General features: G+C 72.2%; 59 protein-coding genes and 1 pseudogene (1 of these 60 cut by a window edge). 26 read left to right on the top strand and 34 right to left on the bottom strand.

What is annotated here, in order from left to right; translation table 11 throughout:
* Positions 1 to 369 carry the 3' portion of a DoxX family protein gene (locus ACLBYE_RS05290; RefSeq protein ID WP_447693331.1) on the top strand. 159 nt of this gene lie to the left of the window's left edge, so only the last 369 of its 528 coding nucleotides appear in the window; the start codon falls outside the window, past its left edge; the stop codon is at positions 367 to 369.
* On the opposite strand, the gene ACLBYE_RS05285 is transcribed toward ACLBYE_RS05290, so the two are convergent.
* Complete coding sequence (locus tag ACLBYE_RS05285; RefSeq protein WP_447693345.1) at positions 370 to 1,818, bottom strand: MFS transporter; 1,449 nt, start codon at positions 1,816 to 1,818, stop codon at positions 370 to 372. It abuts the gene before it with no gap.
* Positions 1,819 to 2,025: 207 nt separating this feature from the next.
* Here ACLBYE_RS05285 and ACLBYE_RS05280 point away from each other — a divergent pair, with 207 nt between their 5' ends.
* From ACLBYE_RS05280 to panE, 3 genes are all read left to right on the top strand, one after another.
* Positions 2,026 to 2,916, top strand: a complete 891-nt coding sequence (locus ACLBYE_RS05280; RefSeq protein ID WP_447680322.1) for a DUF3313 domain-containing protein — start codon at positions 2,026 to 2,028, stop codon at positions 2,914 to 2,916.
* Between the two features lie 218 nt (positions 2,917 to 3,134).
* A complete protein-coding gene (guaB, locus tag ACLBYE_RS05275; protein WP_447693330.1) occupies positions 3,135 to 4,628 on the top strand; it encodes an IMP dehydrogenase in 1,494 nt (497 codons plus the stop codon).
* 7 nt (positions 4,629 to 4,635) lie between these two features.
* Positions 4,636 to 5,580, top strand: a complete 945-nt coding sequence (gene panE / locus ACLBYE_RS05270; RefSeq protein WP_447693329.1) for a 2-dehydropantoate 2-reductase — start codon at positions 4,636 to 4,638, stop codon at positions 5,578 to 5,580.
* Positions 5,581 to 5,601: 21 nt separating this feature from the next.
* Here panE and ACLBYE_RS05265 read toward each other — a convergent pair whose 3' ends face one another.
* A complete protein-coding gene (locus ACLBYE_RS05265) occupies positions 5,602 to 5,775 on the bottom strand; it encodes a hypothetical protein (protein WP_165923052.1) in 174 nt (57 codons plus the stop codon).
* A gap of 236 nt (positions 5,776 to 6,011) precedes the next feature.
* Between ACLBYE_RS05265 and ACLBYE_RS05260 the strand changes: the two genes are divergently transcribed.
* Both ACLBYE_RS05260 and ACLBYE_RS05255 read left to right on the top strand, forming a co-directional pair.
* Positions 6,012 to 7,313 (top strand): RsmB/NOP family class I SAM-dependent RNA methyltransferase, encoded by a 1,302-nt coding sequence (locus ACLBYE_RS05260; protein ID WP_447693344.1) that lies wholly within the window; start codon positions 6,012 to 6,014, stop codon positions 7,311 to 7,313.
* A 115-nt stretch (positions 7,314 to 7,428) separates the two neighbouring features.
* Positions 7,429 to 8,442, top strand: coding sequence for an alpha/beta hydrolase (locus tag ACLBYE_RS05255; protein WP_447693328.1), 1,014 nt, complete (start codon positions 7,429 to 7,431; stop codon positions 8,440 to 8,442).
* A 4-nt stretch (positions 8,443 to 8,446) separates the two neighbouring features.
* Here the strand turns inward: ACLBYE_RS05255 and ACLBYE_RS05250 are convergent, their stop codons facing one another.
* The 4 genes from ACLBYE_RS05250 to ACLBYE_RS05235 all read right to left on the bottom strand — a co-directional run bounded on the left by ACLBYE_RS05250 (position 8,447) and on the right by ACLBYE_RS05235 (position 12,094).
* Entirely contained in the window at positions 8,447 to 9,685 is a 1,239-nt protein-coding gene (locus ACLBYE_RS05250) for a peptide ABC transporter permease (RefSeq protein ID WP_447693327.1), read from the bottom strand.
* A gap of 106 nt (positions 9,686 to 9,791) precedes the next feature.
* Positions 9,792 to 10,316: a DUF2937 family protein gene (locus ACLBYE_RS05245; protein ID WP_447693326.1), complete on the bottom strand. Its 525-nt coding sequence runs from the start codon at positions 10,314 to 10,316 to the stop codon at positions 9,792 to 9,794.
* A 93-nt stretch (positions 10,317 to 10,409) separates the two neighbouring features.
* The gene (locus ACLBYE_RS05240) at positions 10,410 to 11,423 is read right to left on the bottom strand and encodes a WD40 repeat domain-containing protein (protein WP_447693325.1); all 1,014 of its coding nucleotides are present in this window, start codon (positions 11,421 to 11,423) and stop codon (positions 10,410 to 10,412) included.
* The gene (locus ACLBYE_RS05235; RefSeq protein WP_447693324.1) at positions 11,420 to 12,094 is read right to left on the bottom strand and encodes a YoaK family protein; all 675 of its coding nucleotides are present in this window, start codon (positions 12,092 to 12,094) and stop codon (positions 11,420 to 11,422) included. The genes ACLBYE_RS05240 and ACLBYE_RS05235 overlap by 4 nt, the downstream gene beginning before the upstream one ends.
* A 207-nt stretch (positions 12,095 to 12,301) precedes the next feature.
* Between ACLBYE_RS05235 and ACLBYE_RS05230 the strand changes: the two genes are divergently transcribed.
* Both ACLBYE_RS05230 and ACLBYE_RS05225 read left to right on the top strand, forming a co-directional pair.
* The gene (locus ACLBYE_RS05230) at positions 12,302 to 12,733 is read left to right on the top strand and encodes a response regulator (protein ID WP_447693323.1); all 432 of its coding nucleotides are present in this window, start codon (positions 12,302 to 12,304) and stop codon (positions 12,731 to 12,733) included.
* A gap of 24 nt (positions 12,734 to 12,757) precedes the next feature.
* Entirely contained in the window at positions 12,758 to 13,123 is a 366-nt protein-coding gene (locus ACLBYE_RS05225) for a photosystem reaction center subunit H (protein WP_447693322.1), read from the top strand.
* Between the two features lie 30 nt (positions 13,124 to 13,153).
* Here ACLBYE_RS05225 and ACLBYE_RS05220 read toward each other — a convergent pair whose 3' ends face one another.
* The 16 genes from ACLBYE_RS05220 to ACLBYE_RS05145 all read right to left on the bottom strand — a co-directional run bounded on the left by ACLBYE_RS05220 (position 13,154) and on the right by ACLBYE_RS05145 (position 26,880).
* A complete protein-coding gene (locus tag ACLBYE_RS05220) occupies positions 13,154 to 13,783 on the bottom strand; it encodes a DUF2939 domain-containing protein (RefSeq protein ID WP_447693321.1) in 630 nt (209 codons plus the stop codon).
* Between the two features lie 24 nt (positions 13,784 to 13,807).
* Complete coding sequence (locus ACLBYE_RS05215; RefSeq protein ID WP_447693320.1) at positions 13,808 to 14,362, bottom strand: RNA pyrophosphohydrolase; 555 nt, start codon at positions 14,360 to 14,362, stop codon at positions 13,808 to 13,810.
* 94 nt (positions 14,363 to 14,456) lie between these two features.
* Complete coding sequence (locus ACLBYE_RS05210) at positions 14,457 to 15,692, bottom strand: divergent polysaccharide deacetylase family protein (protein WP_447693319.1); 1,236 nt, start codon at positions 15,690 to 15,692, stop codon at positions 14,457 to 14,459.
* Positions 15,693 to 15,867: 175 nt separating this feature from the next.
* Positions 15,868 to 17,205, bottom strand: coding sequence for a S41 family peptidase (locus ACLBYE_RS05205; RefSeq protein WP_020091475.1), 1,338 nt, complete (start codon positions 17,203 to 17,205; stop codon positions 15,868 to 15,870).
* Positions 17,205 to 18,560, bottom strand: a complete 1,356-nt coding sequence (locus tag ACLBYE_RS05200; protein ID WP_447693318.1) for a murein hydrolase activator EnvC family protein — start codon at positions 18,558 to 18,560, stop codon at positions 17,205 to 17,207. The genes ACLBYE_RS05205 and ACLBYE_RS05200 overlap by 1 nt, the downstream gene beginning before the upstream one ends.
* 12 nt (positions 18,561 to 18,572) lie before the next feature.
* Complete coding sequence (gene rlmH, locus ACLBYE_RS05195; RefSeq protein WP_447693317.1) at positions 18,573 to 19,067, bottom strand: 23S rRNA (pseudouridine(1915)-N(3))-methyltransferase RlmH; 495 nt, start codon at positions 19,065 to 19,067, stop codon at positions 18,573 to 18,575.
* A 15-nt stretch (positions 19,068 to 19,082) separates the two neighbouring features.
* The gene (rsfS, locus tag ACLBYE_RS05190; RefSeq protein ID WP_085986769.1) at positions 19,083 to 19,415 is read right to left on the bottom strand and encodes a ribosome silencing factor; all 333 of its coding nucleotides are present in this window, start codon (positions 19,413 to 19,415) and stop codon (positions 19,083 to 19,085) included.
* Positions 19,416 to 19,544: 129 nt separating this feature from the next.
* Positions 19,545 to 20,204: a nicotinate-nucleotide adenylyltransferase gene (locus ACLBYE_RS05185; RefSeq protein WP_447693316.1), complete on the bottom strand. Its 660-nt coding sequence runs from the start codon at positions 20,202 to 20,204 to the stop codon at positions 19,545 to 19,547.
* 19 nt (positions 20,205 to 20,223) lie between these two features.
* The gene (locus ACLBYE_RS05180; RefSeq protein WP_447693315.1) at positions 20,224 to 21,522 is read right to left on the bottom strand and encodes a glutamate-5-semialdehyde dehydrogenase; all 1,299 of its coding nucleotides are present in this window, start codon (positions 21,520 to 21,522) and stop codon (positions 20,224 to 20,226) included.
* Positions 21,523 to 21,681: 159 nt separating this feature from the next.
* Positions 21,682 to 22,797 (bottom strand): glutamate 5-kinase, encoded by a 1,116-nt coding sequence (gene proB, locus ACLBYE_RS05175; protein ID WP_447693314.1) that lies wholly within the window; start codon positions 22,795 to 22,797, stop codon positions 21,682 to 21,684.
* Between the two features lie 70 nt (positions 22,798 to 22,867).
* Positions 22,868 to 23,896, bottom strand: a complete 1,029-nt coding sequence (gene obgE, locus ACLBYE_RS05170; protein ID WP_447693313.1) for a GTPase ObgE — start codon at positions 23,894 to 23,896, stop codon at positions 22,868 to 22,870.
* Between the two features lie 88 nt (positions 23,897 to 23,984).
* A complete protein-coding gene (locus ACLBYE_RS05165) occupies positions 23,985 to 24,581 on the bottom strand; it encodes a GNAT family N-acetyltransferase (protein WP_447693312.1) in 597 nt (198 codons plus the stop codon).
* 186 nt (positions 24,582 to 24,767) lie between these two features.
* Entirely contained in the window at positions 24,768 to 25,034 is a 267-nt protein-coding gene (gene rpmA / locus ACLBYE_RS05160; protein ID WP_012317134.1) for a 50S ribosomal protein L27, read from the bottom strand.
* An 85-nt stretch (positions 25,035 to 25,119) separates the two neighbouring features.
* Complete coding sequence (gene rplU / locus ACLBYE_RS05155; protein WP_010683509.1) at positions 25,120 to 25,434, bottom strand: 50S ribosomal protein L21; 315 nt, start codon at positions 25,432 to 25,434, stop codon at positions 25,120 to 25,122.
* 189 nt (positions 25,435 to 25,623) lie between these two features.
* Positions 25,624 to 26,028 (bottom strand): hypothetical protein, encoded by a 405-nt coding sequence (locus ACLBYE_RS05150; RefSeq protein ID WP_447693311.1) that lies wholly within the window; start codon positions 26,026 to 26,028, stop codon positions 25,624 to 25,626.
* Positions 26,029 to 26,247: 219 nt separating this feature from the next.
* Positions 26,248 to 26,880, bottom strand: coding sequence for a YceI family protein (locus tag ACLBYE_RS05145; protein WP_100250929.1), 633 nt, complete (start codon positions 26,878 to 26,880; stop codon positions 26,248 to 26,250).
* A gap of 130 nt (positions 26,881 to 27,010) precedes the next feature.
* Here ACLBYE_RS05145 and ruvA point away from each other — a divergent pair, with 130 nt between their 5' ends.
* The 9 genes and pseudogenes from ruvA (at position 27,011) to ACLBYE_RS05100 (ending at position 33,290) form a co-directional block, all read left to right on the top strand.
* Positions 27,011 to 27,628 (top strand): Holliday junction branch migration protein RuvA, encoded by a 618-nt coding sequence (ruvA, locus tag ACLBYE_RS05140; protein ID WP_020091486.1) that lies wholly within the window; start codon positions 27,011 to 27,013, stop codon positions 27,626 to 27,628.
* Between the two features lie 193 nt (positions 27,629 to 27,821).
* Positions 27,822 to 28,094: a (2Fe-2S)-binding protein gene (locus ACLBYE_RS05135; RefSeq protein ID WP_083916283.1), complete on the top strand. Its 273-nt coding sequence runs from the start codon at positions 27,822 to 27,824 to the stop codon at positions 28,092 to 28,094.
* A 44-nt stretch (positions 28,095 to 28,138) separates the two neighbouring features.
* Positions 28,139 to 28,636 (top strand): bacterioferritin, encoded by a 498-nt coding sequence (bfr, locus tag ACLBYE_RS05130; RefSeq protein ID WP_012317139.1) that lies wholly within the window; start codon positions 28,139 to 28,141, stop codon positions 28,634 to 28,636.
* Positions 28,637 to 28,755: 119 nt separating this feature from the next.
* Complete coding sequence (gene dapB, locus ACLBYE_RS05125; RefSeq protein WP_447693310.1) at positions 28,756 to 29,553, top strand: 4-hydroxy-tetrahydrodipicolinate reductase; 798 nt, start codon at positions 28,756 to 28,758, stop codon at positions 29,551 to 29,553.
* Between the two features lie 17 nt (positions 29,554 to 29,570).
* A complete protein-coding gene (locus tag ACLBYE_RS05120) occupies positions 29,571 to 30,209 on the top strand; it encodes a 2,3-bisphosphoglycerate-dependent phosphoglycerate mutase (RefSeq protein ID WP_447693343.1) in 639 nt (212 codons plus the stop codon).
* Positions 30,210 to 30,857, top strand: a complete 648-nt coding sequence (locus ACLBYE_RS05115) for an alpha-ketoglutarate-dependent dioxygenase AlkB (RefSeq protein ID WP_447693309.1) — start codon at positions 30,210 to 30,212, stop codon at positions 30,855 to 30,857.
* Positions 30,858 to 30,926: 69 nt separating this feature from the next.
* Positions 30,927 to 31,832, top strand: a pseudogene (locus ACLBYE_RS05110) (DUF817 domain-containing protein); the annotation flags it as partial.
* Positions 31,812 to 32,246: a ribosomal maturation YjgA family protein gene (locus tag ACLBYE_RS05105; RefSeq protein WP_447693342.1), complete on the top strand. Its 435-nt coding sequence runs from the start codon at positions 31,812 to 31,814 to the stop codon at positions 32,244 to 32,246. The pseudogene ACLBYE_RS05110 and the gene ACLBYE_RS05105, both read left to right, overlap by 21 nt.
* Positions 32,247 to 32,321: 75 nt before the next feature.
* Positions 32,322 to 33,290, top strand: coding sequence for a hypothetical protein (locus tag ACLBYE_RS05100; protein ID WP_447693308.1), 969 nt, complete (start codon positions 32,322 to 32,324; stop codon positions 33,288 to 33,290).
* A gap of 4 nt (positions 33,291 to 33,294) precedes the next feature.
* Here the strand turns inward: ACLBYE_RS05100 and ACLBYE_RS05095 are convergent, their stop codons facing one another.
* From ACLBYE_RS05095 to ACLBYE_RS05085, 3 genes are all read right to left on the bottom strand, one after another.
* Positions 33,295 to 34,914, bottom strand: a complete 1,620-nt coding sequence (locus tag ACLBYE_RS05095) for a gamma-glutamyltransferase family protein (RefSeq protein WP_447693307.1) — start codon at positions 34,912 to 34,914, stop codon at positions 33,295 to 33,297.
* A gap of 157 nt (positions 34,915 to 35,071) precedes the next feature.
* Positions 35,072 to 35,494 (bottom strand): hypothetical protein, encoded by a 423-nt coding sequence (locus tag ACLBYE_RS05090; protein ID WP_020091493.1) that lies wholly within the window; start codon positions 35,492 to 35,494, stop codon positions 35,072 to 35,074.
* A 136-nt stretch (positions 35,495 to 35,630) separates the two neighbouring features.
* Entirely contained in the window at positions 35,631 to 36,434 is an 804-nt protein-coding gene (locus ACLBYE_RS05085) for a hypothetical protein (protein WP_447693306.1), read from the bottom strand.
* Positions 36,435 to 36,795: 361 nt separating this feature from the next.
* On the opposite strand from ACLBYE_RS05085, the gene ACLBYE_RS05080 reads away from it, so the two are divergent.
* Positions 36,796 to 37,833: an aspartate-semialdehyde dehydrogenase gene (locus ACLBYE_RS05080; protein ID WP_447693305.1), complete on the top strand. Its 1,038-nt coding sequence runs from the start codon at positions 36,796 to 36,798 to the stop codon at positions 37,831 to 37,833.
* Between the two features lie 359 nt (positions 37,834 to 38,192).
* Here the strand turns inward: ACLBYE_RS05080 and ACLBYE_RS05075 are convergent, their stop codons facing one another.
* The 3 genes from ACLBYE_RS05075 to ACLBYE_RS05065 all read right to left on the bottom strand — a co-directional run bounded on the left by ACLBYE_RS05075 (position 38,193) and on the right by ACLBYE_RS05065 (position 39,723).
* Complete coding sequence (locus ACLBYE_RS05075; RefSeq protein ID WP_026604676.1) at positions 38,193 to 38,471, bottom strand: DUF2312 domain-containing protein; 279 nt, start codon at positions 38,469 to 38,471, stop codon at positions 38,193 to 38,195.
* Between the two features lie 116 nt (positions 38,472 to 38,587).
* Positions 38,588 to 38,896 carry a DUF1244 domain-containing protein gene (locus tag ACLBYE_RS05070; protein ID WP_020091496.1) on the bottom strand — a complete coding sequence of 103 codons (309 nt, stop codon included), beginning with the start codon at positions 38,894 to 38,896 and terminating at the stop codon, positions 38,588 to 38,590.
* 62 nt (positions 38,897 to 38,958) lie between these two features.
* Positions 38,959 to 39,723, bottom strand: a complete 765-nt coding sequence (locus ACLBYE_RS05065) for an N-formylglutamate amidohydrolase (protein ID WP_447693304.1) — start codon at positions 39,721 to 39,723, stop codon at positions 38,959 to 38,961.
* Between the two features lie 190 nt (positions 39,724 to 39,913).
* On the opposite strand from ACLBYE_RS05065, the gene ACLBYE_RS05060 reads away from it, so the two are divergent.
* The 3 genes from ACLBYE_RS05060 (at position 39,914) to pyk (ending at position 43,257) form a co-directional block, all read left to right on the top strand.
* Positions 39,914 to 41,233: a glycerate kinase type-2 family protein gene (locus ACLBYE_RS05060; protein ID WP_091978400.1), complete on the top strand. Its 1,320-nt coding sequence runs from the start codon at positions 39,914 to 39,916 to the stop codon at positions 41,231 to 41,233.
* Positions 41,199 to 41,681, top strand: coding sequence for a DUF1036 domain-containing protein (locus ACLBYE_RS05055; protein WP_447693303.1), 483 nt, complete (start codon positions 41,199 to 41,201; stop codon positions 41,679 to 41,681). Before ACLBYE_RS05060 ends, ACLBYE_RS05055 begins: the two co-directional genes overlap by 35 nt.
* 139 nt (positions 41,682 to 41,820) lie before the next feature.
* Entirely contained in the window at positions 41,821 to 43,257 is a 1,437-nt protein-coding gene (pyk, locus tag ACLBYE_RS05050) for a pyruvate kinase (RefSeq protein ID WP_029359061.1), read from the top strand.
* 36 nt (positions 43,258 to 43,293) lie between these two features.
* On the opposite strand, the gene ACLBYE_RS05045 is transcribed toward pyk, so the two are convergent.
* The 6 genes from ACLBYE_RS05045 to ubiG all read right to left on the bottom strand — a co-directional run bounded on the left by ACLBYE_RS05045 (position 43,294) and on the right by ubiG (position 47,491).
* A complete protein-coding gene (locus ACLBYE_RS05045) occupies positions 43,294 to 44,310 on the bottom strand; it encodes an alpha/beta fold hydrolase (RefSeq protein WP_447693302.1) in 1,017 nt (338 codons plus the stop codon).
* Positions 44,307 to 44,918: a tetratricopeptide repeat protein gene (locus tag ACLBYE_RS05040; protein WP_447693301.1), complete on the bottom strand. Its 612-nt coding sequence runs from the start codon at positions 44,916 to 44,918 to the stop codon at positions 44,307 to 44,309. The genes ACLBYE_RS05045 and ACLBYE_RS05040 overlap by 4 nt, the downstream gene beginning before the upstream one ends.
* 138 nt (positions 44,919 to 45,056) lie before the next feature.
* Entirely contained in the window at positions 45,057 to 45,182 is a 126-nt protein-coding gene (gene ykgO, locus ACLBYE_RS05035) for a type B 50S ribosomal protein L36 (RefSeq protein ID WP_003601867.1), read from the bottom strand.
* A gap of 174 nt (positions 45,183 to 45,356) precedes the next feature.
* On the bottom strand, positions 45,357 to 45,935 hold the full coding sequence (locus ACLBYE_RS05030) for a PAS domain-containing protein (RefSeq protein WP_447693300.1): 579 nt from the start codon (positions 45,933 to 45,935) through the stop codon (positions 45,357 to 45,359).
* A 175-nt stretch (positions 45,936 to 46,110) separates the two neighbouring features.
* The gene (locus ACLBYE_RS05025) at positions 46,111 to 46,683 is read right to left on the bottom strand and encodes a YbhB/YbcL family Raf kinase inhibitor-like protein (RefSeq protein WP_447693299.1); all 573 of its coding nucleotides are present in this window, start codon (positions 46,681 to 46,683) and stop codon (positions 46,111 to 46,113) included.
* A 46-nt stretch (positions 46,684 to 46,729) separates the two neighbouring features.
* Entirely contained in the window at positions 46,730 to 47,491 is a 762-nt protein-coding gene (gene ubiG / locus ACLBYE_RS05020) for a bifunctional 2-polyprenyl-6-hydroxyphenol methylase/3-demethylubiquinol 3-O-methyltransferase UbiG (RefSeq protein WP_447693298.1), read from the bottom strand.
* A gap of 226 nt (positions 47,492 to 47,717) precedes the next feature.
* On the opposite strand from ubiG, the gene ACLBYE_RS05015 reads away from it, so the two are divergent.
* The 5 genes from ACLBYE_RS05015 to ACLBYE_RS04995 form a co-directional block, all read left to right on the top strand.
* Entirely contained in the window at positions 47,718 to 48,953 is a 1,236-nt protein-coding gene (locus ACLBYE_RS05015; RefSeq protein WP_447693297.1) for an aspartate kinase, read from the top strand.
* 186 nt (positions 48,954 to 49,139) lie between these two features.
* On the top strand, positions 49,140 to 51,401 hold the full coding sequence (gene ptsP, locus ACLBYE_RS05010; RefSeq protein ID WP_020091506.1) for a phosphoenolpyruvate--protein phosphotransferase: 2,262 nt from the start codon (positions 49,140 to 49,142) through the stop codon (positions 51,399 to 51,401).
* A gap of 221 nt (positions 51,402 to 51,622) precedes the next feature.
* Entirely contained in the window at positions 51,623 to 52,708 is a 1,086-nt protein-coding gene (gene prfA, locus ACLBYE_RS05005; RefSeq protein ID WP_447693296.1) for a peptide chain release factor 1, read from the top strand.
* Positions 52,709 to 52,716: 8 nt separating this feature from the next.
* Complete coding sequence (prmC, locus tag ACLBYE_RS05000) at positions 52,717 to 53,616, top strand: peptide chain release factor N(5)-glutamine methyltransferase (protein WP_447693295.1); 900 nt, start codon at positions 52,717 to 52,719, stop codon at positions 53,614 to 53,616.
* 420 nt (positions 53,617 to 54,036) lie between these two features.
* The coding region (locus tag ACLBYE_RS04995) for a DUF4167 domain-containing protein (RefSeq protein ID WP_447693294.1) at positions 54,037 to 55,033 on the top strand (997 nt) is incomplete at its 3' end.

Raw genomic sequence — 55,033 nt, 5'->3', positions numbered from 1 at the left:
GCCGTGGTGGTGCAGGTGTTCGGACCGCTCGCCCTCATCCTCGGCGTCCTGCCGGGGCTCACCGGGCTGGCGCTCGCACTCTTCGCCGCCGTGACGGCCTTCGTGCTCCATCCGTTCTGGTACTATGTGGGACCCGCCGCGGTCGCCGAGCGCACGCTGATGCTGGCCGATCTCGGCCTCGCGGGTGGTTTCCTGATGTACGCCTTGACCGGTCCGGGCGCGCTGAGCTGGCAGGGCTGGCGCGCGGGAACCCGCGCCGCGGCGCCGCGCGCGAAGCCCGCCTCCGCGAAGGCCTCCGGCAAGGGTAGCGCGCCGCGGAGCGCCGGCAAGCGCGCTGCCGGCCGGCCGCCGGCCCGCGCCGCGGCCTGATCAGCCGTGCCGCGGCCTCATCTCGGTCACCGGGGCGGGCGGCGCGGCAGCCATCTTCCGCCCGGAGATCTCCGCGCCGGCATCCGGCGACAGGTTGCGGAAGGCCAGTGCCGAGGCCGCCGAGATCACGGCGACGGCGAAGAAGGCCGGCCCGAAATCCGAGGCCTGGATTTCCGTCCGGCCGTGGAACCCGGCATTCCCCTCGAGCGCCAGTGCGCCCAGCGTGACGCCGAGGCTGAGCGACAGCTGCTGGCAGACGCTGGCGAAGCTCGTGGCCGCGCTCATCTCCTTCGATTCGAGATCGGCGTACGCGATGGCGTTGACGCAGGTGAACTGGATCGAGCGCGAGCAGCCGCCGACGAACAGCAGGATCACCATGATCCAGTGGGGCGTCTGGGTGGTGTAGAACCCGTTGACCGCCAGGAAGGCCGAGGCCAGCAGGGCGTTCCAGACCATCAGGGCACGGAAGCCGGTGCGGCGCAGGATCCGCGGACCCAGGGTCTTCACGAACATCGCGCCGGCCGCGGCCGCGAAGGTGATCAGGCCCGACTGCAGGGCGTCGAGCCCGAAGCCGACCTGCAGCATCAGCGGCAGCAGGAACGGGATCGCCCCGGTGCCGATCCGGAACAGGCTGCCGCCGAGCACGGCGACCCGGAAGGTCGGCCGCCGCATGAGGTCGAGGCGGACGATCGGGTAGGGCACCCGCCGGGCATGTGCCCAGTAGAGCGGCAGGAGCACCGTGCCCGCGGCGAGGCAGCCCCAGGAGACTTCCGCCGGCAGCAGGTGTCGGCCGAGGGAGGCGAGGCCGAGCATCAGGGCGGCGAGGCCGGTCCCGAGCAGCGCGAAGCCGAGCAAATCGAGGGGCGGTCGCTCAGGCTCGCGCACGTCCTCGAAGTAGAGGCTCGCCAGCACGATCCCGGCGCAGCCGATCGGCAGGTTGATGAAGAAGATCCAGCGCCAGTCGAACCACGTGGTGATCAGGCCGCCGACCGGCGGACCGAGTACCGGGCCGACCAGCGCCGGGAAGGTCAGGTAGGCGAGGGCCGTCACGAGCTGCGATTTCGGCACGCTGCGCAGCACCACGAGGCGCCCGACCGGCACCATCATGGCGCCCCCCATGCCCTGGAGGAACCGCGCGGCGACGAACCACGCGAGCCCGTTCGCGGCCGCGCAGGCGAGCGAGCCGGCCATGAACACCACGAGGGCCGCGCGGAACACGGTCCGCGACCCGTACCGATCGGCCATCCATCCGCTCACCGGGATGAAGATCGCGAGGCTGACCAAGTAGGAGGTCAGCGCCAGCTTGAGGGCGATCGGGTCCTCGTGGAGACTCGCGGCGATGCTCGGGAGCGCCGTGGCGATCACCGTGGAATCGGTGTTCTCCATGAACAGCGCGGTGGCGACCGTCAGGGGGACGATCCAGAGCGGTCTTTGGGTGGTCGCGGGCATCATACAGCAGACGCATGTCGCGCCGCCGCGGTTGCACGGCAGCGCGGCCACCTCGCACCCTCGTGTTTCGCGAATGTATCCATCGTGCAACAGAGGTTGAGCCGCGGCGCGGAGCCACCTTTTTTGCGGGTGCGCCAATGGCTAAGTTTCCATCACGCGTCCGTGAGGCCGCTCCAGCCGGCCCGGCGCCGGCGCGCGAGGATTTCGATGCAGCCCAGCCCCAGCAAGGTCCGCTCCGTGGCGCGGATCGCCGCCGGCGTCGCCCTTCTCTCGATGGTCGCCGCCTGCGGCACTGTCCTGCTCAACGATCGCGGCTCGCTGACCCGCTACGACCGGCTGAAGTCCAGCGATCAGGTCGCCTCGGCCTCCCGGATCTACGTCGACCGGCCGGCCCTGGCGAAGGCCCGCACCGTCCGCATCATCCCGACGGCGTTCCACGCCGACGTGTCCGGCGCCGCCCCGCTGACGGCCGCCGAGCGGCGGCTCATCGCCAACGCCGCCGACCGGGCGCTGTGCTACGACCTGTCGCTGAAGTACGACATCGTCACGAGCCGTGACGCCGACCTGACCGTGCGGGCGCAGGTCACCCGCGTCGATCCGACGGACCTGCTCGGTGCCGGCGCGACCATCGCGGGCTCGGCGGGCGTGACCGTCGCCTCGCAGCTCGGCCTGAGCTTCGCGGAGGGTGTCGGACGCGTGCCGATCCCGCGCGTGCCGATCGGGCTCGGGAGCCTGACGGTCGAGGCCGAGGCTCTGGACCGGCGCCGCGAGCAGCGGGCCGCCATGGTCTGGGGCGGAGCGGCCAACTCGTTCACCAGCCAGCCGCGCTTCTCCCGCGCCAGCGACGCCTACGACCTCGCCGGCGAGTTCGGCCAGGATTTCGGCTACATGCTGGCGACCGGCGACGACCCGTTCACCGCCCCCAACACGATCCCGACCTGGGACCGGATCCGCATCACCACCCTCGGTGAGGCGCCCCTCGACCCCGACTGCGAGGCCTTCGGCCGCGCGCCGGGCATCGACGGCATGCTCGGCGACTATATCGGCCTGCCGCCCGAATACACCGACAAGGGCCCGGCCGCGCCGGCGATGCGCTGAGGCGCCCTCGGCCTCTCCGCGGCTGACCGCAAACGTCCGTTCACGGCATCGCCGCGCCCGTCGAGCGGGCGTGGATAAGCCTCGAGCCATGCGCGTTTTCGCGCTGCGACGCATCAACCGCGCATTGGCGCCTTCGCGGAGCCCGTGATACTGGCACTTGCCAACCCGATCCCGCAGCGCGGCCTCCACGCGCGCTGCCGTCCGAGGAAAGTTGGCACATGGCCCGAGTCGAAACCGCATCGATCATCGAGGGACTCACCTTCGACGACGTGCTCCTGCGGCCCGCCGCCTCCTCGGTGATGCCGACCGAGGTTAGCGTCGCCTCGCGGCTCACCCGCACGATCCCGCTGAACCTGCCGATCCTCGCCTCGGCGATGGACACGGTCACCGAGGCGCCGATGGCCATCGCCATGGCGGCCAACGGCGGCATGGGCGTCATCCACCGGAACCTCGAGCCGCCGGAGCAGGCCGAGCAGGTCCGCCTCGTCAAGAAGTACGAGTCCGGCATGGTGATGAACCCCATCACCATCCACCCCGACGAGACGCTCGCCGACGCCTTCGAGGTGATGAAGCTCAACCGGATCTCCGGGATCCCGGTGGTCGAGCGCGGCCCCAACGGCTCGCGGGGCAAGCTCGTCGGCATCCTGACCAACCGCGACGTCCGCTTCGCGACGAACTCCAACCAGCCGGTCGCCGAGCTGATGACCCGCGACCGCCTGATCACGGTCCGCGAGGGCGTGACCCAGGACGAGGCCAAGCGGCTGCTCCACCAGTTCCGGATCGAGAAGCTGCTGGTCGTCGACGACCATTACCGCTGCATCGGCCTGATCACCGTCAAGGACATCGAGAAGCGCGTCGCATACCCGAACGCCGTCAAGGACGAGCAGGGCCGCCTGCGCGTCGCCGCCGCCACGACGACGGGCGACAGCGGCTTCGAGCGGGCCGAGCGCCTGATCGACGCCGGCTGCGACGTGATCGTGGTCGACACCGCCCACGGCCACTCGATCAAGGTGCTCGACGCCGTCGCCCGCGTGAAGCAGCTCTCGAACGCCGTTCAGGTCATCGCCGGCAACGTCGCGACGCGGGACGGCGCCAGGGCGCTGATCGATGCCGGCGCCGACGCCATCAAGGTCGGCATCGGCCCGGGCTCGATCTGCACGACCCGCATCGTGGCGGGCGTGGGCGTGCCGCAGCTCACCGCGCTGATGGAGGCGGTCGAGGCGGCCGGCGAGGCCGACATCCCGGTCATCGCCGACGGCGGCATCAAGTATTCGGGCGACCTCGCCAAGGCGATCGCGGCTGGCGCCTCCGTGGCGATGCTCGGCTCGCTGCTCGCCGGCACCGACGAGGCGCCCGGCGAGGTGTTCCTCTACCAGGGCCGTTCCTACAAGTCGTACCGCGGCATGGGCTCGGTGGGTGCGATGGCGCGCGGCTCGGCCGACCGCTACTTCCAGGCCGAGGTCAACGACACCCACAAGCTCGTGCCGGAGGGCATCGAGGGGCAGGTCCCCTACAAGGGCCCGGTCGGCAACGTCCTGCACCAGCTCGCCGGCGGCCTGCGCGCCGCCATGGGCTACGTCGGCGGCGCCACGATCCCCGAGTTCCAGGAGCGGGCGCAGTTCATCCGCATCACCAATGCCGGCCTGCGCGAGAGCCACGTCCACGACGTGACGATCACCCGCGAGAGCCCGAACTACCCGTCGCGGACCTGAGGCATCGATGCGCACGCTGATCGTCGGGGCCGGCGCGACCGGCGGCTATTACGGGGCGCGCCTCGCCGAGGCGGGCGCCGACGTCACCTTCCTGGTCCGGCCGGCCCGGGCGGCGAAGCTGGCGGCGGACGGCCTGAACGTCCGCTCGCCGCTCGGCGACCTGCACCTGCCCGATCCGCCCACCGTCACGGCCGATAGGCTGGCCGGGGCCGGGCGTTTCGACCTGATCCTGCTGTCGTGCAAGGCCTACGACCTCGACAGCGCCGTCGCGGACCTCGCGCCGGCCGTGGGCCCCGACACCGCGATCCTGCCCGTGCTCAACGGCATGTCGCATCTCGACGTGCTCGACGCCCGGTTCGGCGCGGAGCGCGTGCTCGGCGGCGCCTGCGCGATCGCCGCGACGCTCGCGCCGGACGGCGCGATCCGGCACATGAGCGAGCTGTGCAGCATCACCTACGGCGAGCGGGACGGGTCGCGCTCGCCGCGGATCGAGGCCGTCGACGCGCTGATGCGCGGCCTCAAGTTTCAGCCGCGCCTGAGCGACGTGATCCTGCAGGAGATGTGGGAGAAGTGGGTGTTCCTGGCGACGCTCGCCGGGGCGACCACGCTGATGCGCGCCGCGGTCGGCGACATCGTGGCGGCGCCCGACGGCACCGCGCTGATCGCGGCGCTGCACGCCGAGTGCACGAGCGTCGCCGCGGCCAGCGGCCACGAGCCGCGCGCCGTCGTGGCCGAGCGGGCGCGGGCGCAGCTGACGGCGGCCGAGTCCACCTTCACGGCCTCGATGCTGCGCGACATCGAGAACAAGGGCCGGATCGAGGCGGACCACGTGATCGGCGACCTGATCGCCCGCGGCCGGCGGCTGGTGCCGGAGGCGCCGTTCCCGCTCCTGACCGCGGTCTATACCGGCCTCAAGGCCTACGAGGCCCGGCGGGCGCGGGAGGCGGCCTGAGCCGCACCCCGCGCGGACGTCTCAGTAGCGGCCGGGCGGCGGCGGGGGCGGGTTGCCGTATTCTAGCTGCGTCTTGGCATCGACCCGCGGACGCGGCACCGGCGTCAGCTCCGGCTGGGCGGCGGGCGCGCTCGCGCAGGCGGCGAGCGAGGCGGTGACCAGGGCCGCGAGGGCGACGCGAACGGTGGACGTCATGGGCTGGGGTACTCCCGGAATGCGCCCGGCGACGGACCGGTCTGGTCCGGCGCGGGCGGATGCCATACGACACGCGGCGGCCCGCACGGCGGACCGACCGCAGCACGGTCTGCGCCGCGAAGGTGCAGGAAGCTCGGCCGTAACGTGGCGGCATCGTGGGCCAAGCGTGGCCGTTTCGCGTCATCGTTCACGGCGTCGCTCACGGCGTCGCTGAGGCAATCCGAAGGATCCGACCCCTGACCCCCGCCGCTCGCTGCTCCGCCGCCATCGAAGTCCTCACCGATATCGCCGAGCGCCGTCGGCCGGCCGCCGACGCCCTGAAGGACTGGGGTCTCGCCCACCGCTTCGCCGGCTCGGGCGACCGCGCGGGCATCGCCAGCCTCGTCTACGACGCCCTGCGGCGGCGGGCGTCGGCGGCCTGGATCATGGGCGCGGACACGCCGCGCGCCGTCCTGATCGGCACGCTGCGCCTCCAGCAGGGGCTCGCGGCGGCTTCGGTCGCGGCCCTGTTCACCGGCGAGCGCTTCGCGCCGACTCCGCTCAGCGACGACGAGCGCGCGCGCCTCGACGGCGGGACGCTGCAGGACGCGCCGCCGGAGGTGGCGGGCGACGCGCCCGCCTTCGTGCTCCCGGACCTCGCGGCCACGCTCGGCGACGACCTCGTCCCGGAGCTGAAGGCGCTGGCGCGGCGCGCGCCCCTCGATATCCGCGTGAACGCCCTGCGCGGCGACCGCGACGCGATCCTGCCGGCGCTCGCGGCCTACGACGCGGCGCCGACGCCGCACGCGCCCGCGGGCCTGCGCGTCCCGATCGGCGCCGACGGCCGCGGTCCGGCGCTCCACGTCGAGGCGGAATTCCTGGAGGGCTGGTACGAGATCCAGGACGAGGGCTCGCAGCTCGCCGCGCTCCTCGCCGCGCCGCGTGCCGGGGAGACAATCGTCGACCTCTGCGCGGGCGGCGGCGGCAAGACCCTGGCCCTCGCGGCGGAGACCGGGAACGGCGCCCGCCTGATCGCCACCGACGGTGATCCGCGCCGGCTCGCGCCGATCCACGAGCGCCTGCGCCGGTCCGGTGCGCTGGCCGAGGTGCGGACCCCGCGCAGCGGCAAGGCGCGCGCCGACGTTCTCGAGGATCTCGACGGCAAGGTCGACCGGGTCGTGGTCGACGCGCCCTGCACGGGGTCCGGCACGTGGCGGCGGAATCCGGATGCCAAATGGCGGCTGCGGCCCGGGAGCCTCGCGCTGCGGACCGCCGAGCAGGCCCAGGTGCTCGATCGGGCGGCGCGGCTCGTCAGGCCCGGCGGCCGGATCGTCTACATCACCTGCTCGCTGCTCTCGGCGGAGAACGACGCCGCCGTCTCCGGCCTCCTGTCGGGCTGGCGCGGCCGATTCGACGTCGTCCCCGCGGACGAGGTGCTGGCGACAGGGCCGGACTCGCTCCGGGCAGCCGTGCGGAAGACTGCCCACGGGATCCAGATGAGTCCCCTGCGGACCGGGACCGACGGCTTTTACGTCGCGGTCATCGCGCGAAAGGGCTGAGGCCCGCCGCCGCGACGGAACCCGCAACGCGTCCTTGGGCGTTGCCCCCGCGCTCCCGCGGGAGCCGGGCTCGCCGGGGGGCGGTCCCGCGCGCGGCCTCACCCGGGAGATGCCCTTGCGCCTCGACCGCCGTCTCCTGCTCGCCGGTCTCGGAAGCGTCCTCGGGCTGCGCAGCGCCCGGGCGGAAGGGCCGGCGGAGACGGCACCGCAGCCCGCACCGCACGAGTCGATCCGGGCTCTGCCGCGCTCGCTGCCCGGCGCGGATCTGCAGGTGATCGAGCTGTGGCCCGGCGCGCCGCCGGGCGGCGGCGACGGGCCGAACCCGGACGGCTACCGCTACGTCGAGGGGACGTTCGGCGACGTCACTCGGGTCGCGCGGCCCTGTCTGCTGGTCATGCGGCCGGCCAACCCGAACGGCGCCGCTATGATCGTCGCGGCGGGCGGCGGCTACGAGTTCATCGCCCTCGGCAACGAGGGCGTCCCGGTCGGCCGCGTCCTGAACGCCGCCGGCATCACGGTCTTCCTCCTCGTCTACCGCCTGCCCGCGGAGGGCTGGGGCTCGGGGCCGGACGCGCCGCGGCAGGATGCGCAGCGCGCCCTCCGGCTGGTCCGGGCGCGCGGCGCCGAGTTCGGCATCGATTCCGCGCGGGTCGGCGTCCTCGGCTTCTCGGCGGGCGGCCACCTGATGGGCGAGACCGCCGTAGGGAGCGCCCGGGACCTGTACGCGGGAGTCGACGCCGCCGACGCCCAGCCGATCCGGCCCGTGCTGGCCGGTCTGATCTACCCGGTCATCACCATGCGCAAGCCGTTCGACCGGACCGCGACCCGCCGCATCCTGGTCGGCGACGAGGTCACCCCCGACGAGATGAAGACCTACTCGGTGGATCTGCAGGTCGGGCCTGAGACGCCGCCGACCTTCCTCGTCCAGGCGATCGACGACCCCGTCGCCGTGGCCGACCATCCGCTGCTGATGTTCTCGGCGCTGCGCAAGGCGCGGGTGCCGGCCGAGCTGCACCTGTTCGAGCGCGGCGGCCACGGCTTCGGGCTCGGCGCGCCCGGGACACCCGTGGCGGCGTGGCCCGGCCTGTTCCTGGCCTGGATACGCCTGCACGGCTTCCTGCGCGCCTGACCGCTCACTCCCCCCGCGTCTGCAGGCGGTGAAGCTTGGCGACCTTCGGCCGGCTGGTCCGGAACTGGCCGCGCTCGACCGCGACGAAGACCACGATCGCGATGGCGACCGTCGTCAGCCACCAGACGGCGGTCAGCCCGACGCTCAGGCAGGCCACCGTGAAGGCGGCGGCGAAGCAGCCCATCGCGCCGGGAACGAGGGCCGGGCCGTCCCGGCCGGCCCGCCGGATCGAGGCGTAGAGGGCGAAGGCGGCGGCGAGGGCGCCGACGATGCCGAGCTCGTACCAGAATTCGAAGAGCGCCGTGGTCGGTGCGTTGGCCGGCAGGAGGCCGACGAGGCGACCGCGCAGGGCCGTCTCGAAGCCGTGCCCGGTGATCAGCCGCACCGGATCGGAGGTCACGACCTTCTGCCAGCTCTTCAGCGACAGCACCGCGGGTGCGACCGGCCCGAAGAGGGCGGCGCCGACCGGCCGCGCCAGGAAGGGCAGCAGCGGCGCCGCCGCCAGCAGGGCGGCCGAGAGGACAGCGGTGAGCGTCACCCCGAGCCGCGGGCGGTAGCTCGTCACCGCGAAGGCGACGGCGCCGACCGACAGGGCGGCGATCTGGGTTCCGTCCGGCTGGACCGTGAGCGCCAGCGCGACCAGCAGCGCGAGGCCCAGCGCCTCCCGGTCGCGGCGGCGGGACCGCAGCCACGCGAGGGCCGGCCAGAGCAGCAGGATGAGCAGGACGAGCCCGCGATCCAGGGCCCCGTCATCCTCGACGCCGGGCGGCGCGATGTGGGCGCCGAACAGCCCGAGCATGATCGCCACGATCGCACCCGCCACGACGCCGAGTGGCAGGAGGTAGAGGTTCGCCGAGCGCATCCTGTCGGGAAGGGCGAGGTAGCCCAGGAGGGCGAGTCCGATGGTTGCGCCGAGATTGGCCAGCCGCTCCAGCGCCGGCCCGAGGAAGGGCGTCCAGGTCAGCGAGAGCGCCGACCACAGCACGACCAGCATGCCCGCCAGGAAGGCCGGAGCCGTCAGGAGGCGATAGGTCGCCGGGCGCACCGGGCGCTGGCGCCGATCGATGACGCTGGCGATGATCAGGAGGATCACGGCGATCGGCGCGAGGATCACCGAGGCGCGGCGGGCGACCTGCGCGAGGACCGGGAGAACCACGAAGAGGCCGAAGAAGCCGATACGCCGCAGCAGCGCGGCGGCGTCGAGCGCCGGATCGATGGTGGTGGAGTTCGACGCGCGCGGCATCTTGCGCCTTCTCCCGGACCGGGACGGCCGGATCCCTGCTCGATACGCAAGGCTCGCGCAAGCTGCTGTAGACGTTGCGCCACAGTCTGGCCCGCGCGAACCGCGCTCACGCGACGGTCGCGGTCTCCCGCGGCCGCCGGCGCACGGCCCGGCGGCCGACATCCGACGCGACGCGCCAGCCGCCCCACGCGACGAAGAACCCGATCACACCCGCGGCCAAGCCGTCGGCGCTCGTGGGCACGGCCGGGCTGAAGACGTGATAGGCGGCCTCGGCCACCGGCACGTCCGGATCGCGGAGCATCGCCACCACGCGCCCGAGTGGGCTCGTCGCCGCACTCAGGGCCTGCTGCTGGGCGCTCAGGCGGGCGAGACGGGCGATGTCGGCCCGGGCGGCCTCGCCGCGGCGGGCGACCAGCTGGTCCGGATTGGCGCGCAGCCGGTCGACGGCGCCCTCGCGCGTCGTCCCGGAGGCCTGCGCGTCGGACTCGAGGACCGCCACCTGCCTACGGAGCTCGTCCGCGGCGCCCCCGAGGCGCTGCGCGTACTGCTGCGCGAATTCGGGGGCCTGCGCGGCGACCACGCCTCCGAGCAGGCCGAGGGCGAGGCCGAAGGTGCGGAACACGCGAAACATGCCTAGCCTCCGGCGGGGGAATCGACCCCCGACAAAGAGCATGCGCGGGGCGGTGGTTCCAGCCGCGGGTGCGACGACGCCTGAACCGGGCTCTCAGCCCGGCAGCGTGAGGAGACCGGCCTTGCCGTCGGCGCAGCCGAACAGCAGGCGGCCGCCGCGTGCGTCCCAGCCGAGCGCCGCGACGCCGCTCCCCTGGACGGCGGGGCGCACCAGCAGCTCGGCCGCGTCGGTGAAGCGGACGAGCAGGATGCAGCCGTCCTCGTAGCCCATGGCCAGGACTGGCGCCTTCGGGTGGAAAGCCACGCGGGAGACACGGGCCGGGCGGACGCCGCATTCCCGTGGGGCCTTGCCGGTCGGACCTTCCTTGGAATCGAAGGGCCACACGATCGCCGCCTCGGCCCCGCTGGTGGCGAGCCAGTTCCCGTCGAACGACCACGACATCGAGCGGACCTTGCCGGGATAGCCCGACATCCGCATGTGCCCGCGGTCCGGCTGGAGGCGCCAGCCGTGCAGGCTGTTCTCCTGCATTGTCGACACCACGAAGCGCCCGTCCGGCGACCACGTGACGTCGATATGCGAGCCCTTCCAGGTGATCACCTCGGCCGGCGTCTCCAGATTGGGGTACCAGAGGCTCACGCCGTTGTAGTGGGCGACGCCGAGCCGGTAGCCCTTGGGCGCGAAGACGAGGCCGCGGGCGGAGGACGGCGCCTCGAAGGTCTTCTCGCGGCCCTTGGCGTCGCGGGCCACGACGGTCCGGCCGGCCGACCACGCCACGGCGCCGTCGGGATGGGCGGCGAGCGCGTCGATCCAGGCGCCGCCCTTGGCGAGGCCGAGCTGCTCCGTCGCGCCGTCGGCGCGGATCGCTACCACGCGGCCGTCGTCGCCCCCGGTGAGCAGCCGGTCGACGCCGCCGGCCGCGACGAGGATCCCGCCGTCGGGATGGGCGGCGACGCGGGCGATACCGACCTCCCGCACCAGCGCGACCGTGCCGTCGCTGAGCGCCAGGGCCGGCACGTCCTTCAGGAAATGCGCGGCGAGCACGTGCTCGCCGGGCTCCAGCGCGGCGACGTGACTGGTGAGGGACGGGTTGCTGACGGGGCTGCTCATGTCGGGGGGACATTTGCGGCCGGCGGCGCGGTGCGCAAGACCAGGATCGCGGTAATCAACGCCAGCCCGCCCGAGATCGCCGCCGGGGCGATCAGCGCGTAGAGACCGAATTGCTGGTAGGCCCGCGCGCCCAGGTAGGCGCCGAACAGCAGCGAGATCCAGACAGAGGCGTCGCCGAGCCAGCCGAGCGGATCTCCGGTGCGGGTCAGGGCCTGCGCGATCTTCTGGCCGAGGCTGAACAGTGCGCCGGTGACGAAGGTGGTGCCGGCCCGGAACCCCTTCACCTGCGCCAGGACCGCGTTCTGGGATCCCATCGCCAAGGCGACGAAGAAGGCCGCGAGGCCGAGTTCGGGCGACTGGAGTCCGAGCCCCAGACCGGCGAGGATCAGGAGCGCCTCGTAGGCGAGGACCGCCGGCGTCGCCCAGCGCGGCGGCACCAGGATCGCAAGCCCGCTCCCGAGGACCGATCCTGTCAGGAACGCCAGGATCAGGATCGCCGGGAGAATCATGTGGTGCAGCTCGACCTGGGCGCCGAGAACGGCGAGCTGCGTGGTGTTGCCGCTCATGAAGGACGTGTAGAGGCCGCCGAGCCGTACGAAGCCGAGGGCGTCGACGTAGCCGGCCATCCCGGTGAGGAGCAGGCCGACGCCCAACTGAGCCGTGCGGTTCACGGTTCGGCCCCGCGGTCGCAGATCGGTAACGCTCTGTTAACCATTCGGACGCCTTCGTTCAGGGGTGACGGGCCGCGGTTAACGCGCCGCTCACCAAACCCGAGCAATTCGATGCAAACACGGTGAACGCCGCGTCGGAAGGGGTCGTTGCCCCAGCGATCCGGCGCGGGAACACCGTGCCCCCGCCGGGTGAGTGGGAGTTGCGTCATGGTTCCGTTCGCCGCCGCGTTCGTCTGCCCGACCCTGCCCGTCCCGGACCGGGGCTCCGCCACGATCCTGGTCGTCGAGGATGAGCCGACCGTGTGCGAGCTGGCCGCCGAGGCGCTCCTCGAAGAGGGGTACCGGGTGCTCACCGCCGCGGATGCCTGGGAAGCCGAGGCGATCCTGGCCCGGGAGAGCGTTGACCTGCTCTTCACCGATATCGATCTGGCCCGCAACACGGACGGCCTGTCGCTGGCCCGGTGCGCCCGCCGGCTCTCGCCCGACCTCCCGGTCGTCTACACCTCCGGGGGCCGGGCTTCCCTGGCGGCCTGCGAGGCCGTTCCGGGCTCGGTCTTCGTGCCGAAGCCGTACCGCCCAAGCCAGCTCGTGGCGCTGACGCAGGACGCCCTGCGCACCGCGCCGGTTCACACCTTCTGAACTGGATCTTCGAGGATACCCGCCATGTGGCGCTCTCTTCCCGCAATCGGCCTCGCCCTCGCCGCCGCGGTCGCTGCATCGCCGGCCCGGGCTGCCTGCGACGTGAAGGGCGCGCAGATCGAGGAGGCGATCGCCAAGAAGAGCGAGCTGCGCGAGGACGCAAACGCCCAGCTGGTGCGCGATCTGCGGACCCTGCGCGACGCCGCGATCGTCCTCGAGAGCTACAAGTTTCCCGGCGAGTGCGAGGTCCTGCTGGGGATCGTGCGCTCCCTGCTGGCCAACCCGGGCAAGACCATCGAGCAGAGCGGCGACACCGACGAGGAGAAGGCCGAGGACCTGATCGAGGCGCGCGAGCCCAAGAACGTGCCGGGCGAGCCGAAGGCGAAATAGCGCCGCGCCGTCCAGGCTGCCGAGCCCCCCTCAGCGCTCCTCGCCGGCACTGGCCCCGATCTTGGCGCGCGCTAGGGCGCGGCTGAGCTTGGCGGCGATCTGCGCGCGCAGCATCTCGGCCATCTCGATGTCCACCAGACGCCAGCTCAGGCCGCGCAGCCGCAGCCGGATCCGCGTGCGCTCGGCGCGTGACCCTTCCGGCGGGATCGGGATCACGACCGCGCGGAAGCCGCGCATCTCCAGGGCCGCGTAGTACGGCATGAGCCGCCCAAGGCCGCGGATGACCAGGCCCTCCGGCCGCGTGCCGGCCGGGCGCTCGAGGTCGAGCTTGTCGGGCCAGCCATTGGCCAGCAGGTCGATCACCGTCTCCGGCGTCACCATCGTCTCGGCGAGCGCCAGAGCGAGGCCGTAGGCAGCGTCGTTGAGACGCTGGCGGTCGCGGGGCTCAAGGTCGGGATCGGTCTCGGACGCCGCGCGCATCGCGGCGGTGATCTGCCGGACGAGCGACAGGCGCAGCGTCCGGAAGTTCACGTGGCTCTCGACATAGGCGGCATCGTGCCGGCGCACCGCCTGCGCCAGGTCGTAGAGCGACCAGAGCGGGCTCATCGTGAAGGCGAGCCACGCCAGGGCGAGGGCGACCGGGACCGCGAGCCAGCGCACGGTCTCAGCGCCCCGTCCGCGCGGTCATGACCGCACCGTCCATCGATCGAGACCGGCGAAGGCCGCGACGACGCGCTCGTAGACCGGCCGCTTGAAGGGAACGATCAGGTCCGGAAGCTCGGAGAACCGCGCCCACCGCCAGGCGTCGAACTCCGCCTTGTGGGCGCCGCCGCCGGGCCGGAGCACGTCGATCAGATCCTCGCTGCCGACGAAGCCGTAGGCGAACCATTTTTGCGTCTGTCCGCGGTAGCGGCCCTTCCAGGCCTGCTTCATCACCGCCGGCGGCAGATCGTAGGGGAGCCAGTCCGGAATCTCGGCCAGGAGCTTCACGGCCTCGGGCGGAACGTTGGTCTCCTCGTAGAGTTCGCGGCGGGCGGCGGCCTCCGCGTCCTCGCCGGGATCGATGCCGCCCTGCGGCATCTGCCACATGTGCGGACCGTCGACGTGCTCGGGACCGGCATCCTTGCTGCGACGCCCGACGAAGACGTCGCCGGACGGCGCGATCAGGGCGATGCCCACGCAGGGGCGGTAGGGCAGGGCGATGCCCGGGTCGGAATCCGTTACCATCGCGGCGACCATAGGTCAGGGGGAGGCGAGGCGGCAACGTCGACCAAGTCTTCACCGGCCCGGAAGGCGCCGGATCTACTTGCGCTGACTTTGGACACCGAGACGCTCAATCGGCAGTCGAGACCCGCTTGTCACGGGCGCCCCGCAAAGCCACGCTTGCCGGCACCAGGCGCAGCCCGCGCGAGTCGATCTCCTTCGCCCAGCGGGCGATCCGATCGATGCTCAGCGGTGTCCCGGTCGCCGAGACCAGGGCGAAGCCGTTGGCGCGGGCCCGGGCCTCGGCCTGGGCGAGCGCGGCGTCGATCGCGTCGGCGCGCGGCGTGGCGTCGAGGACGATCTCGGCACGGGCCACCGGCGTCTTGCCCTTGTTGGCGGGCGCAGCCGCGGGTATCGGGGCCGTGCCGTCATCGAGGAACCCGAGACCGCGGGCGCCGATCTCGCGCAGGACCGGCTCGAAAGCCGCGTCGGCCATCAGCTTGGAGCCCATGAAGTTCACCGCGCCGACGTAGCCCGGGAAGCGGCTCATCGCCCAGGCGAGGCGGTCCGCGTTCTCCGGTCCCCGCAGCGCGGTCAGCAGCGTCTGCGGACCCGGATCGCTGTCGGGATAGTCGAAGGGTTCCATCGGGAGTTGCAGGAAGATCTCGTGGCCGGCGTCCCGCGCGCGCGCCGCGGCGCGCTCGGCCTCGCCGCCGTAGGGCAGGAAGGCGAGGCTCACGGCGGCGGGCAGGCGCGCGGTGGCGCCCGCGGTCGCGGCCTGACCGACGCCGAGTCCGGTCACCACGATCGCGATGCGCGGCCCGCTGCCGGCCTCCTCGGTCCGGGCGTAGACGTCGAGGGCGCGGATGCGGCCCTCGCCGAGCTTCGGCATGAGACCGTGGCGGCCCGCCTCGCTGATCCGCGGGTCGGGGGCCTGGGCGAGACGGGGGGCGCTCGGCGGCGGCACGCGGATCACCACCGCCTCGCTCGGCCCGCTGCCGGCCGGGCGCACGACCGTCACGCCGGACGCGGTCTCGACCTCCTCGGCGCTGCGCTGGAGGGGCGCCGTTCCCGGCGCCGTCGTGATGACCTGGGGCTGCTGGGCGACGGGGGCCTGTGCGGCCGGACGGGCCGCGGGTTCGCGCGTCGCGATCGCCACCTGCACGCGGGGCTCACCGCCGTGCGGGTCGCCCAGCGCGAGCACCAGGCCGGCCGCCACCGCGAAGCCGGCCGCGAGCGCCGCGGCCGCGACCCGGGGCCTGCGGGCGGCCGCGATCAGCCGTCCGATCCGGCCTGCGGGCTGCTCCGGCGCCGCCTCTGGCACCCCGAGGGGGCGCGTGAGGATATCGTCGGTGGACTCGGTCAAGCGACTCTCGATACGGGATCGCGGTTCCTGCGCCGGTCGGCGCGGTCCCAACCCTCGCATCCATTGCGGCCGGGTATGGTTAACGTTCCGCTAATGCCCGGTCCCAGAACGGGAAATCCCGCCCGGCGGGAGGCCGGACGGGATCGGGTTGGAGCAGCGCGGGGTTACCGCGCGATCAGTTCGGCAGGCTCGGCTTCTGCTGCTGCGCGGGCGTGCCGTTCGCGGCGCCCTTCTGGATGCCGTGCAGGAAGTCGACGGCCGAGATCAGTTGCTTGTCCTTGGCCGGATCCGGCGGGACGTAGGCGGAGGATCCGCCGCGCTCGTCGGTGTCCTTCTGCTTCAGGTGGCCCTTCAGCCCGGCCTCACCCTTGGTCTCGTCCTTGCCCTTGAGCTCGTCCGGCACGTCCTGCGTGACCTCGACGTCCGGCTCGATGCCCTTGGCCTGGATCGAGCGGCCCGACGGCGTGTAGTAGCGCGCCGTGGTGAGCCGGAGGGCGCCGGAGCCGCCGAGGGGGATGATCGACTGGACCGAGCCCTTGCCGAAGGAGCGCGTGCCCATGATGGTCGCGCGCTTGTGATCCTGGAGGGCGCCGGCCACGATCTCGGAGGCCGAGGCGGAGCCGCCGTTGACCAGCACCACGATCGGCTTGCCCTTGGTCAGATCGCCGGCCTTGGCCGAGAACCGCTGCGTCTCGTCCGGGTTGCGGCCGCGGGTGGAGACGATCTCGCCGCGATCGAGGAAGGCGTCGGAGACCATCACGGCCTGATCGAGCAGCCCGCCCGGGTTGTTGCGCAGGTCGACGATGTAGCCCTTGATCTTGTCGGCACCGATCTCGCCCGTGAGCTTGTCGATGGCGGCCCGCATCCCGTCGAAGGTCTGCTCGTTGAACTGGGTCAGGCGGATGTAGGCGACGTCGCCGCCCTCGATCTTCGAGCGCACCGGCTTGATCTTGATCACGTCGCGGGTGAGCGTGACGTCGATCGGGTCCTTCGACTCCTTGCGGCTGATCTTGAGCTTGACGCTCGAGTTGACCGGGCCGCGCATCTTGTCGACCGCCTGGTTCAGGGTGAGGCCCTGGACCTGGTCGTCGTCGATCTGCGTGATGATGTCGTTCGCGAGCAGGCCCGCCTTGGCCGCCGGGGTGTCGTCGATCGGCGTGACGACCTTGATCAGGCCGTCCTCCATCGTGACCTCGATGCCGAGCCCGCCGAACTCGCCGCGGGTGGTGGTCTGCATGTCGCGGAACGCCTTGGCGTCCATGTAGCTCGAGTGCGGGTCGAGCGAGGTCAGCATGCCGTTGACGGCCGCCTCGATCATCTTCGACTCGTCCGGCTTCTCGACGTAGTCGGTCCGGACCTTCTCGAAGACGTCGCCGAACAGGCTGAGCTGGCGGTAGGTCTCGGCCGAGGCGGCCACGGCCCGCGGACCCGACAGGAAGTCGGTCTGGGTCGCCACCATGGACGTTCCGGCACCGAGGAAGGCGCCGAGCATGATCAGGGAAGTCTTGCGCATCAGCCGCGAACCTTCTCGCCAAGTACCGTATTATTCGGGCTCTTCGCCCACCACGGCTCCGGATCGATGGAGCCGCCGTCCTTCTTGAACTCGACGTAGAGCGTGGGATCACCCTCGGACCCGCCGGGACCCGCACCCCTGTCGCCCATGCTGCCGACCGGTTCGCCCGCGAGCACGAACTGACCGACCTCGACGCTGATCTGGTCCATCCCCGCGAGCAGAAGATAGTAGCCGTCGCCCGCGTTGATGATCAAGAGTTGGCCATAGGACCGAAACGGCCCGGCGAACTGCACCCACCCGTCGGCCGGGGACGAGACCGACGCCTTCGGGCGGGTCGTGAACGACACGCCGCGGGTCGTCCCGCCGTTGCCGTCCGGCTGGTTGAAGCCCCGTGCGACGCGTCCGCTCACCGGCCGCGGCACTTCGCCCCGCGCCTCGGCGAAATGCACCTTGGGCGCGAGCCGCGCCGGATCGCGGAAGCCGGCCGCGGCGAACCGCTCCTGCGTGATGCGCACCTCGCGCTCCGCGGCGGCCTTGGCCTCCTCGGCGGAGCGCTTCGCCGCGGCGACCTCCGCCTCCGTGCGGTCGAGCAGGTCCTTCAGGTTCTTGGCCTGCGCGCCGAGCTCGGTGGCGCGGCGCCGCTCGGCCGTGAGGCCGCTCTCGACCTCCGCCTGCCGCGCGCGCCGGGCGGCGACCAGGGCCTGCAGGCGCTGCTGCTCGCGCGCCCAGCCGGCGAGGTCGTTCGAGAGGCCTTCCTTGTCCTGCGCGATCAAACCGCGCAGCCTGATCATTTCCGCGAGATCGGCCGCCAGCGTGTCCACCTCGCCGCGCAGTTCCGGCACCACGGCACCGAGCAGCATCGAGGTCCGGATCGCGGCCAGCACGTCCTCGGGGCTCACCAGCACCGCCGGCGGCGGGCGGCGGCCCATCCGCTGGAGCGCCGCGAGGATCTCGGCGACGATGCCGCGCCGACCCTGCAGCGAGTGCCGGATCGCGGCCTCGCTCTCGCTCATCGCCTTCAGGCGCTCCTCCAGGCGGCTGAGACGGTCTTCCGTCGCCTGCGCCTGTCGATTCGCGTCGAGGAGGGCGGTGTCGAGCTTCGCGCGGTCGGACCCGATCGCCGCGATCTCGGCCTCGAACTGCGCGCGCTGCCCGGCGCTGGCGGCGAGGGCGTCCTGCACGCGCTTCAGGTTCTCGGCCCGGCGCTCCCGCTCCTCGTTGGCCCGCTGGATCGCCTCGGGATCCGTGGGCTTCGGGGTCTCGGCTCGCGCGGCGACGGTGATCGAAAGCGCGGCCAGCAGGGCGAGTGCCGCGCGCGCGCGCCGCGGCACAGGCTTCGACTCGGGCTCGGACATCCTCACGGCCGCTTAGCCCGCCTCACCGCGATGGTACGGGTGCCCGGCCAGGATGGTGAGGCTGCGATAGAGTTGTTCGAGGGCGAGCACGCGAACGAGTCCGTGGGGCAGGGTGGCGGCCCCGAACGACAGGATCAGCTCCGCGCGCGTCCGAATTGAGGCGTCCAGCCCGTCCGGGCCGCCGATCACCACGACCAGGGCCGGCCGTGCCGCGTCGCGCCAGGCTGAGACGCGCTCGGCCATGGTCTCGCTGGCGAGATCGGCCCGACCGCGCTCGTCATAGGCGACGAGGACAGCGCCCGCGGGCAGATGGGTCGCGAGCGCCGCCGCCTCCTCGGCGCACCGGTCGGGGGCGCGACGGGCGCGGGATTCCGGGATCTCGGTCATGTCGCAGGACGGGAAGCCGAGGCCGCGTCCGAGTTGCGCGGCGCGGTCGCGATATCGTGACGCGAGTTCGCGCTCCGGTCCGGCCTTCAGCCGTCCGACCGCGGCCAGGACCAGGCGCACGGACTCGGATCCTGCCTAGCCGGCCGCGATCCCGACGGGGCGGTCGGCGCCCCACATCTTCTCGAGATTGTAGAAGCCGCGGACCTCGGGGCGGAAGATGTGCACCAGCACGTCGCCGGCGTCGATCAGCACCCAGTCACAGGCCGGCATGCCCTCGACCCGGGCGTTGCCGTAGCCGCGGTTCTTCATCTCCTGGATGATCTTGTCGGCGATCGAGCCGACGTGACGCTGCGAACGACCCGACGTGATGATCATCGTGTCGGCGAGCGAGGTCTTGCCGGCCAGATCGATCGCGATCGTCTCCTCGGCCTTCATGTCGTCGAGGCATTCGAGGGCGAGCGCCTTCAGGTCGTCCGAGCGCGCCTGACCGGCTTCGACCGGGGCCTGGACGGGGGTGCGGATCGTCTCCGTGTGACTGGTTTCGGGCAGAGTCCTGGTTCCTCGTTCTGCCGCACGGCGACGTCGGGCCTTGCGGGATCAGGTGAAATTGGCGGTATCGGGCCGCGATTGCAACCGCGCAGGCTCCGACCGCGCCGTCCCCGGACCCGTGCGCGCGCGGATCTGCGTGGACGACAGGGTCGAGCGCGGCCCGTGCAGGAACATCCAGGCCGGCGGCGACCGCAGCGCGAGCGTCGGCGCCGCCGCCTCGTGGACCCGGGCACCGGCGAGGCGCCGCGCGGCCCGGGCACTCAGCGGCGTCATGGTGAAGCCGGGCCGGTCGATGACGGCGATCGGCACGAGGCGGGCGATCTCGGCGAAGCCCTTCCAGCGATGGAAGGTGCCGAGGGAATCGGCCCCCATGATCCAGACGAAGTGAACGCCCGGGCACCGGCGCGTGAGGAAGCGCAGCGTCTGCACCGTGAAGCGGACGCCGAGCGCCGCCTCGATCCCGGTCACGGCGATCCGCGGATGCCGGGCGATCTCGCGCGCCTGGGCGCACCGCGCCGCGACGGTGGGCAGGGCGCTCCGGCTCTTGAGCGGGTTCCCCGGGCTCACCAGCCACCAGACCCGGTCGAGCCCGAGCCGACGCAGGGCCGCGAGCGTCACGTGCCGGTGGCCCAGATGGGCGGGATTGAAGGATCCGCCATAGAGGCCGATCCGCATGCCGGGAGCGCTCGGCGGCAGGGTCAGCCGCACGCCGAACCGTCAGCGCGCGTCACGGGCGAATCTGGCCGCTGCCGTGGACCCGGTACTTGAACGTGGTCAGCTGCTCGACGCCCACCGGCCCGCGCGCGTGCATCCGCCCCGTGGCGATGCCGATCTCGGCCCCGAAGCCGAACTCGCCGCCGTCGGCGAACTGCGTGGAGGCGTTGTGCGTGACGATCGCCGAGTCGACCTCGGCCAGGAAGCGCGTTGCCTCGGCGTCGTTGTCGGTGATGATCGCGTCGGTGTGATGCGAGCCGTAGGTCTCGATGTGCTCGATGGCGGCCTCGATCCCGTCGACCACCCGCACCGCGATGATCGCGTCGAGGTACTCGGTGTGCCAGTCCTCCTCCGAGGCGGCCGTCACGCGCGGATCGACCGCGCGCGTCGCGGCATCGCCGCGGACCGCGCAGCCGGCGTCGAGCAGGGCCTGAACCAGCGGCGCGAGGTGCGTCGCCGCGCAGGCGCTGTCGACCAGCAGGGTCTCGGCGGCGCCGCAGACGCTGGTGCGGCGCATCTTGCTGTTGAGCAGCACGGTGCGGGCCATGTCGAGATCCGCCGCCGCGGCGACGTAGACGTGGTTGATGCCGTCGAGATGGGCGAAGACCGGCACGCGCGCCTCGGCCTGGACGCGCTCGACGAGGCCGCGGCCGCCGCGCGGGACGATCACGTCGACGCAGCCGTCGAGGCCGGCGAGCATCAGCCCGACCGCGGCGCGGTCGCGGGTCGGCACCAGCTGGATCGCGTCCTCGGGCAGGCCCGCATCGGCGAGCCCGCGGCTCATCGCCTTCGCGATCGCCATCGCGCTGCGATGGCTGTCCGAGCCGGCCCGGAGGATCGCGGCGTTGCCGGCCTTGAGGCAGAGCGCGCCGGCATCCGCCGTCACGTTGGGGCGCGCCTCGAAGATGACGCCGACGACGCCGAGCGGCACCGCGATGCGCTCGATCAACAGGCCGTTCGGCCGCTCGATCGCGGCGAGCTGGCGCCCGACCGGGTCGGCGAGCGAGCCGACCTTCTCGACGGCGTCCGCGATGGCCGCGAGGCGACCGGGGTCGAGCGTCAGACGGTCGATCAGCGCGGCGGTCTGGCCCGCGCTCCGGGCCGCGGCCACGTCTCGGGCGTTCTCGCTCAGGATCTCGTCGCGGCTCGCGCGGATCCGCTCGGCGATCAGCTTGAGCGCGACGTCCTTCGTCCGCGCCGAGGCCAGCGCCATGCGCCGCGCCGCCGCCCGGGCGCGGCGGCCGATCGCCGCCATCTGCTCCGGAAGGGCGTCGGCCTCGGCGAAGTCTGATCTCAGGTTCAGGACGGGCACGCTGGCGTCCTCGGTTGTCGACGGCCGCGCGCGCGGCCCGGGCAAGGGAGAGCGCCGTATTTGCACATCGCGAGCCGTCCCGACAAGAGTGCCCGGTCGGGAATGGTGACGATTATCGAGACGAAAAATTGTAAATAGATTAGCTTGTATCGGCGATTTCTAGAATAGTGCCAAGTCATCGCGGTGCACCATCCAGGCACGACCGGGATAGTTGAGCAAGTCCGGAATGCGCGCGCTCGGATGACCGATGATCAGCGCGGCCTCGGCGCTGTCATACGCCACCAGACCGCGGCCGAGGATCCGGCCCTCCGGATCCCGGATCATCACGGCGTCGCCGCGGGAGAAGCTGCCCTCGATCGCCCGCACGCCCACGGGAAGCAGGCTGGCCCCGCTCCGGAGCGCCTGCTCGGCGCCCGCGTCGATCGTCAGGGTGCCGCGCGGCTCCAGCGAGCCGGCGATCCAGGTCTTCCGGGCGGCCGTGGGCGTGGACCCCGAGAGGAACCACGTGCAGCGCGCGCCGTCCCGCACGGCCTTCAGCGGGTTCTTCCCGCGCCCGTCCGCGATGACTAGGTGCGTGCCGCCCGAGGCCGCGATCTTGGCGGCCTCGACCTTGGTGCGCATGCCGCCCCGCGACAGCTCGGAGGCCGGGCCGCCGGCCATCGCCTCGATCTCCGGAGTGATCCGGTCGACCACGGCGAGGTGGCGGGCCTCCGGATCGCTCTGGGGCGGCGCGGTGTAGAGGCCGTCGATGTCCGAGAACAGCACCAGCACGTCGGCGTCGATCATGGTGGCGACCCGGGCGGCGAGCCGGTCGTTATCGCCGTAGCGGATCTCCGAGGTCGCCACCGTGTCGTTCTCGTTCACGACCGGCACCGCGCGCATCTCCAGGAGCTTCAGGACGGTGGCGCGGGCGTTGAGGTAGCGGCGGCGCTCCTCGGTATCCTGCGGCGTCACGAGGATCTGGCCGGCGACGATGCCGTGATGGCCCAGCGCCTCGGCCCAGTGACGCGCCAGCGTGATCTGCCCCACCGAGGCCGCGCCCTGGCTCTCCTCCAGGCGCAGGACGCCGGGCGGCAGGCCCAGCACCGTCCGGCCGAGGGCGATGCTACCCGAGGACACGACCAGGACGTCGACGCCGCGCCCGTGCAGCTCCGCGATGTCCTCGGCCAGCGCCGCGAGCCAGGCGTGGCGCAGGCGGCCGGCACTGCGGTCGACCAGCAGGGCCGAGCCGACCTTGATGACCACGCGGCGGAATTCTTCGAGGGCAGGGATCATGATTCTTGCGGGACGGCGCGTTCGCGGCGGGTGTGAACCAAGACCCGCCCTTTGAACAGTCGGTCGAGGGCTACGGCTGCCAGGCGGCCGCGGGCTTGCGCTCGGCCTCGGCGCTGGCATCGATCTCGGCCTGCAGCGCGCGCAGCGCCTCGGGGACGCCCTTGCGGCTCGCCGAGGACAGGACCAGCGGCGCGCGGCCGGCGGCGCGCTTCAGCTTGGCCACCTGGCTCTTGAGCGTCTCGGCGTCGAGGGCGTCGGCCTTCGAGAGCGCCACGACCTCGGGCTTCTCCGCGAGACCGTTGCCGTAGGCCTCGATCTCGCCGCGCACCAGATTGTAGGTCTTGCCCGCATGCTCGGTCGTGCCGTCCACGAGGTGCAGCAGCACCCGGCAGCGCTCGACGTGGGCGAGGAACCTGTCGCCGAGGCCGACGCCCTCGTGGGCGCCCTCGATGAGGCCCGGGATGTCGGCGAGCACGAACTCGCGCCCGTCCGAGCGGACCACGCCGAGGCCGGGATGCAGGGTCGTGAACGGGTAGTCGGCGATCTTCGGCTTCGCCGCGGTGACGCTCGCGAGGAAGGTCGACTTGCCGGCATTCGGGAGGCCGACGAGGCCGGCATCGGCGATCAGCTTAAGCCGCAGCCAGATCCACATCTCCTGGCCTTCCTGGCCGGGATTGGCGTGCTTCGGGGCGCGGTTGGTGGAGGTGGTGAAGTAGGCGTTGCCGAAGCCGCCGTTGCCGCCCTTGGCGAGGCGGATCCTCTGGCCGACCTCGGTCAGGTCCGCGAGCAGCGTCTCGCCGTCCTCGGAGAAGATCTGCGTGCCGGCCGGGACCTTCAGGACCGTGTCGGCGCCGTTGGCGCCGTGACAGTTCGAGCCCATGCCGTGCTCGCCCTTCTTGGCCTTGAAGTGCTGCTGGTAGCGGTAGTCGATCAGGGTGTTGAGACCCTCGACGCACTCCACCCAGACATCGCCGCCGCGGCCGCCGTCACCGCCGTTCGGTCCACCGAACTCGATGAATTTCTCCCGCCGGAACGAGACGCAGCCGGGACCGCCGTCACCGGAGCGGACATAGACCTTGGCTTCGTCGAGGAACTTCACGACCTGAATCCTTTGTCGGGCGCGGATTCGCGACCCGCACCATCACCCTGTCGGCGGCCGCCGGCCAGCCCGGCGCCGCGGGGCCGCCTCAGGCGGCCCGCGTCATCGCCGGCTCCGACGGCGGAGTCTGCCAGCGCTGCCGGTCGAGGCTGAAGAGATCGACCGGAAGGTCCGCGCCGCGCGCCGGGAAGGGCCGGAGCGCGCTGCCGGCCTGCGCGAAGCCGCAGGTCTCCAGCACGCGCCGGGACGCCGGGTTGACCGTGCGGGCCGAGGCGGCGAGTTCCGTCCCGCCCGTATAGGCGAAGAACGCGTGGCACAGGGCCGTCACGGCCTCTGCCATCAGGCCGCTGCCCCAGTAGGGCTGACCGAGCCAGTAGCCGAGCTCCGGCGGCGCGTCGGTCCGCCCCTCGATGCTGACCACACCGATGAGGCTGCCCGGCGCAGCCCGCGGGGCGAGGGCGAGCGTGAGCGCCGAACCGGCGGCGTTCCGCGAGCGTGCCTGGAGAAGGAACGCGTCCACCTCCGGGGCCGGGAGCGGGTGCGGCACCCGCGCCAGCATCGCGGCGACCGACGGGTCGCCGGCCAGCTTCAGGATCGCGTCCCTGTCCTTGGCGGTCGGCCAGCGCAGCCACAGCCGCCGCGTCTCGATCCGGAAAACGTCATCACGGGTCAGATCGGGGAACATCGTGCCCTCGCAGAGCGGCGCTCCCGGCTCTGGGGCACCGCCTCAAGACGACGAAGGGGAGGATGGCGTCCCATCCTCCCCGGTGTTCCGTCCGACCCAGCCCGTCAGGGGCTCGGCAACGACGTCTCCGGTCCGGTGTGGGACACCGGGCGGGACGCCAGCTTCGCCACTCAGGGCGCCCGCCTCTTATTCCGCGGCCTCGGCCAGCGGGGTAACACCTACGAAGGCGCGCCCGCGGCGCGTCTCGAAGCGGACATGGCCCGGTACCAGCGCGAAGATCGTGTGGTCCTTACCCATGCCGACATTGGCGCCGGGATGCCATTTGGTGCCGCGCTGACGCACGATGATGTTGCCCGGAATGACGGCCTCCGAGCCGAACTTCTTGACGCCGAGGCGCCGGCCTTCCGAGTCGCGACCGTTGCGGGACGAGCCGCCAGCCTTCTTGTGTGCCATGGGATGAGCTCCGAATTCTGAGTGGCGTGGATGCGGTCGCGGATCGGTCCCTCAGGGAACGTACGCGCCCAGCGTCTGGCGTGCGTCAGGCCGAAATGCCGGTGATGCGCACGACCGTGTGGTCCTGGCGATGGCCGCGCTTGCGGCGGGAGTTCTGCCGGCGGCGCTTCTTGAAGGCGATGACCTTCTTGTCGCGGCCGTGGCGGACGATCTCGCCCGTGACGCTGATGCCCGACAGGGTCGGGGCGCCGACCTGGGTCGCGCCCGCGCCGTCGGCGAACAGGAGGACCTCGCCGAAGGTCACGGCCTCGCCGGCCTCGCCCGCCAGGGAGGCGATGGTGATGGTGTCGTTGGCGGCGACGCGGTACTGCTTACCGCCCGTCTTGATGACTGCGAACATCGTTCTCTCGTGTTCTCGAACGGCCTCCGGGGCGGCTGCCCCTGGACCGGCTTCTTGTTTGAAGTCATTGAACGGGCGTTCGGCCCGGACAACGCGAAACGCGCGGACCCCAGCTGAGGCCGCGCGCCATGCGGGGTCAGTACGGGCGCGGCGCCGCCGTGTCAATCCGCGCCGCCCTTCCGGAAGGTGTCACCGGATCGGCGCGCCGGTCGCCAGGATGCCCTTCGCGACGTTGCCCGCCGGGCCGAAGGCGGCGAGGGCCTGCGCGCACCACGTCTCCCGGCCGTCGGCGGCGAGCTGCTGGCGCACCTGCGTGGCGCGGGTGCGCAGCTTCTCTTCCAGGATCGCCTCCTGCCCGGCATTGACGCGTGCTGCGAGGCGGAGCGTCGTCAGCTGGCCGGCCCGGACCTGCACGCCCGGGCAGGCCTGCTCGGCGATGATGGTCGTGGCCGCCGCCGACGCGTAATTGTCGAGGGCCGAGGCCGGCGCGGCCGGATTGGCCGGTGTGGCGGGCACCTGCGCGGCGGCCGTCCCGGCGAGATTCAGCGTCAGGGCAAGCGTCAGGGCAAGGGTGGGGACACCGACACGCCGCACGGCTGAGACCTCCAGGGTAAGCATCGATCGGCGCGGTGGCGCGCCCGTCCGTTCGCGACGATGCCGGGCGCCGACCGGGAGACGCGCGTTCCGTGGGGGGCGCCCCCCGCCGCGGCGCCGCGACGGCGGCTGACTACACGTCCGGCGACGGGGCGTCACCCGCCGCGTGGGCGCGCGGCCGGCGCTCGGTCGGCGCGCGGCCGGCAGGCGGACCGGCCGTCAGGGCGCGGCCTTGAACTCGCCCTCGATGCGCAGGCTGACCTCGTCGCCGAGCTGCGGCAGGTAGGCGTTGATGCCGAAATCCGAGCGCTTGACGACCGCGCGCCCGTCGAAGCCCACGGTGTAGCGCTGGTCCACCGGATGGATGCCCGCCTGGTTGAAGGTGGCGTCGATCGCGAACGGCCGGACCGTCCCCCGCAGGTTGAGGTCGCCGGTGATCCGCGCGGTGGTCGGGCTGGTGGGCTCGACCTTGGTGGCGGTGAAGGTGGCGCTCGGGAACTTGGCCGTGTCGAAGAAATCCGGGGCCGCGAGGTGCTCGTTCAGCCGGGTGCTGCCGGTGATGACGCCGCCGAGCGGCACGGTCACCTCGAGGCGGCTCTTCTCGGGCGCCTTCGGGTCGAGCTGGAGCGTTCCGCTCAGGCCGGTGAACTGGCCGTAGTAGGTCGAGTAGCCGAGATGCGAGACCGACCACGTGACCTTGCCGTGATCCGGATCGAGGACGTAGCTGCCGGGCCGGACCTGCGTCGGATCCGCGCTCGGCGCGACCGGTGCGGGCGGGGCCGCCGGGTTGTCCGCCGCCCGGGCCGGGCCGGCGCAGAGCAGGCCGATCAGGACAAGAAGTGGCGCGCGCATGTCATCCCCCCGTACCGGCCAAGCTCGGCCGGCGCGGGCCCGTGATTCCATGATCTCCCTGCGCGCTCAAGCACGTCTGGCGGAGGCCGCCGCGGTTCTGTAGGCAAGCCGAGGTAGCGGCAGGCGTGGCATGATCGGCAAGCTCAAGGGCGTCGTGGACTCGTTCGGCGAGGATTTCGTGATCCTCGACGTGTCGGGGGTCGGCTACATCGTTCACTGCTCGGCGCGGACCCTGCAGCGCATGCCCAAGGTCGGCGAGCCCGCGGCGCTGTCGATCGAGACCCACGTCCGCGAGGACATGATCCGCCTCTACGGCTTCCGCTCGGACGCCGAGCGCGAGTGGTTCCGCCTGCTTCAGACCGTCCAGGGTGTCGGCGCGCGGGTGGCGCTCGGCGTTCTGTCGGTGCTGGAGCCCGAGGCGCTGGCGAGCGCCATCGCCACCGGCGACAAGGGCTCGATCAGCCGGGCCCCGGGGGTCGGGCCGCGCCTCGCCGCCCGGCTCGCCGCCGAGCTCAAGGACAAGGCCCCGGCTTTCGCGCCCGTCGACCCCGCGCTGGTCGCCCTCGCGGGCGCCGTCGAGGAGGGCGCCGCCCCGCAGCCGGTGGCGGACGCCGTTTCGGCCCTTGTCAATCTCGGCTACCCGCAGGTCCAGGCCGCCGCCGCCATCGCGGCCGCGCTCAAGGGCGCGGGGGAGGGCGCCGAGGCCAAGGTGCTCATCCGGCTCGGCCTGCGCGAGCTCGCCCGCTGACGGCCCGACCTGACACTTGGGGCGCAGTTAGATCGCACGCCCTTGACCCGCGCGGGCGGCGGTGCCATGTCGACCGCGGCCAATAAGGTATTGAAAAGCAAGCTACTTTTCAATTCTTCTAAACTGGCGCGGGTGCCCCGGACGGTCGTCGACGACCGCGGCGGGCACGGGGATGACGGGATTTGCGGCGCGCATGATCGTCTGTTCTTGTAACGTCTTATCGGACGGCGCCGTGCGCGGCTGCCTCGCCCCCGGACCCGGCTGCCCGCGCACGCCCGCGCAGGTCTACGCCTGCCTCGGCTGCAGCCCGAAATGCGGGCGCTGCGCCCGCACGATCCGCGCGATCATGCAGACCGCGCTGGGCGAGGCCGCGGCGGCGGAGAGCAGCCATGCTTGCACGACGGCTTGCGCGAGCGCGTGTAGTTTGGTGAAATTCCAAACTGCGGATGAGGGAGTCGCGGCCTGATGCTTCTACCCCCCGCCTGAGAGCACGGTAAGGAGTACGGGGGCATGAAGGGCGACACCAAGGTCATCGAGTATCTGAATCGCGGCCTGCGCAGCGAGCTGACGGCCGTCAGCCAGTACTGGCTGCATTTCCGCATGCTCAATGACTGGGGCTACGTCGAGCTGGCGAAGTTCTGGCGCAAGGAATCGATCGAGGAGATGAACCACGCGGACCGGTTCATCGACCGGATCCTGTTCCTCGACGGGTTCCCGAACCTGCAGGAGCTCGACCCGCTGCGGATCGGCCAGAACGTTCAGGAGATCCTGGAATCCGATCTCGCCGCCGAGAACGAGGCCCGCAGCCTCTATCTCGAGGCCGCGAAGTACTGCGATTCGATCAACGACCGCGTGTCGAAGCGCCTCTTCGAGGACCTGGCCGAGGACGAGGAGGGGCACATCGACTTCCTCGAGACCCAGCTGGAGCTGATCAAGCAGATCGGCCTGCCGCTCTACGCGCAGAAGCATATCGGCGGGCTCGAGCAGATCGCCCCCGAGAAGGAGTGAGAGCGCCCGGGCTCCCGCCGCCCGCGCGGCGGAGCGGGGGCCCGGACAGCGATGCGGGCAGGGGCGGGGCCGGCGCGGCCGCGTTCCTGCCCGCCTGAGACGGCAAGCTGGGGAACGGGATGCGGCTCGTGGTGGTCGGCGCCGACGGGCGCATGGGGCGGATGCTGATCCGCGCGGTGGCGCAGGCTGAGGGCTGCACGCTCTCCGCGGCGATCGAGCGCGACGGCTCGCCGGCGCTCGGCCAGGACGCCGGCGTGCTCGCCGGATTGCCGCCCCTCGACGTGCCCGTCACCGACGACGCCCTCACGGCCTTCGCGGGCGCCGACGGCGTCCTCGACTTCACCGCGCCGGCCGCCACGGTCGCCTTCGCCGAGCTCGCCGCCCAGGCGCGCATCGTCCACGTCGTCGGCACGACCGGCCTGTCGGAGGACGATTTCGCCAAGCTGAAGGCGGCCTCGTACCACGCCCGCATCGTGCAGTCGGGCAACATGTCGCTCGGCATCAACCTGATGGCCGCCCTGGTCCGGCGGGTCGCCAAGGCCCTGGGCGACGAGTTCGACATCGAGATCGCCGAAATGCACCACCGCATGAAGGTGGACGCCCCCTCCGGCACCGCGCTGATGCTCGGCGAGGCCGCCGCGGAGGGCCGCGGCGTCGACCTGAAGGCGGTCCGGGTCTCGACCCGGGACGGGCATACCGGCGCCCGCCGGCCCGGCGATATCGGCTTCGCTACCCTGCGGGGCGGCAGCGTCGTCGGCGATCACAGCGTGATCTTCGCCGGCACCGGCGAGAGCCTGACGATCAGCCACCACGCGGCCGACCGGGGCCTGTTCGCCACGGGCGCCGTCAAGGCCGCGCTCTGGGCGCATCCCAAGCCGCCGGGGCTCTACACCATGACCGACGTGCTCGTCCTGTGACCGGCGGCGCGACGGCGATGGAGCGGCTCCTCGTCCTCGTCCGGCACGGCCAGAGCGAGTGGAACCTGCAGAACCTGTTCACCGGCTGGCGCGACCCGGACCTCACCGAGCGCGGCGTCGCCGAGGCCCGGGCCGCCGGCCGCGGCCTGAAGCGGGACGGCTACGGGTTCGACCTGGCCTTCACCTCCGAGCTGGTCCGCGCGCAGCGCACCTGCGCGCTGATCCTCGAGGAGATGGGCCTCTCCGAGATCCCGGTCCTGCGCGAGCGCGCCCTCAACGAGCGCGATTACGGCGACCTCTCCGGCCTCAACAAGGACGAGGCCCGCGCCCGCTGGGGCGACGCGCAGGTCCACGCCTGGCGCCGGGGCTACGACGTGCGGCCGCCCGGCGGCGAGAGCCTGAAGGACACGGCCGCGCGGGTTCTGCCCTGCTACGTCGCGACGATCCTGCCGCGCGTGATGGCCGGCCAGCGGGTCCTGGTGGCGGCCCACGGCAACTCGCTGCGCGCCCTGGTGATGGTCCTCGACGGGCTGACCGAGGCGCAGGTGCCCGATCTCCAGATCCGAACCGGCGTGCCGCTGGTCTACCGCCTGAACGCCGACACCACGGTCGCCTCCAAGACCGTGCTGGAGCAGGTCGTCGACGCGGACCGCTGAGTGGCGACGGAACTCGCACCGGGCCTGATCCACCATCCGGGCTTCCTCGACGCCGCAGCCCGCGCGCGGCTCGCCGCGGAGATCGCCGCGATCCTCGCCGAGGCGCCGCCCGTGACGCCGCGCATGCCCCGCACCGGCAAGCCGTTCTCGGTGCGGATGTCGAATGCCGGACCCCTCGGCTGGGTCTCCGACGTCGCGGGCTACCGCTACCAGCCGGACCATCCCGAGACCGGGCGGCCCTGGCCGGCCCTGCCGCCGACCGCCCGCGCGGCCTGGGAGACGCTGGCGGCCTATCCGGCCCCGCCGGAAGCCTGCCTCATCAACATCTACGCGCCGGGCACCCGCATGGGCCTCCACCAGGACCGCGATGAGGCGGATCTCGCCGCGCCGGTCGTGTCGCTGTCCCTCGGCGCGGCGGCCCTGTTCCGCTACGGCGGCCCGAGCCGGTCCGACCCGACCCGCTCGATCCGGCTGCAGGCCGGCGACGCGCTGGTGATGGGTGGCGCCTCGCGGCTCGTCTTCCACGGCATTGACCGGCTCTACCCGGACGGCGACCTGCTGGAAGCGGCGGACGGGCCCGGGTTCCTGCCGCCGGGCGGTCGCTGCAATCTCACCCTGCGACGCGTCACGGTGCCGGCCACGCCATGATGCGCGACACGCCATGACGCGCCACACACCATGACGCGCGAGCGAGATCCGGAGCCGGGGCCCACCGCGATGCCGCCGGCGATCCCCGGCGGGCGCGTCAGCGCGGCGGCGCAGTGGCCCGCGCTCGCCGGCTTCGTCGCGGCCGAGGCCCGCCTCCAGGAGGCGGCCCTGGCGCGCGGGCGCGTCACGGCCGGGCTCTACGAGTTCGTCCGGTTCGGGCTCAAGCAGGGCTGGGCCTGCCTGTTCGGCGGCCTGCTCCTGGCGCTCATGCTCGGCACGCGCCTCCTCTGGCCGGCCCACGCGCCCATCGCCCGGTACGACGCGCTGTTCCTCGCCGCCCTCGTCCTCCAGGTCGCGATGCTGCGGCTGCGGATGGAGACGTGGTCGGAGGCCCGGGTGATCCTGGTCTTCCACGTCATCGGCACGGCCATGGAGATCCACAAGACCGCGATCGGCAGCTGGGTCTACCCGGAGGCGAACCTGTTCCGGCTCGGCGGCGTCCCGCTGTTCACGGGCTTCATGTACGCGGCGGTCGGCAGCTATCTCGCCCGCGTCTGGCGCCTGTTCGATTTCCGTTTCACGCGGCACCCGAGCCTGCGCCTGCTCGCGGTCCTGTCGGTGGCGATCTACGTCAATTTCCTCATCGACCATCGCGGCATCGACCTGCGCGTCGGCCTCATCGCGGTCGCGGTCGCGGCCTTCGCCCCCGCGACCGTGTACTTCAAGGTCTGGCGGGAGCACCGCACCATGCCGCTCCTGCTCGGCCTGCTGCTCGTCGCGCTGTTCATCTGGTTCGCCGAGAATCTCGGCACGCTGTCCGGCACGTGGCTCTACCCGAACCAGCGGCAGCACTGGTCCATCGTCCCGGTGGCCAAGCTCTCGTCGTGGTTCCTGCTGATGATCGTGTCCTACACGCTGGTCGCGCGGGTGAACGGCATCGCGCCCTGGCCGGCCGTGCCGGCCGCGCCCGCGCGTCGGGCGCTGCCGCTGGCCCGCGCGACCCATCTCGGCCTCGCGGCCGCGGTGATCGCCCTCGGCCTGCTGCTGCGCGTGCCGCACTGGGGCCTGCCGCTCGCGATCCACCATTACGGCGGCGGGATCCTGTGGGGGGCCATGCTGTTTCTTCTGGTCGCGGCCCTGCGACCCGGCGGCTGGGGCCTGCGCGCCTGCCTGATCGCCGCCGTCGCGGCCGCCGCGCTCATCGAGACCAGCCGGCTCGTCCATACGCCGGCCCTGGACGCCTTCCGGACGACCCTGCCGGGTCAGCTCCTCCTCGGCTCCATCTTCTCGCCGTGGAATCTCCTCGCCTACGGCGTCGGGATCGGCGCCGCCGCCGCGCTCGCGCTTTCCCTTCATCGTGAACGCAGGCGCGCCGCGTTGCCGGCTTGACAGAACAGGTCGCCCGGCAGACCCATCGGGTGCGGACTAACCCAAAGTTGGGTCCACCAGGAGAACCGGTTTTCGATGCGGATGCGCAACCTGACGCTGCGTCTCGGACGGGTTCTGTGCGCAGCCGCGCTGGCGGCCAGCCTCGGCTCGGTCGCCCGGGCCGGCGATCCCGTCTATCCCGCGGGCTCGCGCTTCGGCTTCGACCCGCCCGCCGACATGTCGCTGTCGCGGCGCTTCTCGGGCTTCGAGCGGAAGGAGGGTGGCGCGACCGTGTCGGTCGTCGAATTGCCCGCGAACGCCTTCGCGGAGCTCGTCAGCGGCTTCACCGACGCCAACCTCCTCAGCCAGGGCTTCGCGGTCGAGAAGCGCGAGGAGGTCAAGATCGGCGACAACGAGGGCATGCTCTACACCGGTGAGCAGCCCGCCGATCCCGGCTCGTCCGCGCCGGCGATCCGGAAGTGGATCCTCGTGGTCGGCACGCCGACCTTGACCGGGCTGATCATCGCCCAGGCGCTGCCCGACGCCGAGACCGAGGCCTCGATGCGCAAGATGGTGACCGGCGTCACCCTCCGGCCGGCCCTGTCGCTGACCCAGCAGGTCGACGCGCTGCCCTTCCGCATCGCCGACATGGCGGGCTTCCGGCCCGTGCGGGTGATGGCCGGCAACTCGGTCCTCCTCACCAGCGGCCCGAAGGACCAGATGCAGAATCTGGAACAGCCGATCCTCGTCCTCGCGCAGGCCGTGCAGCCGCCGCCCGGGGCCGAGCAGCGGGACGGCTTCGCCCGCGCCGCCCTGGCGTCCAATCAGACCCTCAAGGACTTCGTCATCGAGCGGGCGCAGAGCTACCGCTCGAACGGCGTCGACTGGCACGAGATCGTGGCCCGCGCCCTCGATCAGCCGACCAACCAGCCCGTCGTGGTCATGCAGACCATCCGGTTCGCACCGGACGGCTACGTCCGCGCCCTCGGCGTCGTGCGGCAGGATCAGCGCGACGGAGTCCTCGCCAAGTTCCGCCAGGTGGTGGACAGCGTGCAGGTCAAGTAGCGCGTCACCAGACGACGGCCTGCCCGTCGCGGCGCGGGTCGCTCGCGGCCACGTAGCCTTCGACGGCGGGATCGCCCATCCGCCAGATGAACTGGCCGGCGCCGAAATCCTGGTAGCTGTCCTCGATCACCTCGAGTTGGTGGCCGAGGGCCTTCAGGCGCTCCAGCGTCGCGCCCGGCATCGCCGCCTCGACGTTGATGTCGAGGCCCTCGTTCACCCGCCACCGCGGCGCGTCGCAGGCCGCCTGCGGGTTCTGGCCGTGGTCGATCATCCGCACCAGGGTCTGGACGTGCCCCTGCGGCTGCATGTTGCCGCCCATCACGCCGAAGCTCATCACCGGGGCTCCGTCCTTCGTGAGGAAGCCTGGGATGATGGTGTGGAAAGGGCGCTTGCCGGGCGCCACCACGTTGGGGCTCTCCGGATCGAGCACGAAGCCGTAGCCGCGGTTCTGCAGGGAGATGCCCCAGCCCGGGACGACCACGCCCGACCCGAAGCCCATGAAGTTCGACTGGATGAAGCTCACCATCATGCCGGACTCGTCGGCCGCGGTGAGGTAGATCGTGCCGCCCGCGGGCGGCTTGCCCGGCCCGAAGACCTGGGCGCGGTTCCGGTCGATCAGCTTGGCGCGCTCCGCGAGGTAGGCGGGGTCGAGCATGGCCTCCGGCGTCACCTCCATCCCGCGCGGGTCGGCGACGTACCGGTAGGTGTCGCTGAAGGCGAGCTTCATCGCCTCGATCTGCAGGTGCTGCGACTCCGGCCCATCGACCGGCAGGCCGCCGAGGTCGAACTGCTCGAGGAGGCCCAGCGCGATCTGCGCCGCGATGCCCTGGCCGTTCGGCGGGATCTCGTGCAGCGTGTAGCCGTGATAGTCCTTCGCGGTCGGCGTGACCCATTCGGGGCGGAACGCCGCGAGGTCGGCGGCGGTCATCGCGCCGCCGTTGGCCCGCGCGTGCGCGGCGATCGCCTCGGCGATCTCGCCCCTGTAGAAGGCCTCGCCCTTGGTCTCGCCGATCAGCCGCAGAGTCTTCTCGGCGCCCGGGAAGGTCACCAGCTCGCCGACATCCGGCGCCCGGCCCCGCGGCAGGAAGAACTCGGAGAAGCCCGGCTGGCGGGTGATCGCCTCGATCCGGGCCGCGGCCGCCCATTTCTGCTGGACCACCACCGGCGCGAGGTAGCCCCGCTCGGCGATGCGGATCGCGGGCTGCATCAGGTCGGCGAAGGGGAGGCGGCCGAAGCGCTCGCTCAGCGCCGCCCAGGCGGCGACCGCGCCCGGCACGGTGACCGAGTCCCAGCCCCGCATCGGTGGCCGCTCGGCGGCGCCGTACTTCTGCAGGAAGTAGTCCCGGCTCCAGGCGGCCGGAGCCCCGCCCGAAGCGTTGAGGCCGTGCAGCGCCTTCCCGTCCCACAGGATGCAGAAGGCGTCGGAGCCTAGACCGTTGCTGCACGGCTCGGTGACGGTCTTGGCGGCCGCCGTGGCGATCGCGGCGTCGACGGCGTTGCCGCCGGCCTGGAGCATCTGGATGCCGGCCTGCGCCGCCAGCGCGTGCGAGGTCGCCACGCAGTTGCGCCCGAACATCGGCATCCGCAGCGACGGATACCCGGTCACCCAGTCGAACGGCTTCATCGCTCAGTTCCCGGTCTCGGCAGCCCACGCGCTCCCGCGGCACTTGGCATACAGGATATCCGGCCCCGGTGAAGGCGTGGCCGGGCATGCCCGCCAACGAAAAACGCGGGCCCGAGGACCCGCGCTTCGCGAACGTGATGGTGCCTGTTCGGGCCGCTCAGTAGGGGCGGCCGTAGAGCGGCGAGGTCGGGTCCAGCCGGTCGACGAAGGAGAGGTCGACGTTGCGGATCGCCGAGGAACGGGCGCCGATGAACGGCCCGTTGGTGATCGGATCCGGCAGGATGCCCCGGCCGAAGCGGTCCGTCGGGCCGTAGGGCGGGGTCAGCTGGTTGGACGCCGCGATCAGGTATGGGTTCAGGGCCGGGTTGCGCGAGCCACCGGCGCCCGGAACGTTCGAGGTCAGCGGCACGTTGCCGGCGTCGAGCCAGCTGCGCGGGCGCACGCGGATCGGGAGCGGCCGGCTGACCCGGTAGATCGGGCCGGGGACGTAGCCATCCTGAGCCTGGGCCGGCGCGGAGGCCAGGGCGCCGAGGCCGGTGGCGGCGACGACGCCGAGAAGGGCGATCTTGAGCGAGCGCATGGCCAACCTTGTCCTTGAGTGCCATCAGTATGGCGACCGAAGCTTAACAGTTCGCCGCCTTTGACGATAAGACGCTTGGGCGAGGCTGTTGTTCCGCCCTTATGGCTGAGCTTGTGCGTTTTGCCACACTCCGGCCTCATTTTTTATTTTGCGGCCGCCGGATTAATGATCCGGCTCTCCCGGGAGGCTCTGTCCCGGCCGATGCAGGGCACGCGCCCGCCGGATCGGGCGCGACCGAGAAGGCCGCCGTCGTGGCGGCATCGGCGAGGTCGACGAGGCTCAGCGCGTCGAGCATGCAGCCGAGGGCCTGCGGCTCCGGCGGGCGCGCGAGGGGCGCGCAGAGCCATCCGTCGAGCTGGAAAGCCGTGTCGCGGGTGACGAAGCCGGTGCAGGTCCGCTGCGCGGGGCCCGCGAAGGTCACCTCCAGGGTCTCGACCGCACCGAACTTGGTGCGGATCTGGTCGCGGGCGCCGGTCCGGGCCACCGCCAAGGCCGGCCGGTCGAGGGCCGGACCGTTCGCGGCGCGCCGGGCCATGAGGACGAAGAGTGTCGGCGGTGCGCCGGAGCGGGGCCCTCGGGTGAGCTGGACGCGCAGCGCCGGCGCCTCGATCGCCGCGACGTCGCCCCGGACGAGAGTGTCCTCGCGCAGCCCGGTCCGCGGATCGACGCGGGCGGACACGCGCACCGGATCGAGCCCGGGTTCCGCGAGGCCGAACTGGGCGACCGAGGCCGCGGGCGGCGCCGGCGAGGCCTGGACCGACGGGATGAAGGCGGTCTCCGCGGCCGGCGGCGCCGCGGGCGCGGAGGCCGGGGCCTCGCCGGGCCAGCGGGGGAGGGCCCACAGGAGGGCAATCGCCGCCGCGGCGAGGACGATGCGCAGGCCGAGAGATCCCGGGGAGACCGGGGCGTCCGCCGCGCGCGCGGCCCGGCCGCCCGGCACGGCGAGCCCGATCCGATCGACGAGGGGCGCTGTTCCGGTCAGGGGCGTGCTCCGTGGCGGCGGGAGGCCGCGGGGTGGTCGCCAGCGTCGCGCCGAAGGATTGAATTCCCTCTGCCGGCCCGAGGCCGTCACCGGGTTTCCGGAGGCAGGGTGAATCGAGTGTTGCTCCGTCGGCGGCCTTGACAGCGCGCGCCCTTGCGCGCCTTGCTCGACCCGGCCGTCGCCCCCACCTCCGCGGAGGACGGGGTCTGCGGCCGCGCCCGTTTGGCGGGCGCGTCCGGCACGAACGATCCTTCGGCCGATTGTACTGGCACAGGCGCGGCACCCGGATCGGTCGGGGTTTTCCGCGCGGAGACGAGAGATGGGTTACAAGGTCGCCGTCGTCGGCGCCACGGGCAACGTGGGCCGCGAGATGCTCGATATCCTGGCCGAGCGGGCTTTCCCCGCCGACGAGGTCGTGGCGCTGGCCTCGCGCCGCAGCCAGGGTCAGGAAGTCTCCTACGGCGACAAGACGCTCAAGGTCAAAACGCTGGACACGTACGACTTCTCCGACACCGACATCTGCCTGATGTCGGCCGGCGGCGAGGCGTCGAAGGAGTGGTCGCCCCGCATCGGCCAGCAGGGCTGCGTGGTCATCGATAACTCGTCGGCGTTCCGCTACGACGCCGACGTGCCGCTGATCGTGCCCGAGGTGAACGCCGACGCGGTAGTGGGCTTCACCAAGCGCAACATCATCGCCAACCCGAACTGCTCGACCGCCCAGCTGGTCGTCGCGCTGAAGCCCCTCCACGAGGCGGCCACGATCAAGCGCGTCGTCGTCTCGACCTACCAGTCGGTCTCCGGCGCCGGCAAGGAGGCGATGGACGAGCTGTTCAACCAGACCCGCGCCGTGTTCACCGCCGGCGAGATCAAGCAGGGCGGCAAGTTCACGAAGCGCATCGCCTTCAACGTCATCCCCCACATCGACGTGTTCATGGAGGATGGCTACACGAAGGAAGAGTGGAAGATGGTCGCCGAGACCAAGAAGATGCTCGACCCAAAGATCAAGCTGACGGCGACCGCCGTCCGCGTGCCGGTCTTCATCGGTCACGCGGAATCGGTGAACGTCGAGTTCGAGCAGCCGCTCACCGCCGAGAGGGCGACCGAGATCCTGCGCGCCGCCCCCGGCGTGCTGGTGATCGATAAGCGCGAGAACGGCGGCTACATGACCCCCCACGAGGCGGCCGGCGAGGACGCGACCTACATCTCGCGCATCCGCGAGGACGCGACGGTGGAGAACGGCCTGAACTTCTGGTGTGTCTCGGACAACCTGCGCAAGGGCGCGGCCCTCAACGCGATCCAGATCGCCGAGGTGCTGGTCAATCGCAAGCTGCTGAACCGGGCCAAGCGCGCCGCCTGAGACTGTTTCCTCTCCCGCTGGGGGAGGGGGTTCTGTCCGGCGGATCCTCGGGACACGGTCCCGAGGATCCGTCACGCGTCCGTCACGGCTCGGGATCGTGACGCGGATCGGTCGCGCGGAGCTTCCGTCCGCGACGTGTCCGCACTGCGTGCTCGGTCCGGCTCCTCATCGCCGAGAGGCTTCGCGGCAGCCCCTTAAGCGCCGCGACCATCCCGGCCATCGACGGCCCGAAGCGGGCCGGGGGGCGGTTCACCGACGCCCGATCGCTGTTACCGACCGTCGCCTCGTCGAACACCGCTGTGCGGCTCCGTCGGATGCGGCAGGCGCGGACCGGGCGGACTTCTCGCCGCCCGTTCCGGCTACGCCATGCCGAGTGCCTGCATGTAGAGCTCGAGGATCGCCTCCTGCTCCTGGCGCTCGCTGTGATCCTGCTTGCGGATGCGCAGGATCGTCCGGACGGCCTTCGCGTCGAAGCCCCGGCCCTTCAGCTCGGCGAACACCTCCTTGATGTCACCCATAATGCCGGCCTTCTCCTCCTCGAGACGCTCCAGGCGCTCGATGAACTGCTTCAGCTCGTCCGCGGCCACGCCCTCGGCCGACGAGACGTCGCCGCCGGGCCGCTGCGCGGCGGTGGGCATCGAATGGGCGTTCATGGGGCTCTCCCGAATGCACGGCGCGGTTGCGCCCTGGACCCGTGGTTAACGGGCCCGCCTTACCGGAAGCTTAGCCGATTCGCCGCCGTCCGGCCGCCGCATCAATGGTCCTTGGCCTGCGCGGCCGAGAAGCCCGCCTGCTGCTCCGCACTCGCCTCCGTCTGGAAGCGCGCCTTCCACTCGGCGTAGGGCATCCCGTAGACCGCCTCGCGGCTCTCGTCCTTGGTCAGCGCGACGCCCGTCTCGTCGGCGGCGTCCTTCAGCCAGTTCGACAGGCAGTTCCGGCAGAAGCCCGCCAGGTTCATCAGGTCGATGTTCTGCACATCGGTCCGGTTGCGCAGATGCGCGACGAGGCGGCGGAAGACCGCGGCCTCGAGTTCCGTCTGGGTCCTGGGATCGATCTCGCTCATCGGTCGCAACTCTCTTCGGGTCGGGCGGGCCACACCCGATTTCGGGGCCGGCCCGGCGGAGATCAAGCCGCGAGCAGAGGGCGCAGCACGCGGGCGAAGCGCGCGGCCCACTCCGCCTGGCCGTCCGCGCCGGCGATCAGGTCCTGGCGGATCTCCACCAGGGCGTTCGCGAGGCCGCGCGCGGTGGCGTGGCGGTCGATCGTGTCGCCCGGCAGGCCGCCGCCGTAGGGCTCGTTGTCGCCGACGGTGAGCCCGGCCGGATCGGCCTCCAGCGCGCGGATCAGCGGGCGGGCGAAGCTTTCGTCCCGGTCGTACAGGATGCCGACCTGCCAGGGGCGCGCGATCCCGCGCCAGTAGGGCGTGAAGCTGTGCATGGTCAGGAGCACGGGCGGCCGGCCCGCGGCCTGCGCGGCGGCGATCGCGCCGTCGATGGCCGCGTCGAACGGCGCGTAGAACCGCGCGATCCGGGCCTGCTTCCCGGCCTCGTCGATCCGGGCATTACCCGGCACGACGGCGCCGTCGGAGAGGCGCATCACCAGCGTCGGATCGGCGCGCCCGCGATTCGGGTCGATGATGAGGCGGGAGAAGTTCGTCAGGATCGCCGGGGCGCCGAGCTGCGCCGCGAGGCTCCGCGTCACCGCCGCCGCGCCGATGTCGTAGGCGATGTGCCGGGCGTATTCCGAGGCGGGCACGCCGAGCTCGATGTCCGGCGGCACGAAGTTCGAGGCGTGGTCGCAGGCGATGACGAGGCCGCAGGCGGGGTCGCCGGGAATGATCTCGCAGGGATGCGCGGGCGGGGGGGGCGATTCTGTCTCCGGACGGGTCACGGGGCTCCGAGGTCTTCAGAGAGGTCTTCAGATCTGTGCGAGGGCACCGATGGCGCTTGCCGTCGCGCGGCCGCTCGGGCAGATCACCTATCAAGGATCGTGCGCTCACGGCAAGAAACGGGCCCGCCGCCCAGGGAAGAAACGGGCGGGGATCGCGCGACACAATGGAGAGAGGAGCCCGTTCGACGCCATGACCGACACCGTTCCGCCCGTCACCGACGCGGCCACCCGGGACCAGCGCGCGCTCCTCGATTCGATCCTCACGGCCGCGATCCGCGCCGCCCATCCGGATCTCTGCCTGCCGCCGCACCTGCCGGAGCCGAGCCCGGGCCGCCTGATCATCCTGGCCGCCGGCAAGGCCGCGGGCAGCATGAGCGCCGTGGCGAGCCGCTTCTACCGGCAGAAGCACGGGCTGGGTGACGACCGGATCGTCGGCCTCGCGGTGGCGCGGCACGGCTACGGGCAGGAGGCGCCGGGCATCCACATGGTCGAGGCGGGCCACCCGGTCCCCGATGAGGCCGGCATCTCGGCGACCCGCGAAGCGCTGCGGCTCGCCACCGAGGCCGGGCCCGACGACGAGGTCCTGGTGCTGCTCTCGGGCGGCGGCTCGGCCAACTGGATCGCCCCCGCCGGAGACCTGACGCTCATCGAGAAGCAGGCGATCACGCGGGCGATGCTCCGGTCCGGCGCGCCGATCGGCGAGATCAACACGGTGCGCAAGCACATCTCGCGGATCAAGGGCGGCCGCCTGGCCCTCGCGGCCCGCAACGCCCGGCGCGTGCTGACGCTGGCGATCTCCGACGTGCCCTTCGACGATCCGGCGGTGATCGCCTCCGGGCCGACCGTGCCCGATCCGTCGACCCTGGCCGATGCCCGGGCCATCTGCGAGAAGCGCGGCATCCCGCTGCCCGAGGAGGCGGTGCGCCTCCTGAACGACCCCAACAACGAGACGCCGAAGGCCGGCGATCCCGCCTTCGCCCGCGCCGAGTACCGCATCATCGCCCGGCCGATCGATGCCCTGAACGCCGCCGCCGAGGCAGCCCGCGCGGCCGGCTACGAGCCGATCCTGCTGGGCGCCGACCTTGAGGGCGAGGCCCGCGAGGTCGCGGCCGAGCACGCGGCCGAGGCCAAGCGCCACAAGGCGGCCGGCAAGCGCGTCGCGCTGATCTCCGGCGGCGAGCTCACCGTCACCATCCGCGGCGAGGGCCACGGCGGCCCGAACCAGGAATACGCCCTGGCGCTGGCGGTGGCGCTCGACGGCGAGCCCGGCATCTTCGGCATCAGCGCCGACACCGACGGGACCGACGGCGGGCGGGGCCTCGCCACCGACCCGGCGGGCGGCCTCGTCGACCCCACGACCCTCGAACGGGCCCGGGCCGCCGGCCTCGACCCGGCCGCGATGCTGGAGCAGAACGACTCCACCGCCTTCTTCGCGGCCCTCGGCGACCTCGTGAACCCCGGTCCGACCTGTACCAATGTCAACGACTGCCGCATCATCCTCGTCAATTAACTCTCGCGTCTCGGCGGCCCAGCTCCTCCCGGCAGTCACGGTCCTCGGCCTCGCACTCCTGAGTGCGAGCCCCGCCCGGGCGGACCTGCGCCTGTGCAACCAGACCGCCAGCAAGGTCGGTATCTCGCTGGGCTACCGCGATCCCCAGGGCTGGGTGACGGAGGGCTGGTGGGACCTGGCGCCGAAGGCCTGCGAGACGCTGCTCAAGGGCGCGCTGGCCGCCCGGTTCTACTACGTCTTCGCGGTCGACTACACGCGCGGCGGCGAGTGGAGCGGCCGTTCGCTGATGTGCACCCGCGATTCGGAGTTCACGATTCGCGGCATCGAGGATTGTCTCGCCCGCGGTTACGACCGCAACGGCTTCTTCGAAGTCGACACCGGCGAGCAGAAGAGCTGGACCATCCAGCTCACGGATCCGAACCGGCCGGACGCGCCGGCGAAACCGTAATGTGAAGGCGGCGGCCGAGACTGCGGTCTTGACGCTATCCGGCCCGGGATGCTCACAGCCGGTCTGCGCTCCCTGAGCCAGATCTTTCAAACGCCGGCGCTCGACGCCGCGCGGCAACGAGAACACGGAGGAAATACGCTTGAAACGGTCCCGCCGCACGAAGATCGTCGCCACCCTCGGTCCGGCCTCCGATTCGCCGGAGATGATCGAGCGGCTGTTCCGCGCGGGCGTCGACGTATTCCGGCTCAACATGAGCCACCTCCCGCGCGAGAAGCTGCCCGAGAAGGTGGAGGCGATCCGCACCATCGAGCGCGAGGCCAAGCGGCCGATCGGCATCTTGGTCGACCTGCAGGGACCCAAGCTGCGGCTCGGCACCTTCGCGGAGGGTGCCGCGATGATCGAGGCCGGCGCCACCTTCGTGCTCGACGGCGACCCGACGCCCGGCGACGCCGCCCGCTGCCACCTGCCGCATCCGGAGATCCTGGAGGCGCTGGAGCCGGGCCACGCCATCTTGGTCGACGACGGCAAGCTGCGGCTGACCGTGCTCGAGACGTCGCACAACCGTGCCGTGACCCGCGTCGAGGTCGGCGGCCGGATCTCGAACCGGAAGGGCGTGTCCCTGCCGCACACCGTGATCCCGGTGCCGGCGATGACCGACAAGGACCGGGCCGACCTCGATGCCGGCCTGAACGCCGGCGCCGACTGGATCGCCGTCTCGTTCGTCCAGCGGCCCGAGGACGTGGCCGAGGTGAAGAAGGTATGCGCCGGCCGCGCCCTGGTGATGGCCAAGATCGAGAAGCCGCAGGCGCTGGCGCGCCTCGACGAGATCATCGAGATCTCCGACGGGCTGATGGTCGCCCGCGGCGACCTCGGCGTGGAGATGCCGCTGGAGCAGGTGCCGGGCGTGCAGAAGCGCATCACCCGCGGCGCCCGGCGCTACGGCAAGCCGGTGGTCGTCGCCACCCAGATGCTCGAATCGATGATCACCGCGCCGGTGCCGACCCGGGCCGAGGTCTCCGACGTCGCCACGGCGGTCTACGAAGGGGCGGACGCCGTGATGCTCTCCGCGGAGAGCGCCTCGGGCGCCCACCCGATCGGGGCGGTGGAGACCATGAACCGCATCGCCGAGCAGGTGGAGCGGGACGCGATCTACTGGTCGATCATCCGGGCCCAGAGCGCGACCCCCGACGAGACGGCCGCCGACGCCATCGCGGCGGCGGCGCACCAGATGGTCGACGCGCTGAGCCTCGACGCGATCATGGCCTGGACCAATTCCGGCTCGACGGCCCTGCGCCTGTCGCGCGAGCGCCCGAACGCCACCGTGATCGCGCTGACGCCGCGGCGCGAGACGGCGCGTCGCCTCGCGCTGGCCTGGGGCACGCACCCGATCGTCACCAAGGACGCCAGCGACGTGGACGACATGTCGTTCCGCGCCGCCAAGTTCGCCGTGCGCGAGAAGTTCGCCGCCGTGGGGGACCGGGTGATCGTCGTGGCCGGCCTGCCGTTCGGCACGCCGGGCGCCACCAACCTCGTGCGGCTGACCTTCATCACCCGCGAGCACGCCGAGAAGGCCTGACGGCGCCGGGATATTAGAGCGGGATCGGCCGGCGCGTCAGTGCGCGACGGCCGGCTCCGGTCCGGCCGCGCCCGTCGCGCCGGCGAGTCGGGCCACCTCCTCGGTGACCCGATCGGCGGCGACGTACTGGAGCATGTGGCCGATGCCCGGCAGCAGCACCAGCCGCGCGCCGGGGATCGCGCGGGCCAGCGGCACCGCCTGCGTGTCGGCGCGGACGATCGGGTCCGCCTCGCCGGAGATCACCAGGGTGGGCACGCGGATCGCGCCGTAGCGCGGGCTCTGCGCCGCGAGGGCGCGCGGCAGGCCGAGCAGGTCCTGGACGTTGGCGAGCAGCGTCCCGGGCCGCAGGACCAGGTCCGACCGCGCCAGGTCCGGGTAATCCGCCCGCGGCGGTTGCGGCTGGAAGACCCGGCGCGCCGCCTCGGGCAGGAAGTGCTGCGCGATGGGCGGCCCGACCGTCCGGCTGAGCAGCCACGCCACCGGCGGGGTCACGGCGAGCCGCCAGTACCAGGGCAGGTCGGGCATCCGGTCCGGCATGGGCATCGCCACCGGCGCCGCGAGGGCGAGGGCCGACACCCTGTCCGGATGGTCCAGGGCGAGGGCCAGGGCGAGGGCGCCGGCCCAGGAATGGCCGAGGACGAGCGCCGGGCCTACGCCCATCCGCTCCAGCGCCTCCGCGATCAGTCCGGCCTGCGCCGCGGGGGGCGCGGTGTCGCCGCCACCGATCCGGTCGCTCCAGCCGAAGCCCGGCCGGTCGAACGCGATCACCCGGAAACCCCGCGCCGCGAGCCGGCGTCCGATCCCCTCCATGGGATCCGACGCGTTGGCCGAGGCGCCGTGCAGGAGCACGACGGGCGGCCCGTCGGCCGGCCCGTCCTGCAGGGTCGCGAGCCGGCCGCCGGTCACCGCCACGAACGGGCCGGCCGGCGGGTGGGCGGCGCCGACCCGCAGGGTGATGACCAGCGTCGCCAGCGCGCCGGCCGCGAGCAAGAGCCCGGCGAGGGCGAAGGGCAGGACCAGCAGGGTGAGGAGGAAAGCGGTCACCCGGCTCACAGGTCGCGGCCGTCGACCTCCGGAGTGAGACGGTTGATCGCCTCGCCGATCTTCTCCATCTGCGGGTAGAGCGACCGCGCCCGCCGGAAGGCGGCCAGCGCCCGCGCCTTGTCGTCGAGCGATTCGTAGATCCGGCCCATCGCGGCCCAGGCCTCGAAGTGGCGCGGCTCCAGCACCAGGGCCCGCTGCAGGTCCGCCAGGGCGTCGTCCTTGTCGGACAGGAGCCAGAACACCGTCGCGCGGCGGTTCCAGCCCTCCGACCAGTTCGGCTCGAGGGCGGTGACGCGGTCCATCAGCTCGGCCGCCAGGGGGAAGTCGTGTGCGGTGACCGCCTGGCGGGCGCGGTCGGTGAGGAGGTCGGCGGTCGGGCTGCCCGACCCGGCCATGCGCCGCTCGATCAGCCGGGCGATGCCCTTGGCCTCGGCCGGGTCCTCGCTGGCGCGCAGGCGGGCGAACAGGTCGTCGAGGCTCGGCGGCTTGGGGGCTGGCTTCCCCTCGGGGGCGGCGCGGCCGGGACGCCCGGCCTCCGGAGCCGCCCGCGCCGCCGGGATGTCCAGGGCGAGGCCCGACAGGCAGACCAGGGCGGCGAGGAGGCGGGTTGGCGTCATGCGGCCAGACTGTGCGCCGGCCCGGGATCCGTCAACGTGCCGCGGTGCCGCGCGCATGCGGAAACGGCCGCGCCCCTTCGGGTACGGCCGTCCCAACGTCGATCGTCGTCCGACCCGGCCTGACCGGGCGGAGCGGCCTCAGCCCTGGCGGGCCTTGAAGCGCTTCTGGGTCTTGTTGATCACGTAGACCCGGCCCTTGCGGCGCACGAGCTGGTTGTCGCGGTGGCGGCCACGCAGGGACTTGAGGGAGTTGCGGATCTTCATGGGTCTCTCGAGCCCGGAGGGCCGTCCGTTGTGTAGGGTGTCGGGAACGTGGTCACGAGGCTGGACGCGGCGTCGCGTCCGGCGATCACGGCTCACGCATCGCGGGATGGCGCGGCCATATCAGGATTCGCCCCCGGAAGGCAAGGCGCGACGGGCATCGAGCGGGGGGGCGGCTCAGTGAACCCTGTCGAGATCCGGCACGGCCGGCGCGAGCACGAGCTGCCGGCCGATCTCGTGCAGCAGCACGTCGAGCAGCGGCTTCAGGCGCTCGAACCCCGGCTGGGGCAGGCCGTCCTCGGCGGCGTTGTAGAGGGCGAGGGCCATCTCGGCGACGCGGTCGATGCCGCCGGCCGCCACGTCGGTCGCGCAGAAAGCGGATTCGTCGAGGAAGCCGTCGCGGCCGCGCTCGGTCACGTCGATGACGATCCCGTGGGCCTCGCTGACGCCACCCTGCGCGTCGAGGATGAAGCGGCCGCGCGCGAGGATCCACCGGACCTCGCCCGGCTCCGGTACGGTCCGGTACTGCGCGATGTACAGGCCGCCCTGCCGGCGGAGGTCGTCGAGGGTCGACGCGATCCGACGCTGATCCTCCGGGTGGATGCGGTCCAGGAAGCTTCCGAAGGTCGTGCCGCTGCCGGCCTTCGTCCTGGGCAGGCCCAGCATGGTCGCGGCGACGGGGTCGCACCGCAGAACATCGTCGGCGATGTGCCAGGTCCAAGTCCCGACATCCGACACAGCGAGCGCGCGCGCCACACTGCTGCCGCCCCGCCGCTTCGTGCGCACGCCGACGCCCACAGGCTCGATCTCCAGCCATTTTCAGGCGGTCTGCCCAGACCGCTTCGTTGGTCGACACAATACTGAGATCACGAATGCGGCACAACGCGCGAGTTCTGCAGGGCTGAGCTGTATCGCACCGGTATCGGCCGGATCAGGGACGATGGTAAACGCCGGTCAATATCCCCTTCGCGAGGACCTGACCGCGCATGGCCTCGATCAGCGCGCCGCGGCCCGGCGCCTCGGCGAGTGCGAGGGGCTGCCGCAGCGCGTAGATCTGGAAGAGGTACGGGTGAGGCCCGTGGCCGGTGGGCGGGTCCGGCGGCAGCCACTCCGCGCGCAGGAAGCTGTTCCGGCCCACGGCTTCCACGGTGCCCGCGTGGCCGGGCCTCGGCAGCGCGCCCTCCGGCAGGCCGGCGGGTTCCGGCGGGACCGACCAGGCTATGAGATGGACCAGCGGCCGGGGCGTCGGGCTGCCCGCATCCTCCACGAGGAGGACGAGGGCGGCGGTGCCCGCCGGCAGCCCGCTCCAGGCGAGGGGCGGCGACACGCCCGCGCCGTCGGCCGTGAATCGCGCGGGCAGGTCCGCCCCGTCGGCGAAGGCCGGGCTCGACAGCGTCACGGTCTCGGGCACGTCGGGGAAGTCCGCGCGGGACGTCGTCTTCTCCAGGCCCGCCTTCAGCCCCGACAGCGCTTCGCCGAGCACACCGGGAATCTTCTCGAGCATCGCCGCGCCCTCCGCCGCGATGGCAACGGCGGCGGACGCGTCCGGTTCACGCCGACCGCTCGGCCGCGACCATGTAGTTCACTGCCTTGTCGCGGCTGGTGCGCCACCCGTCCGTCAGCGGGTTGTAGACGACGCCGACCGTGTCGGTGACGTCGAGCCCACCGGCCCGGATCGCGCGGGCGAGCTCGTCCGGCGTCACGAACTTCTCCCAGTCGTGCGTGCCGCGCGGCAGCCAGCCGAGCACGTACTCGGCGCCGACGATGGCGAGTGCGAAGGAGCGCAGCGTGCGGTTCAGGGTGGCCCCGAACAGCATCCCGCCGGGCTTCACCGCCGCGCAGGCGGTCCGCACGAAGGCCGGCATGTCGGAGACGTGCTCGACGACCTCCATGATCAGCACCGCGTCGAAGCTCTCGCCGCCGGCGACCACCGCCTCGATGGTCTGCCCGCGGTAATCCACCGGAACCCCGGCCGCCTCGGCGTGGGCCCGGGCCACCGCGACGTTCTGCTCGGCCGGGTCGAGGCCGGTGACCCGGGCGCCGAGCCGGGCCAGCGGCTCCGAGAGCACGCCGCCGCCGCAGCCAACGTCGCAGATCGTCAGCCCGTCGAGGGGGAAGGGCGCCTTCGGGTCGCGGCCGAACCTGCGGCAGAGGGCGTCGCGGATGTAGGTGAGCCGCACCGGATTGAACCGGTGCAGGACGCGCATCGGGCCGGTCTCGTCCCACCACGTGGCGGCGAGCGCGTCGAAGCGCGCGACCTCGCCGCGGTCGACGAACCCTTCCGTGACCCGGTCCGTGGCTGACCTGTCCATGCGTGTTCCGTCCTCATGCCGGCGGCCGGGATCCGCCGCGCGGTTTCGTGGCTGCGTCGTGGCCGCGCTCTAGCACGGCGATCACCCGGAAGTCGCCGCGGCGCGCGGGCGCCATGCTTGGCCGGTTGTTGACACTCCTCCGGGCCGCTTGTACCCGCCGGGCACCGTCCGGACGGGGCTGCAGCGGCCCGTCCAATCGCCACCGGGAACCCGCGACCGAGAGACCATGCCCCGTCTGGTGATGAAATTCGGCGGCACCTCCGTCGCCAACGTCGACCGCATCCGCAACGTGGCGCGCCACGTCGCCCGCGAGGTGGCGGCCGGCTACGACGTCGCCGTCATCGTGTCCGCCATGTCGGGCAAGACCAACGAACTGGTCGACTGGGTCAAGGACGCGAACCCGATCTACGATCCGCGCGAGTACGACGCCGTCGTGGCGTCCGGCGAGCTCGTCACCGCCGGCCTCCTGGCCATCGCCCTGCAGAAGGACGGGCTCAAGGCCCGCTCCTGGCAGGGCTGGCAGATCCCGGTCGTGACGTCGGACGCGCACGGCTCGGCCCGCATCGCCGACATCGACCCGAAGAATCTCGAGGCGGGCTTCGCCAAGGGCGAGGTCGCGGTCATCGCCGGCTTCCAGGGCGTCCACGACGAGACCGGCCGCGTGACGACGCTGGGCCGCGGCGGCTCCGACACCTCCGCGGTGGCCGTGGCGGCCGCGATCGGGGCCGAGCGCTGCGACATCTACACGGACGTGGACGGCGTCTACACCACCGATCCGCGCATCGTCCCGAAGGCCCGTCGCATGGAGCGGGTCACCTTCGAGGAGATGCTGGAGATGGCCTCGCTGGGCGCCAAGGTGCTGCAGGTCCGCTCGGTCGAGCTCGCCATGGTCCACCGGGTGCCGACCACGGTCCGGTCCTCCTTCGATCCGCCGGACGCCGCGCGCCCGGGCACCCTCATCTGCGACGAGGACGACATCGTGGAACAGCAGATCATCACCGGGATCGCCTTCTCCCGGGACGAGGCGCAGATCACCCTGCGCAAGGTCAAGGACAGCCCGGGCGTCGCGGCCGCGATCTTCGGGCCGCTGGCGGATGCCAACATCAACGTGGACATGATCATCCAGACCGTGTCGGGCGACCAGTCGACCACCGACATGACCTTCACGGTGCCGTCCGCCGAGTACGAGCGTGCCCGGAAGATCCTCGACGAGGCCCGCACGCAGATCGGCTACGCGCAGATCGAGGGCGCCACCGACGTGGTGAAGGTCTCGGCGATCGGCGTCGGGATGCGCAGCCACGCGGGCGTCGCCGCCAAGGCGTTCCGGGCGCTCGCTGAGAAGGGCATCAACATCCGCGCGATCACCACCTCGGAGATCAAGTTCTCCGTGCTGATCGACGCCGCCTATACGGAGCTTGCCGTGCGCACGCTTCACTCGCTATACGGCCTGGATCAGGCCTGAGCCTGGGACGCGGGTTCGAGCGGGGCGCGTGGTGTGAACTGAACAGTCACGGGCCGATCCGCCGATCCCAGAACGCCTCTGGGACCAGCGACCCGGTCCATCCGGCGCCGGCCGTCCCGGGTCTGGCGCCAAGGTTGCAGGGTGGTCGACGCCAAGGCCGCTCACCGACGCTGGAACGACGAACCGATGCCCGCTGCGCCCGGAGGCCCGCGCCTGCTGCTGCGCCGCCTCCGCGAAGCGATGGCGGAGCCGGTCAGCCCCCAGGCGCGCCTCGACCGCATCGTCGTCCTGATCGCCGCCAACGTGGTGGCCGAGGTCTGCTCGGTCTACGTGCTGCGCGACGACAACACCCTCGAGCTGTTCGCCACGGAAGGTCTGAACCGCGAGGCGGTGCACCAGACCCGCATGCGCACCGACGAGGGCCTCGTCGGCCTCATCGCGCGCACGGCGGAGCCGCTCTCCCTCTCGGACGCCCAGAACCACCCGGCCTTCTCGTACCGGCCTGAGACGGGCGAGGAGGCCTACCACGCCTTCCTGGGCGTGCCGCTGCTGCGCGCCGGAAACACGCTCGGCGTCCTGACGGTCCAGAACAAGACCTACCGCGTCTACTCCGAGGAGGAGATCGAGGCGCTCCAGACCACCGCCATGGTGCTCTCGGAGATGATCGCCTCGGGCGAGCTGGAGGGGCTCGCGCCGGATGCCGGCACCGCGGCCCGCCGCCCGGTCCTGGCCCGGGGCATCGCCCTCGCGGACGGCATCGGCCTCGGCTACGTGGTGCTGCACGAGCCCCGCGTCGTGGTGAAGACGCTGATCGCCGAGAACGTCGAGCGCGAGGTCGCGCGCCTCGACGCGGCGATCGAGGAGGTCCGCTCGGCGATCGACGCCCTGGTGGAGCGCGGCGACCGGATCGGCACGGCGGAGTCCCGCGAGGTGCTCGAGACCGTCCGAATGTTCGCCCACGACAAGGGCTGGCTCCGCCGGATGCGCGAGGCCGTGGGCTCCGGCCTGACCGCGGAGGCCGCGGTCGAGCGGGTCCAGTCGGACAACCGCGCCCGGATGATGCGGCAGTCCGATCCGTACCTGCGCGAGCGGCTGCACGACCTCGACGACCTCGCCAACCGCGTCCTGCGCACCCTGATCGGCCCCGAGGCGGCCGGCGCCCTGGTGCTGCCCGAGAACGCCATCCTGGTGGCGCGCACCATGGGTCCGGCGGCGCTCCTCGACTACGAGGCCTCGACCCTGCGCGGCATCGTCCTGGAGGAGGGCGGTCCGACCAGCCACGTCGCCATCGTGGCGCGGGCGCTCGGCATCCCGGCGGTGGGCGAGGTCGAGAACGCCACCGCCCTGTGCGACGCCGGCGACGCGATCATCGTCGACGGCGTGGCCGGCGAGATCCATGTCCGGCCCGGTCCCGAGGTCGAGGCCGCCTACGCCGAGATGGTGCGCCTGCGCGCCCGCCGGCAGGAGCAGTACCGGGCGCTGCGCGACGTCCCGGCCCAGACCCGCGACGGCGTGCGCGTCGGCCTCCACCTCAACGCCGGCCTGCTGGTGGATTTCAGCCACCTGCAGGAGACGGGGGCCGAGGGCGTCGGCCTGTTCCGCACCGAGTTGCAGTTCATGGTGGCCCAGCGCATGCCGTCGGCGGCCGAGCAGGAGGAGCTGTACCGCAAGGTGTTCGCGGCCTCGGCCGGCAAGTCCGTCACGGTCCGCACCCTCGACATCGGCGGCGACAAGATCCTGCCCTACATGGCCAAGCTCGAGGAGGAGAACCCGGCGCTGGGCTGGCGGGCGATCCGCATCGGCCTCGACCGGCCGGCGCTGCTGCGCATGCAACTGCGCGCCCTCCTGAAGGCCGCCGACGGCGACCCGCTCAAGATCATGTTCCCGATGGTCGCCACGGTGGACGAGTTCGTGCGCGCCCGCGGCATCGTCGAGCGCGAGAAGGCCTACCTCAAGCGCCACGGCTACCGGCTGCCGACCGATTGCCGCCTCGGCGCGATGATCGAGGTGCCCTCGCTCCTGTTCCAGATCGACGAGATCGCCAAGGAGGCGGACTTCCTCTCGGTCGGCTCGAACGACCTGATGCAGTTCCTGTTCGCGGTGGATCGCGAGAACCGGCGGGTCGCCGACCGGTTCGATCCGCTGAGCGTCGCGGCGCTGCGCGCGTTCCGCCTGATCGCCGAGCGGGCCAACGCGGCCTCCTGCCCGGTGACGGTGTGCGGCGAGATCGGCGGCCGGCCCCTCGACGCCATGGCGCTGATCGGCCTCGGCTACCGGCAGCTGTCGATGTCGCCGGCCGCCATCGGCCCGGTCAAGGCGATGGTGCTGAGCCTCGACGCGGCCGCGATCGCCGCGCTGATCGACGCCGAGATGGCGCGGATGCACGACGGCGATTCCCTGCGCCCGGCGCTGACGGCCTTCGCGCACGCGCACGGCATCCCTATCTAAGCGCGAACGCGACCCTTGCCGAACATTCGGCCGGGGTTGTACGGCAACGCCACGACGATTTCGGTCGACGCGCCGCGGCTTCCGCTCTCGGACGGACGAGGCGTGGATTTGGGGGACGTCCTGCCGGGTCCTACACCCTCCAAGCCACGCAGCTCCGTCCCGCGGGACGAGACCCGCGCCCGGCCCGGAACCGCACGCGCAGACCTGCAGAAACACGGGCGATGATCCCCTTTCCCACCGAGCGCCTCGACGCCATCCTGGCGCGGCACGACATCGTCACCGCGCAGCTCGCCTCCGGCGAGATCGATCCCGAGACGGTGGTCCAGCTCTCCCGCGAGCTGTCCGACCTCGACCCGGTCGTGGCGGCGATCCGCGCCTACCGCGCCGCCCTGGAGAACCTCGCGGGCGTCGAGGCCCTGATCGACGAGCCCGGCACGGATCCGGAGATGCGGGCCCTCGCCGCCGAGGAGAAGCCGGAGGCGCAGGAGGCGCTCGAGGCCGCCCACCGGGACCTGCAGCTGCTGCTCCTGCCCAAGGACGCCGCCGACGAGAAGAGCGCGATCCTGGAGGTCCGTGCCGGGACCGGCGGCGACGAGGCCGCCCTGTTCGCCGGCGACCTGTTCCGGATGTACGCGAAGTACGCCGAGTCGAAGGGCTGGCGGGTCGAGGTGATCTCCGAGAGCGAGGGCACGGTCGGCGGCTTCCGCGAGGTCGTGGCCGAGGTGAAGGGCCGGGGCGTGTTTGCCCGCCTCAAGTTCGAGAGCGGCGCCCACCGGGTCCAGCGCGTGCCCGACACCGAGACGCAGGGCCGGATCCACACCTCCGCCGCCACCGTCGCGGTGCTCCCGGAGGCCGAGGAGGTCGACATCCACGTCAACGACGCGGACCTGAAGATCGACACGATGCGGGCCCAGGGCGCGGGCGGCCAGCACGTCAACAAGACCGAATCGGCGATCCGCATCACCCACCTGCCGACCGGCATCGTGGTCTTCGTCCAGGAGGAGCGGTCGCAGCACAAGAACCGGGCCCGCGCCATGGCGCTCCTGCGGGCGCGACTCTACGACGCCGAGCGCAGCGCCAAGGATTCGGCCCGGGCGGCCGACCGCAAGGCGCAGGTCGGCTCCGGCGACCGCAGCGAGCGGATCCGGACCTACAACTTCCCGCAGGGCCGCGTGACCGACCACCGGATCAACCTGACCCTCTACAAGCTCGAGGAGGTGATGGCCGGGACCGCCCTCGACGAGGTGGTGGACGCCCTCATCACCGAGCATCAGGCGGAGTTGCTGGCCGCCGAGGGCATAGCCTGATCCGCGCCGTGACGCCGGACGCGATGCAGGATCTGACCCGCCGCGAGGCGCTGCGCGCGCTGACGGCGCGCCTGCACGCCGGTGGCGTCGCCGAGGCGGCGGGCGACGCCCGGTTCCTGCTGCTCGGCCTCCTCGGCCTCGAGGCCCGCGACCTGCTGATCGAGGGGGATCGCCGCGTCGGCGCGGCGGGGGCGGCCGCCCTCGCGGCGGCGCTGGCCCGGCGGCTCGCCGGAGAGCCGGTCGCCCGCATCCTCGGCGCCTGGGAGTTCTGGGGCCTGCCGTTCCGGCTGGGGCCCGACACGCTCGTGCCGCGCCCGGATACCGAGATCCTGGTCGAGGTCGCGCTGGCGGCGCGGCCCGAGCGCGCGGCGCCGCTGCGCTGCCTGGACCTCGGGACCGGGACGGGCTGCATCCTGACGGCCCTCCTGTCCGAGCGGCCGCGGGCCACCGGCGTCGGGCTCGACCGCTCCGAGAGCGCCCTGCGCGTCGCCCGGGACAACGCCGTCCTGAACGCCGTCGGCGACCGGGCGCGCTTCGTCGCCGGCGACTGGTGCGACGCCCTGCGCGGCCGCTTCGACCTCGTGGTCTCGAACCCGCCCTACATCGCCCGCGCCGTGATCGCGACCCTGGCGCGCGAGGTCCGCGGGCACGACCCGGAGGCCGCCTTGGACGGCGGCACCGACGGACTCGACGCCTACCGGCGGATCCTGGACGGTGCGGGCGCGCGCCTCGCCCCGGGCGGCCTCCTCGTGCTCGAGATCGGCTACGACCAGGCGGCGGCCGTCACGGACATCGCGCGCGCCGCCGGCTATCGCGAGCGCGGGCTGACCCGCGATCTTGCCGGTCATGACCGAGTCCTGTGTTTCGACCGGCCGGAGGGTCTTTTATCCGGCCACAGGGATGCCTAAGTCTGGGTCGACCATCCCGGCACCGAAAAATTGCTTGTTGCATCAACCGGGGAACGCTAGAGTCGGCTTGAAGATCGCGAACCGTCCGTTAAGACGGACGGCTGTAAGGTCGGTGGTGACCATGGGTCGCCGATTGGTTCGCTGATCCCCCTAACCCGTCGAACCAGAACGCGCCGGTGCCAGCGCGGCGGGACGACACATTCGAACCTGACAATCGACTGAGGATCGGCGGCCTTCACCGGGCGCCCGGTTCGAGGGGTGGTCAGGCAGACGCGCGGACCGAAGAGCGGTCCCACGCGCGGCGCCGCCGGATGCGCTTGGCCGGTTCGCGCCACGAGATCCGCCCGGGCGCCTCCGTAGACAGTCGTTTGCGTGAACGAGGGTCATAACAGACCGATGAGACCAAACCAGAATCGACGGATGCGCGGCCGGAACCGGCCGAAGGGTCCGAATCCGCTGACGCGCTCCTACGAATCCAACGGTCCCGACGTCAAAATCCGCGGCACCGCGCAGCACATCGCCGACAAGTACGCGCAGCTCGCGCGGGATGCCCTTGCCGCCGGCGATCCGGTCGCCGCCGAAAACTACTTTCAGCACGGCGAGCACTATTTCCGTATTGTCTCGGGTGCGCAGGACCAGAATCGGCCGGCTAACACCGGTGGCTATGCCAGTCGTCCCTACGACGACGACATGGACGAGGGCGACGACGACGCCCAGGGCAATGGCGGCTCGCCGAACGGTCACGCCTATAACGGCTACGACGACAACGATCCCGGCCAGCAGCCGCAGCCCTACGAGAGCCGTCCGGACGGGAATCAGGACGGCCGCCAGGGCCGCGACCGGTTCCAGAACCGCGACCAGCGCCGGTTCGACAACAACGGCCGTCAGGACTACCGGCGCCAGGACCAGCCGCGTCAGGATTATCAGCGCCAGGACTACCAGCGGCAGGATTATCGCCAGGAGAACCGGCAGGATCGTCAGGACCGCCAGGATTACGGCCGTCCGGATTACCGCCATGAGCGGCACGAGGGTCGGCCGGATCGCCAGGACCGTCCGGACAATCGGCAGGATGGCCGCCAGGACGCGCGTCAGGACAACCGTCAGGACAATCGCGGCGACCAGGGCCGCTACGAGAACGGGCGCGGCGATGCCCCGCGCGCCGAGGCCCGGCAGGAAGCCCGTCCCGAGGCTCGCCCTGAGCGGGCCCCCCGTGCCGAGGCCGCGCCGCGCCGCGAGCGTCGCCGCGAGGCCGCGCCCGCCGCGGAGGCCGAGGAGCCCACGGGCCTGCCGGCCTTCCTGATGGCCCCCGCGCGCCCCGCGCCCGCGGTCGAGCCGTCGAGCGCTCCCGAGCCCGAGGCGGCGGCCGACGAGGCTCCGGCCGCCAAGCCCCGGCGCCGGCGGGGCCCCCGCTTTGCGA

Source organism: Methylobacterium sp. A52T (genome assembly GCF_053346095.1).
Note: the sequence above shows the minus strand (reverse complement) of the source record. Positions and strands in the feature narration are given on the sequence as shown.

Bases quoted from the DNA above. Each gene is read 5' to 3' on its own strand.
- ACLBYE_RS05285 (WP_447693345.1), bottom strand. From the start codon at position 1,818: ATGCCCGCGACCACCCAAAGACCGCTCTGGATCGTCCCCCTGACGGTC.
- ACLBYE_RS05280 (WP_447680322.1), top strand. From the start codon at position 2,026: ATGCAGCCCAGCCCCAGCAAGGTCCGCTCCGTGGCGCGGATCGCCGCC.
- guaB (WP_447693330.1), top strand. From the start codon at position 3,135: ATGGCCCGAGTCGAAACCGCATCGATCATCGAGGGACTCACCTTCGAC.
- panE (WP_447693329.1), top strand. From the start codon at position 4,636: ATGCGCACGCTGATCGTCGGGGCCGGCGCGACCGGCGGCTATTACGGG.
- ACLBYE_RS05265 (WP_165923052.1), bottom strand. From the start codon at position 5,775: ATGACGTCCACCGTTCGCGTCGCCCTCGCGGCCCTGGTCACCGCCTCG.
- ACLBYE_RS05250 (WP_447693327.1), bottom strand. From the start codon at position 9,685: ATGCCGCGCGCGTCGAACTCCACCACCATCGATCCGGCGCTCGACGCC.
- ACLBYE_RS05245 (WP_447693326.1), bottom strand. From the start codon at position 10,316: ATGTTTCGCGTGTTCCGCACCTTCGGCCTCGCCCTCGGCCTGCTCGGA.
- ACLBYE_RS05240 (WP_447693325.1), bottom strand. From the start codon at position 11,423: ATGAGCAGCCCCGTCAGCAACCCGTCCCTCACCAGTCACGTCGCCGCG.
- ACLBYE_RS05230 (WP_447693323.1), top strand. From the start codon at position 12,302: ATGGTTCCGTTCGCCGCCGCGTTCGTCTGCCCGACCCTGCCCGTCCCG.
- ACLBYE_RS05225 (WP_447693322.1), top strand. From the start codon at position 12,758: ATGTGGCGCTCTCTTCCCGCAATCGGCCTCGCCCTCGCCGCCGCGGTC.
- ACLBYE_RS05215 (WP_447693320.1), bottom strand. From the start codon at position 14,362: ATGGTCGCCGCGATGGTAACGGATTCCGACCCGGGCATCGCCCTGCCC.
- ACLBYE_RS05205 (WP_020091475.1), bottom strand. From the start codon at position 17,205: ATGCGCAAGACTTCCCTGATCATGCTCGGCGCCTTCCTCGGTGCCGGA.
- ACLBYE_RS05200 (WP_447693318.1), bottom strand. From the start codon at position 18,560: ATGTCCGAGCCCGAGTCGAAGCCTGTGCCGCGGCGCGCGCGCGCGGCA.
- proB (WP_447693314.1), bottom strand. From the start codon at position 22,797: ATGATCCCTGCCCTCGAAGAATTCCGCCGCGTGGTCATCAAGGTCGGC.
- ACLBYE_RS05165 (WP_447693312.1), bottom strand. From the start codon at position 24,581: ATGTTCCCCGATCTGACCCGTGATGACGTTTTCCGGATCGAGACGCGG.
- rpmA (WP_012317134.1), bottom strand. From the start codon at position 25,034: ATGGCACACAAGAAGGCTGGCGGCTCGTCCCGCAACGGTCGCGACTCG.
- rplU (WP_010683509.1), bottom strand. From the start codon at position 25,434: ATGTTCGCAGTCATCAAGACGGGCGGTAAGCAGTACCGCGTCGCCGCC.
- ACLBYE_RS05145 (WP_100250929.1), bottom strand. From the start codon at position 26,880: ATGCGCGCGCCACTTCTTGTCCTGATCGGCCTGCTCTGCGCCGGCCCG.
- ruvA (WP_020091486.1), top strand. From the start codon at position 27,011: ATGATCGGCAAGCTCAAGGGCGTCGTGGACTCGTTCGGCGAGGATTTC.
- ACLBYE_RS05135 (WP_083916283.1), top strand. From the start codon at position 27,822: ATGATCGTCTGTTCTTGTAACGTCTTATCGGACGGCGCCGTGCGCGGC.
- bfr (WP_012317139.1), top strand. From the start codon at position 28,139: ATGAAGGGCGACACCAAGGTCATCGAGTATCTGAATCGCGGCCTGCGC.
- dapB (WP_447693310.1), top strand. From the start codon at position 28,756: ATGCGGCTCGTGGTGGTCGGCGCCGACGGGCGCATGGGGCGGATGCTG.
- ACLBYE_RS05120 (WP_447693343.1), top strand. From the start codon at position 29,571: ATGGAGCGGCTCCTCGTCCTCGTCCGGCACGGCCAGAGCGAGTGGAAC.
- ACLBYE_RS05100 (WP_447693308.1), top strand. From the start codon at position 32,322: ATGCGGATGCGCAACCTGACGCTGCGTCTCGGACGGGTTCTGTGCGCA.
- ACLBYE_RS05095 (WP_447693307.1), bottom strand. From the start codon at position 34,914: ATGAAGCCGTTCGACTGGGTGACCGGGTATCCGTCGCTGCGGATGCCG.
- ACLBYE_RS05090 (WP_020091493.1), bottom strand. From the start codon at position 35,494: ATGCGCTCGCTCAAGATCGCCCTTCTCGGCGTCGTCGCCGCCACCGGC.
- ACLBYE_RS05080 (WP_447693305.1), top strand. From the start codon at position 36,796: ATGGGTTACAAGGTCGCCGTCGTCGGCGCCACGGGCAACGTGGGCCGC.
- ACLBYE_RS05075 (WP_026604676.1), bottom strand. From the start codon at position 38,471: ATGCCCACCGCCGCGCAGCGGCCCGGCGGCGACGTCTCGTCGGCCGAG.
- ACLBYE_RS05070 (WP_020091496.1), bottom strand. From the start codon at position 38,896: ATGAGCGAGATCGATCCCAGGACCCAGACGGAACTCGAGGCCGCGGTC.
- ACLBYE_RS05060 (WP_091978400.1), top strand. From the start codon at position 39,914: ATGACCGACACCGTTCCGCCCGTCACCGACGCGGCCACCCGGGACCAG.
- ACLBYE_RS05055 (WP_447693303.1), top strand. From the start codon at position 41,199: ATGTCAACGACTGCCGCATCATCCTCGTCAATTAACTCTCGCGTCTCG.
- ACLBYE_RS05040 (WP_447693301.1), bottom strand. From the start codon at position 44,918: ATGACGCCAACCCGCCTCCTCGCCGCCCTGGTCTGCCTGTCGGGCCTC.
- ykgO (WP_003601867.1), bottom strand. From the start codon at position 45,182: ATGAAGATCCGCAACTCCCTCAAGTCCCTGCGTGGCCGCCACCGCGAC.
- ACLBYE_RS05025 (WP_447693299.1), bottom strand. From the start codon at position 46,683: ATGCTCGAGAAGATTCCCGGTGTGCTCGGCGAAGCGCTGTCGGGGCTG.
- ubiG (WP_447693298.1), bottom strand. From the start codon at position 47,491: ATGGACAGGTCAGCCACGGACCGGGTCACGGAAGGGTTCGTCGACCGC.
- ACLBYE_RS05015 (WP_447693297.1), top strand. From the start codon at position 47,718: ATGCCCCGTCTGGTGATGAAATTCGGCGGCACCTCCGTCGCCAACGTC.
- ptsP (WP_020091506.1), top strand. From the start codon at position 49,140: ATGCCCGCTGCGCCCGGAGGCCCGCGCCTGCTGCTGCGCCGCCTCCGC.
- prfA (WP_447693296.1), top strand. From the start codon at position 51,623: ATGATCCCCTTTCCCACCGAGCGCCTCGACGCCATCCTGGCGCGGCAC.